A 57,170-nucleotide genomic window follows, 5' to 3' on the forward strand; every position below is an offset into this window, starting at 1 on the left:
TTTTGATGGAGTTATTAACAGCTATACAAGTCGTTGGCAAGGTGCTGGTGTAATTCCTGACCCTCCAGTACCGGGTATCAAGGAGGCCATTACTGAAATACGTAAGCATTATCGTGTAGTTGTTGTTTCTTCAAGGTGTTATCAGCCTGGAGGAATTGAAGGAATCAAAACATGGTTAAAAAAATACGATATAACAGTGGATGACGTAACTGATGAAAAACCCCCTGCAGTTGTTATTGTTGATGACCGAGCCATTACCTTTGATGGTAATACAGAAGGATTATTAGATAAGATTAAAAGTTTTAAACCGTGGAATAAAAAATCCTAGCTTAATAAATAATGAGGAAGTTTAATGGTTTCCAAAGGTCAACAAGGCATATCTGCTATTTATGAAACCCAGCTCTCTTTATGAGAACTGGGTTTCGTTGTCATATTTTTATGATTATTATAATTCCTATCCGTTTACTTAATTAGTACCTAACGTAAGCTTTAACTAGGACTATTGGCATATGGGATAAGCAGAGAAATAATTTAAAATTTGGCAAAATATTGACATATTGAAAAGGAGTTTATATTATTTTGTCGAAATTTAGCTGTATAGCTTAGTAATTGTATTGATATCCTTAAAACATCAGGACAAAAGTCCCGTAGTGTCTAAGCAATAATAACATATCGGCTGGTGGATGTAAGCTTATATTTAGGGATGGGAGCCTTTATAGTAAGCTACTTTTTATCTTTAGCAATAATGTCTTTTGCAAAAAATATGATACAAGGGGGATTATTTATGAACTTGACCGTAGGGAAGAAAATAACAGGAGGCTTTCTCGTCGTTTTGACTCTCGTTATTCTGATGAGTGGGTTTACATACTGGAAAATTGGTGAGATAACGTCATCTTATCAAGAGTTTAGTAAAGTAAATATTGAAAAAATGGAAATGGTGCAGGGGGCTGCTTCAGATATTGCAAATGAAGCCGTTGTCATGCGCCGATTTAATTTTACCGGGGACCCCAATGATATTAAAGTTTATAATGACTACAAAACAAAAGCCAATGAGCGGATAACTTGGCTGGAAAAAAGTCTTCATACCGAGAAATCCAATCAGTTTTTGATAACTATTAAAAAAGAAAAAGCAGCTTATGAAGAAATTGCAGAAAAATCTATGGCTGCTAAACAAGGAAATAAACTAGATGAAGTGGCTACCTATATGTCCCAAGCTGGAAAGCCTTATAAAGCTACGATGAGCGCTACCGAAGAGCTAGTTAGCTCCACTAAAGATTATGTAAAGCAAGAGCAAGAAAAATATGCAGAGGATGCGACACGTTCACGGATTATCCTCGTTGTGGTTAATATCGTTGTAATTATTATGTCGATGATCATTGCTTTTTTAGTTTCCCGCAGTATTTCACGCCCAGTGGGTGAGGTTGCCGAAGCTGCCAGTAAAATAGCCAATGGCGACTTGTCGATTGAAAATATTAGCTATCAGTCGAGTGATGAAATTGGACAACTCGCTATGGCCTTTAACCAAATGCTTTCTAACCTTAGGGCGATTATTCGTCAAGTATCGGTTTCCGCAGAACAAGTCGCGGCATCTTCCGAAGAATTAACTGCGAGTGCAGAGCAATCAGCGCAAGCCGCTACACAAGTAGCGATGACAATTATTGAAGTTGCAGAAGATACAGAGAAGCAACGCCAGAATATCAGTGAGACTGTAACGACTACGGATAAGATGGCAACTAGCATTCAACAGGTTGCAGGCAATGCAGTTAATTCTATGAACATAAGTGATCAAGCTGCCGATGCCGCGCAAAAGGGGAGGCGTGCTATTGAGGCAGCTGTTAAACAAATGGGTACAATTGATAGAAAAGTGGGCGAGTCTTCAGGAGTGATCACTAACCTTGGTGAGCGTTCAAAAGAGATCGGGCAAATTGTTGATGCTATTTCCAATATAGCAGGTCAAACCAACTTGTTGGCTCTAAATGCTGCAATTGAAGCTGCTCGGGCAGGAGAACAAGGTAAGGGTTTTGCTGTGGTAGCGGATGAAGTCAGAAAACTAGCGGAACAGTCTCAAGAAGCAGCAAAACAGATTGCCACTTTGATTAGTGAAATTCAAGAAGAAACTGACAAAGCAGTTAACGCAATGGAGGAAGGAACTCGTGAGGTAAGTACGGGTATCAATGTAGTAAATGTTGCTGGGACATCATTTGCGGAGATTTCTACGCTAATTGGCCAAGTATCGGATCAAAGTAAAGGTATTTCTAGTTCCATTCAGCAGATGGTCAATGATAGCCAAGAAGTCGGTGTTTATATCCAAAAGGTTGATCAAATTAGTAATGATATAAGTGGGCAAACGCAAACTGTTTCTGCAGCTACGGAGGAACAATCTGCTTCTATGCAAGAAATTGCTTCTTCCAGTCAAGCACTGGCACATATGGCCGTAGAGTTGCAAGAAGTTGTTGCAAAGTTTAAGTTCTAACATAACTAACTGTAAAAGTGTGAAGAAATTTTACATTATAGTGCGCTGAAAAATCAAAAGGACTCAGCCAGCAGATATTGCTGGCTGAGTCCTTTAATTGGCGATTAGGTCTGATTAATCATTGGATATAGTACAAAGATGATATTTGTGTATACTGAGTGTTGACAATGGTGGAATGGTGTGGTAATTTATGTATATATTATAGTTGATAAGTGTAAACCGTTGATAGGGAGATAAAATCATTTACGCGCTTACAGAGAGTCGAGAGAGGCTGGAATCTTGGCAGAAATGCGGATTGATAAATGGACCCTTGAGGGTGAGGTGAAAAGTCTCAGACTTAGTAGCTTGCAACGTGTGCTCACGTTATAGGGCGAAGAATGTGATGGCATTCGGATTAAAGTGGCCAAATGTTATGTTTGGCAAACAAGGTGGTACCGCAGGTTAAACACCTGTCCTTATATAAGGACAGGTGTTTTTTGTGTATTCAAGTAGATAGGAGGGAAATAAATGAAGATTAAACTTCTTATGGGAAATGAGGCAATTGCACAAGGAGCCATACGAGCAGGGGTAAAAGTAGTATCTGGATATCCAGGAACACCTTCAACTGAAGTATTGGAGGCGATTGCAAGGGATAATAAAAAAGACATATATGTAGAATGGTCTGTAAATGAAAAGGTAGCATTAGAGGTAGCTGCAGGAGCTGCGTATACGGGAGCAAGATCCTTGGTAACGATGAAACAAGTGGGGTTGAATGTAGCAAGTGATCCGTTGATGAGTTTAGCCTACATCGGAGTAAAAGGTGGAATGGTGATTCTAGTTGCAGATGACCCTGGCCCTATATCATCCCAAACTGAACAAGATACAAGACATTTCGCACGCTTTGCCCACCTGCCAATATTTGATCCTTCAACACCTGAGGAAGCGTATGACATGATAGGAGAGGCTTTTGCGCTTTCTGAAAAGTTTAGTACACCAGTACTCTTTCGACCAACGACTCAGGTCTGCCATGCTTGCGCTAGTGTTGAAATCAAAGAAGCGATAGAAATAAAGGAGATTGAAGGATTTATAAAAGATCCTAAATGGGTGATATTTCCTAAATTATCTTATCAAAATCATATAAAAATTATTGAGAATGAAACCAAAATTAGCGAAGATTTTTCTAAATCAATATATAACCAAATCATAGGAGCCGGAACGAAAGGAATCGTGGCGTGTGGTGCTTCATTTCTCCCTGCAGCAGAAATTTTAGAATACTTACCTAACGATGTAAGGTTAATGAAGATTTCAACACCTCACCCTTTTCCAGAAAAGCTTGCCTTTGAATTTTTAAAGAACCTAGATGAAGTACTAGTAATAGAAGAGTTAGATCCTGTAGTGGAAGAAAATTTACTTCGCATGTGTGGCAAGATGGGGCTCAAGATCCATATAAAAGGTAAATTAACAGGCGACTTACCCATAGCAGGAAAGTATAGCTATGAAATAGTGAGGACTGCAATTTACCGGTTCTTAGGAGAAAAATTGCCTTTAGATAACCAAGCAGAACTTTTACAAATTCCCATCAGGCCTCCTGTACTTTGTGCGGGTTGCCCTCATAGAGCTTCCTTCTATAGTGTAAAGATGGCGATGAAAAAAGCGAAACAAAGGGCTGTTTTTACAGGAGATATTGGTTGCTATACATTAGGGAATGCCAAACCCCTCGATATGGTAGATACCTGTCTTTGTATGGGAGCTGGCATTACCATAGCTCAAGGCTTACAAAGAGTAGAAGATGATTCGAAAAAGATTGCTTTTATTGGAGATTCTACTTTCTTTCATACTGGAATTTCTGGAATTCTTAATGCAGTATACAATGAAACCGATATTACCGTGATTATTTTGGATAATAGTACAACGGCAATGACAGGTCACCAGCCACATCCTGGCACTGGGAAGACAATGATGGGGAATCTAGCGGAAAAGATCAGTATTGAAAACGTGCTTAGAGGATGTGGCGTTGGTTTTATCAAAAAATCCAATCCATTAAACTATGAGGATGCGATGGACGCAGTCACACAGGCAGTTAATTATAAAGGTGTTTCTGCTGTAATTTTTGAGTCACCTTGTATAGCTGTGATTAAACCAAAAACGATCAGCCATATCAAAGAAAACTGTATTGGGTGTAAAAAGTGTTTGAAGGAAATTGGATGCCCTGCAATGAGTATTAAAGAAAGGAAAGTTAGCATTCAGCCACACTTATGCTATGGATGTGGGCTATGCAGAAACATCTGTCCTGTAAATGCAATTGGAGGTGAAAAGGAATGAAAGTAGATTGTTTATTAGCAGGTGTTGGTGGTCAAGGAACTGTTTTGGCATCGAAAATAATCGCACAAACGGCGATGAATAGTCAAAGCTTTGTAAGAACTTCAGAGACCATTGGAATGGCGCAACGGGGCGGGTGTGTTGTAAGTCATGTTCGCACGGATGCTAAGCATTGTTCTTCAGCCATTCCAAAAGGTATGGCTGATTTAATCATAGGTTTCGAACCAGCCGAAGTGGTCAGGAATATGGAATTTTTAAAACCAAAGGGACGGATTCTAGTCAATATTAATCCAATTATACCTGTCACAGCATCCCTAGAAGAGGTAAGTTATAAAGTGGAAGATATCGTAAAATTTTTAAGAGATATAAGAAACCAAGTGGTATTTGTTGACGGACGAAAGCTTTGTCAGATAGCAGGATCACCAAAGGTATTAAATGTGATAATGCTTGGAGTTGCAATAAAAGAACAATTGCTTCCTTTCTCAAAAGAGGAGATGTTACATACCATACAAGAAATCTTGCCACAAAAACTTATAGAACAAAATAAAACAGCACTTGAAGTGGGATATTGTTTTGAAAAATATCATCATGATAAGGAGGCTTTGTAATGAACAAAGTACAGTTTTTAGAATTTAAGAAATTACTGAGAAAAGCAGAGCAAGAAAGTTCTTTATATAAAAATAAGTTTAAAGAAGCAAGTTTTGTGATAGAGGATGTTCAATCATCGGAGGATATTTCGAAAATACCATTTACAACAAAAGCAGACTTAAGAGGTGCTTATCCACTCAATTTGCAAGCTGTTTCTGATGAACAAATAGTTAGAATTCATTCCTCTTCAGGGACAACAGGAACACCTGTAATCATTCCATATACAGCGCAGGATCTAGAAGACTGGGCAAATATGATGAAAAGATGTATGGAAGTAGCAGGCGTGATTAAAACAGATCGAGTCCAAATTACACCTGGCTATGGATTGTGGACCGCTGGTATTGGATTTCAAGCAGGCGTAGAAAAGCTAGGGGCTATGGCTGTTCCTATGGGCCCGGGCAATACAGAGAAACAATTGCAAATGATGATGGATTTAAAATCTACTACAATTATAGCTACTTCGTCTTATGCACTTTTACTAGCCGAAGAAATTCGTAAAAGGGGGCTAAAGGAAAATATTCATTTGACAAAAGCCATTCTCGGTTCCGAACGCTGGGGAGATAAAATGAGAGAGCGAATTAAAGAAGAATTGGGTGTAGAGTTATATGATATTTATGGGCTTACCGAGATTTACGGCCCCGGGATATCAATAAGTTGTGGATGTAACAGTGGACTTCATTATTGGGATGATTACTTTTATTTTGAGATTATTGACTCCCATACGGGGGAAAATGTTAAGGATGGAGAATTCGGGGAACTTGTCATTACAACATTGAAAAAGGAAGGTGCTCCTTTAATCAGATACAGGACTCGAGATATTACGCGATTAATAACAGGGGAATGTAACTGTGGTTTAAGATATCCTAGACATGCTCCCATTGTGGGAAGAACAGATGATATGATTAAGATTAAAGGGGTCAATATATACCCGGGGCAAATTGAAGATGTTCTAAAAACAATCGATGGAACAAGCAGTGAATATCAAATTGTACTTGATCGAAATGACGCAAAAGATAGTATGCTGCTCCGATTTGAAAAGCAAAAAGGTCATGACAAAGCAAGTTTGGAGTTAGCGGTCAAAAAGCATTTTAAAACTAAGATTGGTATCATTATAAATACACAAGCTCTTGGAATTGGGGAACTGCCAAGAAGCGAAAAGAAAACAGTGAGGGTTGTCGACAATCGATATTAAATAAGGCACAAGTATTAAATTCAAAACTAATTAGTGAGAAAAAATATGGGTCATAGTGGTTTCTTTTTCGTTTAATCCAGATATATAGTTGTAGTTTACCCATAAAGTGGTACAATTATGATAGATAAAAATGTTTCCTCTTACATGAATGATTACTACAAAAAATAATATAGATTAAGCAGTAGATAAATTAATGATGTCTATTAATAAACTTAATTAATAGAAGAAATTAAAAGAGGAGAGATAAGAATGGAAAAACCAGTAATTTCTCAGAAATCACCTATTGCTGTTGATGTTAAGAAGGGTGAAACCTACTATTGGTGTAAATGTGGCAAAAGCTCTAATCAACCATTTTGTGATGGGGCACATAAAGGCACTTCATTTGAGCCATTAGCATTTACTGCTGAAAAAAATGAAACCGTTTATCTCTGTGCCTGTAAGCATACTAAAACACCTCCATTTTGTGATGGAACACATGATAGTCTTTAATAGAGTATAGATAAAGTGTCAGCCAACAGCTATTAAGAAAATGTTGGTTGGCATTTTTTTCACTGGAGTGTAATTAGAATAAGCTGAACTATAACATACTATTAATGGATGCGACATTGCTGTAGAAGCTGATAAATAGAGTTTGGGAGGTACATTAATTATGAGTAATATCCGGACAATTCGCAGAATTGTAACAGGAGAAAAAGCAATAGATGGTGCTGGTGTTAAGCTAGTAAGAGTTTTTGGTCATGATGATGTTAAAGAGTTTGATCCATTTTTAATGTTAGATGCTTTTGATTCTGTCAATCCTGATGATTATATCAAAGGATTTCCTTGGCACCCTCACCGCGGAATAGAAACCATTACCTATCTTATAAATGGAGATATAGAGCACGGAGATAGTCTAGGGAATAAAGGGAGTATTTTGGATGGAGACTGTCAGTGGATGACTGCAGGATCCGGGATTATTCATCAAGAAATGCCAAAATCGAGTGAGCGGATGCTGGGAGCTCAGATATGGCTCAATCTTTCTTCTAAGGATAAAATGGTTGCACCTAAGTATAGAGATATCCTAAAGAAGAACATCCCTATTATTGATGAGGATGATTATAAGATACGTATAATTTCTGGAAAGTATAAAGAAATATCGGGTGCTATCCAAGGTGATTACGTCAAACCCTTATACTTTGATGTAGAAGTAAAGGCAAATTGTGAATGGTCTTTCCAGACGGAAGTAGATTCCACATTATTTGTATATATTCTCCAAGGAGGAGGCTGCTTTAGTCCAGATAATGAGGAGTTGATTTCGGAGAAACATGCGGTACTATTTAATGAAGGGGATACCTTTTGGGTAAAAGCTTCAAGTGCTGGTATAAGATTTTTATTCTTAGCAGGGAAACCCCTTAAGGAGCCGATTGCATGGGGCGGGCCCATCGTTATGAATACAAAAGAAGAATTGAATCAAGCTTTTAAAGACTTAGAGGAAAATAAATTTATCCGTTAATCATATCTCTCTTAATTAGTATAAGAGGCTTGTTAGATGGAGAAGGGCAGTTAGGTGTAGTCTAACTGTCCTTTTTTATACATATAGTTTCTCGAAGAAACAGTTGCATAATGCAATTAATAATAGTAAAATAATACTAGGAGGTGGTTGTATGAATTTTGTTGATTCAAGTCAACGTCTTAGAGAAATGACCCGATTATTAATCCGCAAACTTGGATTTTTAGAGCGTGATGGGGCAATATGTTGTGGAATTACATTAACCCAATGTCATGCAATGATTGAAACCGGTAGAAAAGAGCAAATATCTGTCAACGAATTGGCTGAATTACTTAATCTAGATAAAAGTACAGTAAGTAGAACCGTAGATCAGCTTGTGAATAATGGTATCATGCTGCGGGAAGCTGATCAAGAAGATCGGCGTTTCGTCAAGTTAAAGCTTACTGGCAAAGGGGAAGAATTGTTTAAAAACATTGAGCAACGGATGGAAGTATATTTTTCCGAAATTTTAAATGCTGTCCCTGAAGGAAAGCGTGAGCAGGTAATCGAGAGTTTGCAAATTTTTGTAGATGCTCTAAAAGATACGAAATGTTGTTAAAAAACTGAAAGTATGATTAGAGTAAATAGTAAATTGATGACGCTTTTTTTATAAAGAAATAATTAGGAGGTTTATTTATGACACAGGATATTAGGGAAAATGTAAGAAAAAAATATGCCCAGGCCATTACAAATAAGCTTAATTGCTGTGGAACTTCTACCTCTGAAAATCCGGTAACTGGAAAACTATATGAAAAAAATGACGTGGAAGGATTGTCAGAAGATATTGTAAAGGCATCCTTTGGCTGTGGCAATCCAACGGCTCTTGCCGAGCTGTATCCTGGAGAAGTTGTTCTTGATCTAGGCAGCGGGGCTGGCCTTGACGTACTCCTCTCAGCAAAGCGGGTTGGACCTTATGGAAAGGCATATGGCCTAGATATGACCGATGAAATGTTAGCTGTTGCGAAGAAAAATCAAGTTTCTTCTAATATTTTAAATGCCGAGTTCTTAAAAGGGCACATTGAAGCCATTCCATTAGGGGATAATACGATAGATGTAATTATCTCCAATTGTGTGATTAACCTTTCTACTGATAAAGATCGGGTATTACAGGAAGGATATCGTGTGCTAAAACCTGGCGGCAGATTTGCTATATCGGATATTGTAGTAACCCGCCAACTACCAGTAAGTGTGCAGAAAAGTATAACTGCTTGGGCCGGATGTATTGCTGGGGCATTACTTGAGGAAGAATACCAAGAGAAACTAACTGCAGCAGGCTTTTCAAATATAGAAATCGTAAGAACTCGAACTTATGATTTTAGTGATGAGCATGGAGCAGCTTTTTTACCTGAACTCTCCCAAGTAGAAAGAGAAGAGTTAAAGGGAGCTTTAGTCAGCGCCTTTATTCGCGCTAAAAAACCTGTAAAGATTTTTAATGAAGGCAGTGATTATTCAATCCGCATTGCTAAAGATACAGATTTGCCTGCCATCCATAAACTTCTACTTGAAAATGGGCTAACAAGCTCTGGGGTAGAAGAAAACCTAGCCAATTTTCTGGTAGCTGTTCAAAAAGAGGTGATAGGTGTAATCGGACTTGAATTTGCTGGAACTAACGTCATGTTACGATCCATGGCGATTCGTCAAGAATTTCGCAAACATAAAATTGCAACTGCTTTAGTTGAGCACTCATTATCCATAGCACGTCAAGCAGGGATTCAAGAAATATATCTTTTAACGCAGACAGTAGAAAAGTTCGCGGCACGCTGGGGCTTTTCTAAGATAGAACGTTCAGAAATACCTGCTGATCTCATGCAAAGTTCGGCATTGGATGGTTGCTGCCCCGCTTCAAGTAGTTGTATGAAGTTAAAGTTATAATAGGTTGGCGTCGTAGAAACCATTACCTTGAATGACTCAAGAAAAACGTTCAGATGAGTCTTGCTGAGTTCCAGAAATAAGAGTGAAGATGATTCTTTCTGGCAATTATACGCTGGAAGTGGTATGATTCGATGATGTGCATAGTTCCCTTACTTGGTACTTCCTTTAAATTGAACGAAAGTAGGATATGACAAAGATGAAATTCGCTATAGCTGAGAAATCCCACGAAAAATACCTAAATGATGTTGTGAGAGAAATTAGTCAAGACTGTCTGTGGAGGAATAGGCTGCTCCAAGGGCAATATAATGAGCAATTCTTAATAACATACAAGGAACTAGACGAACTTCCTTGCTCTTTATGGACTATCTTTTCCCAATATGGTTTAGAGTTTTTGGTTTCGAAAATTCAAGATTGTCCCGAAAAATTTGAAGAAGGATTCACTATTTTCAAATTTGAAGCGAAGGGATTCTCCCATTTAGTAAGCTATTCAGGTAACGATAGCACAGACTAAATAATACATATAAATTAAAGTCAAAGTGAGCTCCTCATAAAAGGAGCGTTCTTAGATCGCGGAAGCGCAAGTGTAGAAGAGATAGGCAAATTTGCCTGTCTCTTTTTATTTTGAATAATAAAATGGAAATTTTAATTGACAAAAGTCACTGTATATTCTATTATTAGTTTGAATATCAAACAATATTTATATCAAATATTCAGAGAGTCGAAGGAGTTAGGAAATATGAATACATTAGACGAATTAACACATGAGTTGTTTACTTTTTATAATGGTTTTTCGTCATGGGAGAACTCGGTGATAAAAACTAGCGATTTGACCGTGTCCGAGGCCCACGCAATTGAAATATTAGGTACATACGGTCAAATGAAGATGAAAACCCTTGCTCAGCACTTAGGTGTAACGACAGGGACGACAACCGTTACCGTTGATCGATTAGAAAAAAAAGAGTATGCCAAGCGGGAGTCTGTCAAGGAAGATCGGCGTGTCCACCTTATAACGTTAACAGAAAAAGGTTTGCATGCTTTTTCTGAACACCATCAATATCATTTCAATTTAACAGAGCAAATACTCGCCGCTCTTTCCAGTGAAGAAAATGAGCAATTGATCAAAATCCTTAAGAAAATTAATGAGGAGGCGTTCTAGACATGAGGAGCGAGGAAAAGTTGCTAATGAAAAAAGAAGCAATTAGCGCAGATAAAATAGAAAATGAATCTAACTGCATGGAACATGGGGAAGGAAGTCATACACAGGACGTTATAAGAATCGCTGCTACATCGATTTTGTTACTTGGCTATTGGCTAGAGTGGCTGCCCAATATTCTAGGGGTTAATACAGCTTTACTTGCAGCAATCATTGGGGGATTACCAATTATCAAAGAAGCAGTTAGCGCAATTTATCGCCGTGGTGATACCAAGGTGGGTTTATTAGTAAGTATTGCGATTATTGCTTCCATTGCCATTGGGGAATATTTTGCCGCTGCTGAAGTTGCACTAATCATGACGATAGGCGAAATGTTGGAACATATTACCTTAGAAAAATCAAATACTGCATTAAAAAAACTGGCAGACTTAGCTCCCTTAAAAGCCCGCATTTTAGAAGGTGGCAGCGAACGAGAAATTGCTGCCGAATTAGTAAAAGTGGGAGACATCTTATTAGTAAAGCCAGGAGAAAAAATTCCCGTGGATGGCATGGTAACAGCTGGTCATGCGACGGTTGATCAAGCAACAATAACTGGAGAATCAATTCCAGTTGAATGTCATAGTGGTGTGAATGTTTTTGGTGGAACGATCGTGGCAATGGGGAGTATTGAAATTGTTGCAACGAAGGTTGGTCAAGATACAGCGTTAGGTCATATTATTAAAATGGTTAAAGAGGCGCAAGCAAGTAAGGCGCCTAGTGCTCGAATTATTGATACCTGGGCAAATTGGTTTGTACCATTAAGTCTTGCGATTGCAGTGTTGGTTTATCTAGTGACAGGGGATATTGTAAGAGGAGTCACTATTTTAATTGTTTTTTGCCCTTGTGCTATGCTGCTAAGTACTCCTACCGCTGTAGCGGCCGCTATTGGAGCTGCTGCTCGCCGTGGTATTTTGATCAAGGGAGGCGAAATATTAGAGAGGGTAGGCTCCTTAGATACGGTTGTATTTGATAAAACAGGCACGATCACCTTGGGCAAGCCTTTTTTGAAAGACATTCGCTGTTACAATGGATGGCAAAGAAATCAATTACTAGCGATTGCAGCCGGCATTGAAAAACGTTCTGAGCATCATTTAGCAAAAGCAATTATACAAGAGGCAGAACAAGAAGGAGTTTCATTTATTGAACCGATGATTTGGGAACCTGTCATTGGGCAAGGTATAGTAGCAAAAAAAGATGATGAAATTTTCTTGTTAGGTAACCAATGGCTAATAAAAAATCAAGATATTATGCTAACAAGGGAACAAGAAGAATACTGCATTAAAAATCAAGGGGCGGGAGCGACAGTCGTTTTTATTGCAGTGAATGGTGATGTTGTAGGGATCATTACCATTCAAGATCCTATACGTGAAGGAGCTAAAGAAGCAATCGAGGCATTACAGCGTGAACAAATTAAGAAAGTAGTGCTGTTGACTGGTGATTCGACAGCAGTGGGAAATGCAGTAGGAGCGGAAGTGAATATTCCCATCATACATGGGGACTTATTACCTGATGACAAAGTAAAATATGTTGAAACCTATCAACGAGAAGGTTTCAAGGTGGCAATGCTCGGCGACGGAATCAATGATGCTCCTGCCTTGGCTAAAGCAGATATCGGCATTGCTATGGGGTATTCTGGAACAGATATAGCGATTGAGGCGGCAGATATTGTTTTATTATCTGATGACTTGAATAAGATATCTGAAACAATACAGAAAAGTCGAAAAGCCATTCGTACCATTTGGCAAAATATTGTAGTCGCTAATGTCATTAATTTTGCTGCAATTATATTGGCCGCTTTAGGATTATTAGGACCTGTTGCCGCTGCCATTGTGCATAATGTAGGAGCAATCTTAGTTGTATTGAATTCCGCACGTTTATTGCGTCACGAATGATATCCTAATGTAAAAAAATAGCAGAAACCTCAAAATAAGCCTTGTTTAGATAAATTGTAGATTTATCTAAACAAGGCTTTGTTTTGTTCCGGAATCAGAAAGTATAACACTTTCTTGATTCCAAGTAAGAACGACTAAGGCTTCTGCCTGCGTCCGAGGACTTGGCAGAAACCAAGTCTTTTCTTATAACCACGGCTAAAATAAAAAAACAACTACCAGTTGTGAGCATTCGATAAAAAAGGAAAATTTGTAGCATAATAAAAATCATTACACTTATCCTTTGTATTAGATATGACACTGGCGCGAAGACTAATATAAACTTTACTAGAAAGGGTTGTTATCGTTTGAAGCGTATTTACAAGATACTATATGTAATAGTAGGAGTAAGTATTATTTTATATTTTATAAGTTCTCTCTATATCTACTATCAAGAAAAACCTGAGACGGATGTGCTACTCCAGTCTTTGCCTGTAGTACAAAAACAGACCCGTTTATTAGTGGTTGCCCCTCATTGTGATGATGAAACACTTGGCTGTGCTGGTGTTATCCATGATGTCATTGAAGCGGGTGGGCAAGTCATGGTTGTTTTCATGACAAATGGTGATGGATTTACTGTTGCAACAGAAGAACAGTTCCACCGATTGTTCCTTACTAATGAAGACTATGTGAATTCTGGGTATGCTCGTCAGAAAGAAACATTACATGCACTGCATTTACTGGATGTACCAGAAAAACAAATTGCTTTTCTCGGGTTTCCTGATCGTGGCCTTAGAGCAATATGGTCGGATTACTGGAATAACAGCCAGCCTTATCAATCTCGTTATACTGGAAGTGATCATTCACCCTATACTACAAGTTATCAGCAGAATGCTCCTTATACTGGAGAAACTGTTTTAAATAATCTAGAACAAATAATGCATACGTTCCAACCTAATCTTATCCTAGCGCCACATCCAGCAGATGAGCATCCTGATCATGCATCAACTTGGGCCTTTGTTGTTGCTGCTTTTATGAAACTTAGCAAGGGTGGATTAGAACCGGGAGTTAATTTATATACTTACTTAATCCATCGTGGGGATTTTCCAATACCTCATGGTTATAAAACGGATGCTTTGCTGTCACCGCCAAAACCATTATACCAAACACAGCCGAGTAGCTGGCTCCAATATCCAATAAAATCGGATATGGAAGCACTGAAAGAGCAGTCCATTAAAGAATATGTCAGTCAAATTCGAGTTCCGATTATGTCGAGCTTATTATATAGCTTTATTCGCAAGAATGAATTGTTTGAAGAAGTACATTTTCCTTTAATAACACAGATGCCGCTAGATGTAGATTTACGGAATCTTGAAACTTGGTCTGATCAGGAGCCAATTTTAGTCAATCCTTTGGGCGTAAATTTAGTTGGTGCTTTGGAGCCTAGAGGGAAAATAACAAGCATTTCTAGTTGTATACAAGACAACAGGATTTGGATGCGTTTTCATATACCGGGATTTTCAAAAAAAAGAAATCAATATAATGTATCAATTGTGACTTTTAGTCGTACGGATAATCAAATGGATAGAGAGATGCAAGTAGTTTATTTTAGTAAGGCCAATACAAACTTATCTCCAGATAATATTGTGCGGTACCCAGATGATGTTATCATTAAGATTTCTTCACCTCCAACCAAATTGGATAATTTCTTTTTTATTCGTGCTGAAACGAAAAACCAATTTGGAATCATGTTTAACCATACCGTGTGGCAACCAGCCGTTCTTACGAGATTTTAGTATTTTACGTAGAAGTGAATGGTCCTAATAAGCATTATTCTGTGGCTTTAGGAATGAAAAATAAGGATGGTAATAAGAAGTAATGCCTTTCGCAATTGCGTCTGCGAGCTTTCTTTGGTGTTCTGGTGTCTGTAATAGGGAACGTTCTACTTTATTGGTAATATATCCAACTTCGATGAGTGCAGCAGGAATCTTATTGCGACGTAATACGAAATAGCGGGCAGGGCTGGCTGTTGGGGGAACCTTTACCACTTTGCCCAGCTCAGTTTGAATCGCATTGGATAATTCCTTGCTAGCCTCGGACTTCGCATAATAAAAAACCTCTGCACCTTGCCTACTTGCATTTGATACTGCGTTGGCATGAAGGCTTATAAATAAATCTGCATCTGATTCTTCGGCCATTTCTACGCGAGCAGTTAAATCACGATGGTAACGCCCTCTAACTTTTTCATTGTCGCACTCAGGGCTTAGGTCAATATCCGATTGACGAGATAGTACCACTTTAGCACCAGACTCGTTAAGTATATTTTTAAGTTGTAATGCTATGGCTAAATTAATATCTTTTTCTAGGACTCCTTGACGATTTGCACCGGGATCAATGCCGCCATGGCCAGCATCCACTACAATGATTTTTCCCGACAGTTTGTGCCCCATATTATCATGGGCGTATAAGGTGCTTATTAATAATAGGGTAGATACTACAAATAAAAAAAAATGACGTTTAGCGATGTATTGAATCTTCATAGTGTACACACCTCCTTCAAGTTACATATATGCAGTAAAGAGCCTTGCTAGTATGCATTGAGTACTTTAGAGATCAAATTTCTTGCCATAATTAGTGATAATGCTATGTAAGAAGTTATATGTAGGCAAGTTTTTTACTTATATATTTATAATTGTGGTGCAAACTAATAATGCATAGATTACACAAAAAAATGGAAAGGTTTTATTATTGCACATTTTATTGATGTGGTGGGTATTTCCTAAAGGCATCTATATATTAATAGCAGGAGGTCTCATGACGAATCACAAACTGACAATTCTTAAAATCACTATATTTTTTTTAGTAAGTCAAATTCTACTTATCATTGGATTGGCTGGCCAAGGACATTTTGACTATATACGAAGCATATTGGTAACTGCTAGTCTTTGGCTCTTATATACATTTTTAGAAGTTAGATATGAATTATTTATGAATCATTATGTTAGAGTAATAGTCGTAATTTCACTTTTATGCGACGGTTATGGCGGATATTATTTGAATTTGTATGCTACATCTGTAATTTTTGATAAAATTTTGCACGTTTTTGGATCCTATTCCTTTGCCTTATTTGCTTACATCTTAGTTGTTCAGTTGCTAAAATACCCTGTGACTCGGTCTTTTAAATTTATTTTGGTAGTGAGTTTGGGGCTTAGTATTGGAGCCTTTTATGAAATATTAGAATTTCTAACGGATACTATTTCGCATCCACCTTTACCTAGCCAGCCTAGTCTTCTAGATACAGATCTAGATTTGATTGGCGATCTGATTGGTGCAACGATTGCCGCATTTCATGCGACCTATAGAACCTTTATTAATATGAATTTTTAAATTTACTCACTATATTAATTAAGCCCTTCGGGCAGTTTTTTCAATGTTTCTTTTTAGGATTGAAATCTATTATGCATTTTAAAATTAAAGATGTCGGCCAATATCTAGAATAGAAGTTTTTTCGGAATAGTTGATAAGTAACAGCATGGGCTGTGGTAACTCATAAACGAGTTACCACAGCCCATTTCTATAGGGAGTACTGCATTATCTATTTTTCGAGTAAACATTTTTATATATTTTACTTTTCTTAATAAAAACTAAATATATGCCTGCGATACTGGTAATAAGAATAGTTTATTCGACAAAAAGGGAGGAAAAATCAATGAGTACTACATCATCTGTCACTTCCAGCACATCGACAACTACTAGCTCTAGCATAGCAAGTACTAGTAGCCTGGATTTTGACGAGTTTATTCAGCTTTTGGCCACAGAATTAAAATATCAGGATCCCGACGATCCAGTAAGCGGGACTGAGTATGTAACTCAGATGGCCCAAATCAGCTCACTATCGGCATTATCAACTATCAATAGTTCACTTAATAACTCTTCCGCATTTAGTATGATTGGAAAGGAAGCAACCTATTCTACCACCGACACATCTGGCAATACAGTGACGGGCTCAGGTACTGTGCAGTCGGTAACCATTTCTGGTAGCAACACCTATGTCAACGTTGGTGGCACAACGGTAGATCTTTCTGCTATTACAAAGGTGGCAGATTCCAGCACTACGTCCACTACTACGTCTTCAACGTAGCATAAAAATAATAAATAATAGTGGCTTTTAATCAGACCAAATCAGGGAGGAATCCACTATTTCCGAATGAGAGATGAAAAAATAATTTGGAGGTTTTTTTCTTATGGCTATGATGGTCGCATTAGGTTCCGCGGTATCGGGAATTAAAAGTGAACAGACCGCCCTTGATGTAATCGCTAATAATATCGCTAACGTTAACACCACAGGCTACAAATCACAGACGGTTTCCTTCAGTGATGTGTTGAGTCAGACGATAAGTTCTGCAACTGCTTCTACCGCAACGACTGGTGGCGTTAATGCTCAGCAACTTGGGTTGGGCGTCCAAATTGCCAGCACGGATACGGATATGACGGTAGGCAGCACTTCAGCAACTAGTAATAGTACTGATGTGGCTCTTACTGGCGAAGGCTACCTTATTGTATCGACGGGTACGGACGGCGAATATGAGTTTTCTAGAGCTGGCAATATGACTGTTGACGACTCAGGTAACCTAAATATAAATGGCTATGACGTTTGTGGGTGGGAGACATCATATACTCTTGATGCCGATGGTAAGAAAGTTTTCAATACAAATAGTACTGTCGAACCTATTAATCTTTACAGCGGCAGTAATAAGCTTATGGCTGCTGAGGCTACTACTTCTGCCGACCTTACTGGTAGCCTTGACTCTACATCTAAGGTAGTGACAGGTGCTACACTACAAAACATTGGCAGCACAGCGATTACGACCTGGGACGCAACAACGTCACTCGATGTTGTGGACGCACAAGGTAATACCACCCCGGTTACGCTCAATTGGAAAAAGTGTGCTACTGATGGCTCGACCACTAGCTGGTACTGGGAAGCCAGCGGTACAAATGCAACCATAAGCCCTTCGAGTGGCTATGTTGCTTTTGACGCAGAAGGTAATATGGTTACTTCTGTCACCCCCCTTACAGCGACACTTGATACCGCTACCAATACTGCTGGCTATAGTAACAATAATATTAGTGTCGGTACAGGACTGACAGCAGGTAGTTATACTGTCACTGTGGCAGATTCGACTACGACTACTGGGCAGTACGACATTACGTTGGTAGACGCAGACGGCAATACTACTACTACGACTTCTAAAGATGGCTCAGCTACTTTTAAAACCTCGTCGGGAACGGTTTCCTTAGCGGCACCGACGGCAATTACAACTGGTACGTCTACATTCACTGTTGCAAATGGTACCACTTTAACTTTTGATTCGACTCCGGCAATTGCTGTGAAATCCACGTCCGCCAACACCGATGCAGTTTCAGTGAAGCTGGACTTTTCCAAAATTAAGACCACGAGCAGCACGAACGCTACTCTGTCTGCTGATGCCGATGGATATGCGTCGGGAACATTAAAAAGTTATAGTATTTCATCAGATGGAATCATTACAGGTACATATAGTAACGGAGAAACACAAGCAATAGCACAAATTGCGTTGGCGGTTTTCGACAATCCGAGTGGGTTGACAAAAACTGGTGACAATCTCTATACCACGAGTTCCAGCTCTGGCGGTTATAATACTGTTGTCGCTGGTACAAACGGCACAGGTACGATGACATCCTACGCGTTGGAGCTGTCTAACGTGGATTTGTCGGCGCAATTCAGTGCAATGATGATCGCTCAACGAGCCTATCAGGCTAACACTAAGGTTGTTTCTACTGCTGATGATATGTTACAGGCTCTCCTCAGTATGAAAAATTAATAACGAACTTGATGTTATATCCGACTGAAAGCGTATTTTGAGTCTTGTAGTCGGCATCTGCCATTGAGTTTTACATTTATAATTGGAGGTGATCGTATGGCGTCGACTTTCGGCACCTATAGCGTCGCTTATTCGGGAATGTATGTGAATCAGGCCGCCCTTACAGCAACAAGCACTAATCTTGCTAATGTAGACACCACCGGAGCTTCAAAAGTACAAGTGACTAGCGCTGCCCAAAATACTGTCCAGTCGAGTGGGGCATCTACGGGAAATGGTGTTAGCGTAGCATCCATCACACGATCCCGTGATATATTTCTTGACAGCACTTACCGTTCCCAGAATGCCAGCGCCACTTATGACTCAGTGAAAAGCGGAAACTTGGAATATATAGATAAAATATTAAGTGAATATGATACTAACTCTACCACCGATACGACTACCACGACTTCTGGTGTGCAGGAGGCAGTAAATACCTTTTTTAATGCATGGGGAAATTTGTCTACGGATTCGAGTACCACTAGTACCCGTGTGGCGGTTACGACCGCCGCTAGTGACTTGGTCACAATGTTGAGCGATATTGACGATCAATTGCAGCAATTGCAGGCAGATGCTGTGACTGGAGTTCAAGATGGTGTGGACAGCCTTAATGACCTTGCCGGGCAAGTTGCGGACTTGAATACGCAAATTACTCAGGCAGAGGTAGGTGGCGGCGAGGCAAGCTGCCTGCGGGATCAGCGCGACGTGTTGCTTGATCAGATGTCTGCCTTGGCCGACATCAGTGTGACGACTGGTTCTAATGGAACGCTAAAAGTAACTCTCAATGGGTCGTCACTGGTGAATGGCACTACGGTCAATACATTAGTTGTCGCTGGTAGCGGGACAACTACTGATCCGTTGAAGGTAAAATGGACCGATTCCGATGATGAAGTCACGATTAAAAGTGGGAGCATAGCGGCATATATGGAAGATACAGATCAAACTGGCTATGAAACTATCGACGCGAGCGATATTCCTTATAATTTTACCACTACTGCAACTAGTTCGATCACTACTATGAGGCAAGCTCTAAATGACTTGATTACTACAATTGCAACCAAGGTTAATTCCTTGAGTACCTCAGGTGTTGACCTCAATGGCAATACTGGTGTTGACTTTTTTACTACCGTTGATTCCAGTCAGCCATTGAGTATCAGTAATATACAGGTTAACCCTGAGCTAGTTAAAGATTCTAACAAGGTAGTTACTTCTTCCAGCGGTGCAGATGGTGACAATACCATCGCCAGTGCAATAAAGGCTCTTGCTACCGATACTACTTGCTATAAGAATAGCGAATCAACAGCGCTTAATGTTACTCAATTCTATACGGCGGTGACTAAGTGGATAGGTACTGCAGGTGATACGGCGACGAGTAATTATACAACCCAAGCAGCTTTAGTTGAACAATTAGACAACCAGAGACAGTCTGTTTCAGGCATTTCCATTGATGAGGAAATGTCGAACATGATCAAGTTTCAAAATGCCTACGCTGCCAGCGCTAGGGTTATGAGTACGATTGATAGCTTGCTTGGTGATTTGCTTGCGGAATTTGATTAAGGATCTAGGCTAAATTAAGGGGTGAGTGAAAATGGCTTCAACTTTTTTGGGGCTTAGTATTACCAGTCGTGGTTTAAATGCTGCTCAGATCGGACTGGCGACGACCACGAATAATATGAGTAATATAGATACAACTGGTTATTCAAGGCAGGTGGTGACCCAGACATCCGTTGGTCCAGCTGCAGTTTACAGTAGCAGTTTAGTTGGTGAGGGGGTAGAGGTTACTTCGGTAGATAGGGTGCGAAGTTTCCGTCTTGATCAAAAGTATTGGCAGCAAAATAGTGCATCAAGTCAAGCGGAAGCCACGTCCACTTGTCTGCAACAAGTAGAAAATGTTTTCGGTAGTACGACTACGAGTAATATTACTACAGATCTTAACACGTTTACCTCAGAATTATCGACGCTGGCTAGCAGCACGACAGATACATCAGTTAGAGCTACGGTGTTGTCAGATGCGCAAACTCTCTGCGATACAATTAATACCGCTTCTACCACTCTGACGACTCAACGCAGTGATATCGACAGCGATGTGAAAACAACAGTGGGACAGATCAATTCTTATGCGACGCAGATTGCTACATTAAACAAGCAGATTTCCGTGGCGAGTGCATCAGGTGCTTCTACTAATGAGTTAGAGGATCAGCGGGGGTTAGTGGTCGATGATCTTTCAGGGCTAGTTGGTATCAACGTAATCCAAGAAAATAATGGCGATCTTACGATTGCTGTTGCTGGGGCCACCCTGGTGAGCGGTGATAAAGCTAACGAATTAGAATGCTATACCATTACCGATGCCACAAGCACTCAGAATGGCATGTCGGGCATTCGCTGGACAGATTCTGGTAAAGATTTTGATACAGGTGATTCTGGCGCACTAAATGGCTATCTTCAAGTTCGGGATGGTAGCACCGCAGATAGCAAAGGGATACCATACTATATCAGTCAATTAGATGATTTTGCACGGACATTTGCCAAAGCCTTCAATGAGGGCGTTACTTCTGGCAGTACCACCTATAGTGGTAGTGCTGATGGGGTGGGTATTGACGATGATGCTACGACGGGTACCCGTTTCTTTTCTTATGATAACTTATCATCGGCGGACCTGATGGCAAGTGGCACTGATATAGACGCAGTATACAGTAATATTACAGCGGCTAATATCAGTGTATCAAAGGATATTATAGATGATACGGATAAGATTCCAACAGCATCAAGCACTGGTGGGGACAGCAACGTTAAAAATCTTACTGATCTGATTAGTATATGTACAGATGTTAATATTTCTGGTAATTCTACAGTTTCGGGCTTATACAATGTGATCGTCGCCACTGTCGCCGGCGCCAGTGCCTCGGCGCAAACCGAATATGATCGCAAGAATACTAGCACAACCTATATCAACACCAGCCGGTCTTCTGTGTCCGGGGTTTCAAGCAACGAGGAGACGACTAATTTGACGACCTATCAAGCAGCGTATGCTGCGTCGGCTTCAATGGCTAGCACCTGGAGTGAAATATATAGTACGACCATCAATATGGTAAACACTGACTAACAGGGAGGGCTTTTTGTGCGCATAACCAATGGTATGGTAGCGGCAAATAATCTGCGGAATATTAGTAAGGCTGAAAATCGACTGGCGGCTGCGAATGCGGCGGTGTCGTCCAATCAAAAAATTCAGGCGGCTTCTGATGATCCATTGGTGGCGACGCGGGCGGTTACGTACCGTAGCTATGTATCCCAGATAGCACAATACCAAGATAATACGGATGCCGCCGATGGTTGGCAGACGGCTACGGATGATGCATTAAGCGGCTTGGTTGACAGTGTCACAACGTTGGGGACATTAGCGGGCAAGATAACTGACACTTTGAGTGCTGCTGATCTGACATCCATGAAGACGCAAGTTCAAACCTTGCAGGATGAGGTTATTTCTTATATGAATACCAATTATTGTGGCAGTTATGTTTTTGGTGGGTACAGCACGGGTACGGCACCTTATGCGGCGGTGTCTACGGATGTTGGTGATACCGTGACTTATAAAGGAGGTTACTTGAGCCTTGGTGGTGTGGTATCAGCGGATATATCAGATGATGATATCAAAACATTCTATACAGCTAACGATGGTGATGCCTATAATACGTTAACGACTGCGTCTGCCACGGCTCTGAAGGCTTCTACAGTAGCTACTGCAGCAGCTGCTGCTGCTCCCACTGACCTTACGTTAGCGGCGAAGGCGACAAATGCTAAGAAAACTTCGGATGCGCTAGAGGCGGCTGTCGCTACATATGGGGGGACGACGAATCTAACGGATGCGGTGGCTGCTGATAAGACAGCTTATCAGACGTTAGCAGCTGCTGTTACTACGTATGGTGGTACGACTACATTAACAGATGCTACTGCTATTGCTAAAACTGCTTATGATACGGCATCCTCGGCTTCAGCAGCGGATACTACTGATACTACGTTAGCAACCACAACGGCTACTGCTCTAACAGCTTATCAGACGTTAACAGCTGCTGTTACTACATATGGTGGCACGACTACGTTAACGGATGCTGCTGCTACTGCTAAAACTACTTATGCGACGTTAGCTGATGTTGCTACGAATGGAGATCAGAAAATTAATTATAATATTGGTTTTAGCAGTTCAGTTACCGTTAATACGGAGGGACAAGACGTTGTTGGCGAAGGTATTAACAATCTCTTCAATACGATTGCCAAACTACAGCTCGCATTAAACGGTGATACCAGCTATAAGACAGCTGCGGTGGACTCATCAGGTACAGTGACAGTTACGACCAATTCGTTAGATGTCAGCGATTTAAAGAGCGAATTTGCTACAGATCTTAGCAAGATAACTGCTGCTCAAGCTACATTAGGTGGCAATATGGATAGAGTGGCCAGTGCAGTTAATACCTTGAGTGATGCATCTACATTGTATAAGGGGCTCATGACTGACAATGAAAATATCGATACGGCGGCAGCAGCCACGGAATTAACTAGCGCTGAGTATACTTACGAAGCGGCCCTTGCGGTCGGGGCAAAGGTAACCTCCAAGTCACTGATCGATTATATTGCATAATGATAAAGGAAGGAGGCGGAGTAAATGTCCTCAAGTAGTAGTATTTCAACCAGTACGGTTAATGGAACGACCAGGATTACTGGCTTGTCTTCGGGCATTGATGTGGATAGTATCGTTGCACAACTGACGACTGCTGAGAAGGCAAAGAAGTTAAATAAATTGCAACAAAAGGAACAAACTGCTGAATGGAAACAGACAGCGTACCAAGACATAATCACTGATATTCAAGATTTTAGCAGTAAATATTTTAGTACAACCTCGTCCACTAGCATAATGAAAGCGAGTAATTTTTTACAGTACACTGCTAGTAGTAGCAGCAGTGCGGTTACGGTGACTGCCGCCAGCACTGCTGCTGCGGGGAGCCACACTGTGGCAGTCAATCAACTAGCGACGAAGGCCACGCTGACAAGTAGCACTAGTATTTCCAAAGATGTGCAAGGTTCATCGGCAGCGGATTATACGAGCCTCACCGGTGAAAGCTTTGTCATGACCTTGGATGGTACAGATTATACAGTTGATCTTGATGATGTGAATGGTACCACCGGTACTGCCGCGATCACTGCGCTGCAAACGGCGATTGATACTGCAGTCGGTTCGGGTAAAGTTACTGTCGGTACAATCACCTCAGGTACCACCACATGTCTACAGTTCACAGCCGCAGATAGTGGTGTACAGGCGATTACCGTTAGCGCCACCGATACCAATAGTGATGGCATAGCAGATAATGCAGGATTATCTGATCTAGGCTTCGGCACAGGTGCAATACTCTCTAACCGCTTAGACACATCTGATACGTTAGCAACAATTGCCGATCAGTTAAAGTCATCGATAGGGGCAGCGACATTTGGTACTGCTGGAGTCTCATTGATAATCAACGGTACGAAAGAAGAATTTTCCAGTACCACGACTCTCGCTAGTATGATGTCCACAATCAACAAGGCAGACCTGGGAGTCACGATGAGCTATGACTCGATTACTGGTGAGCTGAAGATGACGGCTGACGATACAGGCGCGGGCGATACAGTGGCAGTGACCGATACCGACTCGAGTACGAGCAACTTTGCTACATTGCTGTTGACGAATGCCACTGCTGGTGTAGATGCCAAGGTAACGATTGATGGTCAAGCCTTGACTCGTAGCTCCAACACCATTACCCTTAATGGAGTGACGTATACAGCTAATGCAAAGACGGATACTACCACTACCGCCGACGATGGAACGACGACGACGTCTAACAATGCTACGGTAAGTGTAACGCAAAATACTAGTGGTGTTTACGACCTAATCAGCAATTTCGTGGATGCTTATAATACGTTGCTTGATACTATCAATACTGCTATTGATGCAAATGCTGATTCAGACTACCCGCCACTCACGGATGATCAAAAATCGAGCATGACAGATGATCAAATTACCGCTTGGGAAACCAAAGCAAAAGTAGGGTTACTGGAAAGTGACTCGACGTTAACAACCTTTTTAAGCAGCTTACGGACAGCTGTGATTGATTCAGTTTCTGGACAGACATCCAGTCTTTCCGACATCGGCATAAGCAGCGGAACCTATGACGAGAAGGGGACGCTAGAGATTGATGAAGACACACTGAAGGCAGCCATTGCCAGTGACCCGGAATCGGTTATGACTCTTTTTACCCAGCAGTCTTCCTCTTATCCCAATAATTCGACGGTGCGGAATCTGTCATCAAGTGCATTGAATACCAGGTATAAGCAGGAAGGCATTGCCTACCGCTTTTACGATATCCTGCAGAAGAATATTTCAACTGTCACGGATACGGCTGGCAATAAGGGTTCATTAATAGAAATAGCTGGTAGTGCTGACTTCACCACTACCACCGATAATCTGAGCAAATTAATTGCTAAGTATACAACTGAAATCGATACCGAGCAAACCCGAATAGATGATTATGAAGATACGCTTTATGACAAATACACTACGCTAGAAACATATATTAATAAAATGAATTCACAACTTTCATCCTTGTCATCAATGACTAGTAGTAGTTGAGTTATTTAGGTAATACAAATATTTTCAAGGAGTGGATCGTATGGGGCAGTGGGAAAAGGCCAGTTGCTGCTTAAATAAAAAAATACAAATTATCGAAAAAATTGCTGTCAATACCGAAGCTCAGTGCCGTTTTATTCACCGACGAGAGATGAACGGTCTAAAACGCACCCTCGCAGAACGAGACGTGCTAATCTGGAAACTCATTGCTATAAATGAAGAGTTATCCAGCGATCAAACCTGGAAACGTATGGGGAAGTTAAAGTCGATAATTCAGGATATTACCCATAAAGAACAAGAAATAATGGATCGCAGCCGCCAAATCATCCAGGAAGCTGTCATTGAGCGGGCTCGTATTGCCGCCGAATTAAGAAATAGCAAGGCGCAGAGACAGGTAAAAAGTCAGTATATCAATCCTTGGGTTATAATGATGTCGGGACGCCACATCAATAGAAAAGGCTGAGCAATACTTGGAAACATATTGAGGTGTTATCATGCAGAAAAATGTAAACGAGGTTCAAAGGGGGAATGGTCGTGAATGCTGCCAATGCATATAAGAGACAACAAGTCATGACCGCACCATCCGAAGAGTTGACGCTAATGCTGTACAACGGAGCCATTCGCTTTGTTACAGAAAGCATTCTGGCTATTGAAAAGAAGAATCCTGAGAAGGCACATATCTCGAATATGCGAGCGCAAAATATCGTTCGTGAATTTATGGTGACAATGGATATGAAACAGGAAATATCCAAGACATGGTTACAGGTTGATGAATATATATTACATTGCTTGATTCAGGGCAATATAAAAAAAAATACGGCGCCATTAAAAGAAGCAAAAAGATTGTTGTTGGGATTTCGCGACGTATGGCTCCAAGCCATGAAGCAAGTGCGGAATGGCAAAGTAGTAGGGAAGTAAGGATTCTTTTGTTGGTTAGTCATATATAGCAATGAAAATCTCTGTCTTGAAGTAGTAGGCAGGGATTTTTACGTTATAAATTAGAGGTGTAGGAGATGACGGTAGAAGAGTGTATAGTTGAAGGGCTTACGTTGATAGCAAATCATGAATGGCGGCAAGCAGCTTTGTTTTTTTGCCAAGCGATAAAACTGGATCCAAGTTTGCCGGAGGCCTATCAACGCTTAGGCGAGGTCTTAATACTGATAGGTGACTGGGATAACGCCCAAGCGTGTTTTGGTAAGGTTATTGAATTAGATCCCGAAATTCCAGAGGCCTATAACCATTTAGGGGTGGTTTTAAAACATAAAAACTTCCTAGATGAAGCGGAAGAGTGTTATCGTCAGGCGATTGAGAAAGAGCCAGATTACTTTGATGCATTTCATAATTTGGGAAATTGTCTTAAATGGACCAATCGCTTTGATGAAGCGGAGGTTTCCTATCTTCGAGCCTTGGCGCTACGGCCGGACTCTGAAAAAACACGTTTTTCACTGGCAACTCTATATTTACTGCGCGGGCAATATAATAAAGGCTGGAAACTATACGATTCGCGGTTTAATTGGCAAGAAAAATTCTGTATGGATATCCCTATTTGGCAAGGAGAAGCTTTGGCGGGGCGCAAGGTGCTGCTATTTTATGAGCAGGGCCTTGGTGATATGATTCAATTTATTAGATATGCAAAGCAAGTTGCTCAAGCTGCGACAAAAACGACAATATGGATTCAAAAACCATTGGAACGATTGCTGATTAATATGCAAAATGATTTATCTGTCTGTAGCAGTGGCAGGAATATCGATCCAGAACAATTTGATTTTGCTTGTTCACTATTTAGTCTGCCAGCAAAATTTAATTCAGAGCAAGAAACGTTTGCTAGTTGCATTCCTTATATCCATGGAGATCAGGATGTTTCAGCAAAATGGCGAAAAATTATCGATGAGCTGGCTGGCGGAAGATGCAAGGTTGGAATTGTCTGGGCGGGAAACCCTGAGCATGCAGATGATCAGAACCGATCAATACCATTTGAATTAGTTAGTAAGTTGTTTGATAACAGTACAGTATTTTGGGTTAGTCTGCAGGTGGGGAAAGAGGTTCAAGATCTAACGCCAAGGTCCCAGTGCCTATTTGATTGCTCCGGAGAACTTGTCGATTTCGCAGAAACGGCTGGAGTGATAGATAATCTTGACCTGGTCATTTCTGTTGATACGGCTGTTGCTCATTTGGCAGGAGCTATGGGAAAAAAGATATGGCTGCTTTTGCCGTACAGATCAGATTGGCGATGGGGTCTGCACGGCGAAGACAGTCCATGGTACCCGACGATGCAGCTATTTCGTCAGCATAAACTCGGCGATTGGCAAGGAGTGCTGGAAAGGGTAAAAAATCTCTTGCGGGATATTGTTTGATGGAGAACACTTTTTCCCAGTAAAAAAAGAAAGTAAATAATAAAAGGGTTGCCTCAAGAAATGAGACAACCCTTTTTATTATTTCATTATGATTGTAACAGAGTCAATACTCTCTGCGGCTGTTGATTTGCTTTAGACAACATTGCAGTAGCCGCTTGGGTAATGACGCTTAGTTTAGTGTATTCGGCCATTTCTGAAGCCATATCAGTATCGCGAATATTGGATTCAGCAGAAGTTAAGTTTTCACTTTCCGTATCAAGATTATTGATATTGCTTTCTAGACTGTTTTGTACAGCACCTAGGTTAGAACGTTCGGACGAAACTTTCTTAATTGCCGCGTCTATTGTAGTGATAGCACTAGTAGCACTTTTCGCAGAGCTTAGATCAATACCTGTTGTAGAAGTAGAGCCTGCAACCCCCAGGCTGTTGGCGTCCATATCGCCGATGGAAAGCGTCATTGTCTGCTTTGAGTTTGCGCCAACCTGAAAGGTCAGGGCATTGGTAGCATCTACAGTAACAGTAGCAGTATCTCCAGTTTGAACAGTGCCATCTTTACCAGTGACAGTAAGGTCAAAAGCCGTTAATGTGTTGCCGTTAGCTGTAGCTGCTGCTCCATTAATTGTACCTGCTGCGTCTGTGCCAGTAGTAGTAACACTTGTTGCAGTAGCGTCTGTTGTTGCATTAAACAGACCTGTTAATGTGGTATTATTAGCTTTTAAAGTAATTGAAGAATCGCTACCATAGGTGCTATCGGTTAATGTAATACATTTTTTAGTACTATCATATGCGGCAGTTACACCAGTAGTTGTTGTTTGGGCATTAATCTTTTGCAGAACACCATCTACCGTGTCACCAGACGCAATGGTTACCGTTGTTCCGTTAATGGAAACATCTCCTGCATAAGTAGTTGCAGAATCAGTACTAGCTGCAATAGTACCTCCTGTACTAAGACCGGTACTTGCTTGTGTTGCAACTGCGGTATAACTAACCGTATAATCACCTGTTGTGGTATTATTTCCAGCAACAGTCGCGGAAGCATCAATTGAAGCTGAATTTGTGCCAGACACAGATGTAGTAGAACCGCTATCGCCATTGAGCAATTTCTTAGTGTTGTATTCAGTGTCATTAGAAATACGATCAAGTTCCTGGCGGAGTGAGTTTGTTTCATCTTGGACTGAGGTTCTGTCATCGTCGGTCAAAGTATCAGATGATGCTTCTACAGCAAGTTCGCGCATGCGTTTTAAGATTGAAGTTGTTTCGTCGAGGGCGCCATCTGCTGTCTGGGTCAAAGATGTAGCATCTTGAGAGTTGCTACTCGCTTGGTCAAGGCCTTGAATTTGGCTACGCATTTTTTCGGAAATAGCCAGTCCAGCTGAATTGTCAGCCGCGCTGTTGATAGAATACCCGGATGACAGCTTTTGCAGGGATGAATTCATGAGCGTAGTGTTTTTGTTTAATTGGTTAGTTGTGTTCAATGCGGACATGTTTGTACTAATTACCATTGACATAATTTATTCCTCCTTGATTTTGAACAAAATTTAACTTCCGTGTACCATTTTGCATTAGAATTTTGCTGCAATGAGCTTCTTTCTAATGCAAGTCATTTACTGAAATGACTTGTTCCCTATTACCGGCTATGGGTAAACGCCTCCTTTCGCGTTTATCTATTATTATTTTCGAAGAGAAATATTAAGATTGTATTTAGTAAATAGGTAAAATAATAAGTTTCTGTCGATTTTCTAAAAATAATAGTATTTTTTAGAAAGAGAATTCCAATTTTGATAGTTTATAATAATGGGCGGGAAAAAAGTATAACAGAAGTAAATGAAAAGCATGATGAAGGAAGCCACTGGCAGTGGTGTTTTTCTAAACTATATATTTGCTTATATATAGTCAAAAGGAATTATTTACGGTCTAAAAATTTAAGATAAGTTAAATTAGTAAATAAATTAATACTAAAACTAAATAAAATTTAAATAATGATATGTCATTATATAAATACAGAAATGTCCAAGGATGGATAATTTTTCACAAGGCTGTGGTTTCAAAGGGTGTTTTGAATGAAACTATTACTAGTAGATGACGAGAGTAAATTAGTTGAAGCACTATCCTATTTATTAAAAAAGAATGGCTTCGTAGTCGATATTGCTATGGATGGTGAAACAGGCATTGAAATGGCCTGCACTGGAATCTATGATATTATTATTTTGGATCGCATGTTGCCCTATTTAGATGGTGTATCGCTGCTGAAAGAATTTCGGAGACTAGGACATAGTACTCCCGTGCTCTTTTTGACAGCAAAGGATACCCCAGACGATCGGGCGGAAGGTTTAAATGCTGGTGCTGATGATTATTTGGTTAAACCATTCTTCACCGTAGAATTAGTAGCAAGGCTACAAGCTCTAGCCCGTCGCAAAAACAAAGAAATAGTGGATACCATTTTAATTCTTGACGATATTAGATTCGATCCTCAACGTGCCCAAGTGACTAAAAAAGATAGGGTAATTCAGTTAACATTAAAAGAATCACAACTGTTAGAACTATTAATACGCAATCAAGGCCAAGTGGTTACCAAACAACGCATTATAGAAAAAGTATGGGGCTACAATTCCGAGGCGGAAGAAAGTACAATCAATATATATATTCATTACTTACGCAAAAAAATTAACATATCCAATTTGAAGACGGTAAGGGGCGTTGGCTATTATTTGCCGAAAAGCAATATAACGAAAGTTGCGAATTAAGTTTTTAAAAAAGTAAAAAAGTTACCTGTTATTTACAGGTAACTTTTTCTACTTTCAACATAGTCGATATTTTATGTCTTGCTGGCTTGCATATATCTCAATCTCGAGCTGGAGTCTTTCCATGATAATTTTTCCTACCATGTCCTGCACTTCTTCAGCGGTTTCTTTAACACCCTTGTCAAGAGATAACAAGAGAGCGTCAGCCTGTTCTCGGGACAGATTAGGGGGAACTACCAAATTAAAAGTAGGCTCAAATGATTTACAGGCATAATTTTCGATATAATCTCTCATTCGGTTACTTACATAATTTATAAAATCTTTATCTGCTGTTATCTCGGCTAGATACATTCGTATATGTCTTTCTATTTCCTCACAAGGGTTTTCGACTTGTGTAGGAAAAGGGATGATTTTTGATTGCAAAATAGTACCTCCTCGGTAAAATTAAAATAAAGTCTTACCTTATGTTGTAGGATTTGGCGTAAGTTAAATATTCACAAGTTTTTCTTCTTGAATGTATTTGAAACTATCTTCGTAGATCTCGCCGCGGATAATATTTATATATTTAGGGGCATCGATTGCCAGTCTTAAATCGCCCTCGTCACTTCTGACGACTTTGACCATAATATCTTTTCCGATCATAACGTATTCGCCAGGTTTTCTTCCCAATACCAGCATAATCATTTTCCTCCTCATATATAAATAAAATTCTTCTTTTACTATCATCTCATTCTTTTCTTTAGTTAAGATTAAATTATTATCAATAAAAAGCAAAATAGTCGAAAAGGTGCCCTACGTTATAATATAGGGCACCTTTTTCTATAGTTGACGGTATTAATGTGAATATAGCAATTACATTTAGACAAAATAAGTAGAGGTGTACAAATAGAAAATAGTCTCTGCTGTGAGAATGAGTTAAAAAATTCTATAGCAGAGATTGTTTTTTTATGTAAAGGAATCTATAAAGGTATACGCGAAGAAATAATAAAACTTGTAAATAGAGTAGTAATAGCAGTAATAGTTGATTTTATGATGAGAAAGGAAGAGTATTTATGGATGTTACACCAAAATCAGAAATCGAAAAAAGGATTTATAGCTTTCAGGAAAAACTAAGAGGTCAGGAGCTTGACGGAGGAATCATTGTATTAAATAGTGATATGTTCTACTTTGCTGGTACAGTACAAAATTCCTATTTATATATCCCTGCTACTGGCGATCCTGTGTTAATGGTGAAAAAAAGCTTACGACGTGCTCAAGAGGAGTCTTCACTCAAAAATATTATTCCCATTAAGCACCCTATGGAAATCCCCGCAATTCTGGCAAGCTTTCATTGTACAAATTTGAAAAAAATAGGACTAGAATTGGATGTTTTACCATTTAATATTTACCAAATGTATAGAAAAGTATTTCCTAGTGCCGGATTTAGCGATATTTCCCCTGCGATAAAAGAAATACGTATGATCAAGTCACCCTATGAAGTAGAACTTTTGCGCAATGCCTTACAAGTTGCGGATCAGGCTTTTTCCGCAGTCCCTACATTTTTACAGGCAGGAATTCCAGAAATTGAATTAGCTGCTTTGTTTGAAGCGGAGCTACGTAAAGGTGGGTATTCTGGTTCCTGCAAAATGAGAGCCTTTAATCAAGATTTCTTTTACGGAAACGTGTGTAGTGGCAGCAATGGCTCTTATCCTAGTTTCTTTGATGGACCTGTAGGGGGTAAAGGTGTATCTTTATCCTTCCCCCAAGGGGCTGGATGGAAGAAGATAGAAAGAGATGAGATTGTTTATATCGATTATACTTGCGTGGTACAAGGTTATACAGGTGACCAAGCACGAATTTTCTGTGTAGGGGAACTTACTCCTCATATGACAAAGGCGTTTGAAGATATGTTACTGATTCAGGATGAAATACTTAAGGGAATCAAGCCGGGAACACCTGCTGAAGAGCCTTATCTATTAGCTGTAAAAATAGCAGAAGAAATGGGCTATAAAGACTACTTCATGGGCTACAAGGAAGATCAGGTTAAGTTTGTTGGTCATGGTATTGGCTTAGAACTTGATGAATGGCCTATATTTGCTAAAGGACTTAAGAATCCGATCTTGCCTGGTATGACTTTTGCGCTGGAACCAAAATTAGTGTTTCCTGAAGGAGCCATTGGAACGGAGAATAGCTATGTTATGACAGAGGAAGGACCCAAGAAATTAAGTTTGACTCCTGAGGTTATCACCTATATTAAGTAAGAACAACAAATTATGAGGAAATATTATTACTTCATATTGAAAGAATGTCCTAGAAGAGATGCTACTCTTCTAGGACATTTTTTTCTACTTGAAGGATAATATACTTTTTAAAATTAGAACTGCTGGCTGAAAAGAAATAACCAAATGTTAACATGAAAATAATAGTTAGCTTCGTTATTTGTGTTATCTTAGGATTGAAAATATAATTTTTCTCCTAGAGAATCATAAAGACAAAATTCTGTCAGTTATCATACATAATAGGCTTTTTATTAGAAGGGGGGATTTCTTTGAGTTATTTACCTTTGTCAGATATCAAGATAGGAATGACTCTTAATCAGGTATTTGTCAGTCCAGATGCAAAGATGGTTTTTGGGCAAGGAACGGTGGTAAATGAGTATTTACTATCTTGCTTAAAAAGATGGGCAGTAGAAGGTGCCGATGTGCTAGAGGTCGCAACTGCTGATTTTAACATAGCTGAAATTGAGAAAATGGTTTCGGATATTGTTATAACCTTGGAAAATAGTACAACCATAGAAAAACATGGACAAGTCACTACAGAGGTGCATTCTGAGATAGAAATAGAATTGAAACGAATTTTTTTGCGTGCTAGGTATCATGGGGTTATACCTTTAGATACGATTCTTAACTTGGTTAATACGAAAATCTACCCAAGGCTGTCCCAAAAGGATTCTTTTATACAATTACATGCAGATACCTCATCTGGAGATTATCTGTATAGGCACGCATTAGATGTTGCTCTACTTTCTGGTTATCTCGGGCAATGGCTCGGCTATGGTGACAGTGATATTTTGAACCTTGCTTTGGCTGGATTACTGCATGATATTGGTAAATCTCGATTCAAATCTGAAGTGTTAAGCAAACCTGATAAGCCAAATTGGGAAGAGTTCAATATTGCTAAAATACATGCAAGCTATAGTTATCAATTGCTGGCGCAAACAGAGATTGTACCTGATGCAGTTTTAAATGCAGTTCTTCAACATCATGAAAGAATGGATGGTTCAGGATACCCTTATGGGTGTAGCGACACAGAGGTCACTATGTTAGCTAGAATTATTGCTGTAGCTGACGTATATGACGCTCTTATTAGTAATCGTTACTACAAAAAGAGCGTTTCACCACAAGAAGCAATAGAAATAATGATGTTTCAGATGTCCGGGCAATTAGATACTCGTGTTTTGGCCTGTTTAATAGAGCATGTTAAAAAATTTGATGTAGGAGGTAAAAGGTCCGTTCTACATAACTTAGCAATGTAAAAAAGTGCAGCACATAGGGAGTCAATTTACTTGTAAGGAGAGGATTTTTGTGCTTAAACCACTGAAAATTTTGATTAGTGATGATTCATTATTATTGCGAAAAAAATTAAGAGCAGAATTAGAAAAACTAAGTTGCCAAGTTTTTGAAGCGAAAGATGGACAAGAAGTGATTGAAGCGTATGTAAAATTTTGTCCTGATGGAGTATTTATGGATATTGTTATGCCAAAAGTTAGCGGTTTAGATGCTTTGAAAAAAATTAAAGAAATAGATAGTAAGGCAAGGGTTATTATGCTCTCTTCGACAGGTACTGCCACTAAATTGCTAGAGGCTCTGAAGCTAGGTGCAATCGATTTTATTCAAAAACCATACAATAGCAATCAAATCGTGAAAGCAGTAAATGACATCATTCGAAAGGAGCGCTAAATGTTTAGTCAATTTTTTGCTCAATATATATTAAACCAAGGGCTGCTTACCACGACCCAAGTACAGGAAGCTCTTGAAAGTAGAAGGACAGTACAAGTAAAGTTAGGTGTATTGGCCATTAATCAAGGATTTTTAAATGCTACACAAGTAGAGGAGATTTACAGGTTACAGCATACTGTTGACAAACGATTTGGTGAGATAGCCTTAGATGAAGGCTATCTCTCAGAAGAGCAACTTATGATTCTTTTAGATACCCAAGAAAATAGTCATCTTAATTTTGGTCAGACAGTAGTTGATAAAGGCTTTATGACTTTAGAACAACTCGAGCACGTTTTAGACGGTTACAAGAAAGAAAGCAATTTAGGCCAGCAGTCTGATGTATCAATTCTTAAAGACCGTATTCGTACTCAATTAAACTTCTCACAAGAAGACGAAAATGTAGAATTGTATTATGATTATATTTCACTTTTTCTTCGGGCTATGGTTCGTTTTTTGGACACGAGTCCTTTTCTTATATCAATAGCTCAGGAACAGGATCAAAATCGATGGTTTGTTTCGCAAAGTATGACAGGAGATGTTATACTACATAGTAGTTTTACTGCTGAAGATAGTGTATTGCTTACATTAGCACGTCGCTATAGCGGTGAAGAAATTTGTGAAATGAATGAGCTTGCTTTTGATAGTATAGGGGAGTTTTTGAATGTTACTAATGGCCTATTTTGTATTAATCTTTCTAATATGGGATTGGATCTTGATCTACAGCCACAAACGGTTACAAAAGGTGCTGCTTTTAAGGGGAAATCCAATTATGCAATAGTGATCGAGACTGGTTTTGGCAGAATGGATTTAGTCGTGGTTGGGGCGTAATTAGTAAGAATACTGCACTTACAATAAGATGAAAATGCAGCTAATCCACAAGAAGGTTAGCTGCATTTCTGTTCTAATTGTGCTTTATTATTTAGCGTTTTCATTTGGATCAAATTGATTAACAAAATCAATAAAGGCCTTACAGGCTAGTGGCAGGATTTTATCAGGTTTCCAAATGAGCCCCATATCTAAAAAGAGGTGAGGGTGAAGGGGGATTTTGGTTACATGATTTACTACCTTAATTGAATTTTTCGGTAAAAAGGAAATCCCTACTCCTTTGGCAACTAGGGCTTTTATAGTTTGGAACTGGTTGGTGGATAAGGCTACTTGAGGTGTTATATTGTGTTTAGCATATTCCTTCAAAATGATGCTCCGTAGTACAAACCCCTCATTATAAAGGATGATAGGTTCATTTTTTAATTGTTCAAAGGTTAAAAAGGGCTCCTGGCTAAGAGGGTGGTCTGTGGGGAGGCAAACTACAATTTCCTGGGAGGTAATTAGGTGTGAATCCAGGTCTGTTAAAGTTGGTGGTAAAATGACTAGGCCAACATGCACTTCTTCACGCTTAACTAGATCAACAGCTGTGGAGGAACCATCCTCAATAACAGCCATGTCAAGGGAAGGATAATTCTTTTTGAAAGCCGCAAATAACTCAGGGAAAACATAAGCCCCTAACAAAGGCGGGACAGCAATTCGGAAGGTCCCTCTAGTTAAGTTTTTATATTCTGTCATCGTGTTTTGCGCAGCAATTATTCTGGCAAGAATGTCTTTCGCTAAGTCAAGAAACACGGCACCTTCTTCTGTAAGAAGAACTTTTTTTTGGGTTCGATTGAGTAGTTGAAAACCTAACTCTTCCTCTAATCTATGGATAGATTTGGAAATGGCGGGTTGGGATACGTGTAGTCTATTGGCAGCAATTGTGAAATTTTGTAATTCAGATACAGTAACGAAATATTCTAATTCTCTTATATCCATGTCTTTATCCACTCCATATGATAGCTTATAGTTATTATAGCATGGCTATACATAAATAAACTATTAAAGCATTAGAAATATGGGATTTATTTTATAAACTATAATGATTTTTGAAATGTACCTTTAGCCGTTATTTTTTACCCAATAACTTATAGTTATCATACCATGATTATTCGATATTTTCCTTATCCAGAAGATAGATCTATACTAAAGGTACAGAAAAGCTCATCGGAGTTATAATATAAGACATGGGTAAGGAGAAAAATTATTATGGGAAAAGAAGTAGCATATAATGAAATTGAGTCAACATTAGAAGGGCGTTATGCCTTAAATACCACTTCCGAAAATGTAGGTGTTTTATTGAGTGGTTCCCAGAAGATAGTACGTTATCAGGACAAAGAAAAAAATATATTTTATGGTGTGGTCGAGGGAGATACAATCTTTCAGCTTGTCAGTAATTTTGCCGAAATTGCGTCTGGTATAGTTACCTATGATGGTACAGAGGTTTTACTTTCTGATGTGACTATTTTAATTCCGGTAGAACCATCAAAGGTTGTAAATTTTGGTTGGACCTATGCTGGACATGCAAAAGAAACTGGTGGTACAGCCAATTTAAAAGAGCCTTTCCTGTTCTTGAAACCCCAATCAGCACTCATTGCTGATCAAGAAACTATCTGTTTGCCACCACTTGATATGACGAATAGAGTAGAACTTGAAGGTGAATTGGCAGTAGTCATCGGTAAAAGTGGTAAAAATATTAAAGAAGAAGATGCACTAAGCTATGTTTTTGGTTATACCGTATTTAATGATGTTACTGCTCGAGATCTTACAAAGACAGATCCACAGTTTACAAGAGGCAAAGGTTTTGATACCTTTGGTCCGATCGGACCATGCGTGGTAACAGCTATCGACCCTACCAATTTGCGGATTGTTACAACCTTAAATGGAAAAGTCGTGCAGGATGGAAATACAAATCAAATGTCCTTAAGTATACCCTTTTTAATTAGCTGGATTTCAAAGGTTATGACCCTGGAACCAGGTGATGTGTTAGCTCTCGGTTCACCTTCTGGAAGTTGCCCAATGAAGTCAGGGGATGTGGTAACAGTAGAGGTTGAGAAGATTGGCAAACTAACTAATTATGTAAAATAAAAGATTCATTAATGATCAAAACACAGGCTTTTTGCCTGTGTTTTTTATTGCTTTATTCATGGGTAGTGATTAGATGTTTTGTAGTTGAGCAGTAATGGTAGGATTCGTAGATGTGGCAGTAGTAATAGTTGTAGCAGTATTTTGAGTAACAGGTACAAGCGGTGGGAGATTGGCTAAAAATTCTTTTGCAATTTCTTGAATATCCTGGGGGAGTCCTATATTGGGAAAGTTATTTAATGTATAAGCTTGAATGGCTTTTAAAACATCAGGTGTAATTACGATGGTAGGTATAGGGGTTACTGTAGTATCAATTGGAGTGGAAACTGGAATGGTTGGAGTAGTAGGAGTTGTTGGTGTTACTGTATTAGAAACAACAACATGCATAGCATTGGTTATATTCATTAAGACGGGGAGATTTGAAAAAATAAAAGTTTCTAGGGTATTCCGGAAATCTACTTTCAAAGCCAAATTAACACATCCTTTTGACAATGTAATCAGCTTATTATAAAAAAAACAGGTGCCACTGCGATTACTATTATCTTACTATGCTCAAGCATTTTTAATTGGAACTAGGACTCTTAAAAAAATATTTAGCGTAGAGCAGTGTTGCTCGTTTTATTAGTTCATTTGCAGGGTTTGTTTAATCGACTATTTGTGATACTAAAAATTCTAGCCCCTGTCTTATGATAGGGGCTAGAATTAGTAAAAAGTATGGCCCTATTTCATTTCTGCCGAGGAAAAGTCAAATACTATTAAAACAATAATTGTAATTAATAAGCAAATTATCCATGCTCGCAATGGACTTTCATAATGCAGCCTGATAATTGGAAACATGGCAAAATCCAGAATAGAGGAACAGAACCATGACCAGTTATTTTTATAAGACATACCACCTATTACATTGTCGATCAATTCTAGGCTGCTAAAGAGTAAAATCCATAAGGCGATATAACCATTGGATCTACCTTTACGATTAAAAGGAAAATTTGATAGATAGATAAATGTTGCCGATGGTAATATAACATAACTATTGATCAATTCGACTGTTGTTTGTGTTTTTACAAGAGCATCTGGCTGATAATTCCAAAGTATATGATGGTATGTTAAAAAGCTAGCACCTAGGTTGATAACCATAATAAATAAGACTGTTGAATAATAATTTTCTCGGTTTTTCCAATCACCCCACTTCCATACGGCTAAGAGAAACCCAAAAACAAGAAAAATCCTAAAAAATAAAATATACCACATTTAGATTCCTTCCTTAATAGATTGTTAGATTTCTAGGCTACCTATAAAACTTACCCTATTCTAATTCTATTTTTATAATCAACTTCTTATACCCTTAAGGTAATAAAGTTATTTTTCTTTTGGATAAAAAAATAGACAAATTTAGTATGGTATAAATAGTAAAAACTAATACTATAGTGGTAACATGTAATCTACATTCTATACGAGTCGGGAGGAACAGGAATGAAAAAATATGTTTGTATCATTTGTGGGTATGTTCATGAAGGGGAAGAACCACCTGACAAATGTCCAGTTTGTAAAGCAAATAAAGATCAATTCAAGGAAATGACCGGAGATTTAGCTTGGGCAGATGAACACAGAATCGGGATTGCACGAAATATCCCTCCTGAACTGATGGATGGCCTGCGGGCTAACTTTCTTGGAGAATGCACGGAAGTTGGCATGTATTTGGCTATGTCCCGTCAAGCAGACCGCCAAGGATATCCTGAAGTAGCAGAAGCATATAAAAGAATTGCTTATGAGGAAGCTGAGCATGCTGCTAAGTTTGCTGAACTTTTAGGTGAGGTAGTCGTAGCGGATACAAAAGCGAATTTAAGTGCAAGAGTGGAAGCTGAATATGGAGCTTGTGAAGGCAAAAAGAAGCTAGCCGTATTGGCCAAAGAAAAGAATCTTGATGCGATCCATGATACAGTACATGAGATGTGTAAAGATGAAGCTAGACATGGGTGTGCTTTTAAGGGCTTACTCGATAGATACTTTAAATAAAGGAGATATTGATATGGTAAAAATTAGCTGTGAAGTAACAAATTGTTCTCATAATAAAACAGGCGTCTGTTACGCCAACTGTGTTGATATCGTTGGTAGTTCTGCGTTGAAAGACTACGACACCTGTTGTGGTTCCTTTTTAAATAAACTTCATTATGCAGAATTAACAAATAATACATTGAGTTCAGGCTCTTGTGATTGCTTGAAATGTACTGTTGAGAATTGTAGTTTTAATAGTAATCATTTATGTACTTTAGGTAACATAAAGGTTAGTGGCGATCATGCTGAATATCACACCCAAACAGAGTGTGATAGCTTTAAACTGACAAAATAGATGATTCTCCTTACCCTGAAAGAGTATCCTTAAACAATAAAAATCCTGCCAGATTTCTGATGAGAATTCCGGCAGGATTTTTTATTGAGATAAGATAAGAAAGTGTTCTAAATTTTATAATTAAGGATTTGGCATCATAGGGCAACGTGGACCATCTGGATTCGGAACATGGGGAGGACGCAGTGCTTCAGCAACCGCTTTAGCTTGTTCTTCTGAAAGTTCAGCGGCTGTCTTTATGTCGTTGATAGAATCAGGGTGATTTTTGAACTTTTCTTTAAGGTAGGTATCTCGGTCTTCGGGGCTCATATCTTTCATTTTTTCCAGGTCAGCCCTTCGCTCAGTGTCTTTTTCTCTAAAGAAAATTTTAAGCTTGTTTACTTGGTCTTGCGTAATCGTACCATCAGTGGCTAGTTTATCTAGAGCCTTGTTTATGTGTTGTTGCCTATCTTCGGGATGGGGGCGATCTTCTTGCATCATACCTGGGCCTGGCATAGGACCCTGTTCCCCGCTATGGGCTAGGGCCAATGCCCCAAAAGATAGTGTAAGGCATCCCATAATTAATCCGCTAACGACTTTTTTTGCTACTTGTTGTTTCATTTCATTCTCCCCTTTTGGTAATCTTCTTTGATTCTTATTATGAGGGAGAAATGTTACAATTTTATTACATGAAATTGTAATTTTTCTATATATTTTTCGCTTTAGTAAGATCGAACCAAAACTCGACTCCATCTGGGCGATTTTCCACACCATAGTCATTGCCATGTTGTTCTTGAATGGCCCGCACGATAGATAGACCTAAGCCATATCTGCCGTGTTCTCTAGTCCGGGCTTTGTCTACTTTATAGAAGCTTGTCCAGATTTTTTCTAAGCTTTCCTCTGGTATTGGTTGCCCCGAATTATAAACAAAGATCCTATAACCGTTTTCAGTGCCTTTTACAACTATTTTGATAACTTTCTGGTTTGTTGTGTGGTCAATGGCATTAGTAAACAGGTTTAAGAAAACTTGTTCAATACGTAATTCATCACCGTTTACCAAGTAGTTATTCTCTAGATTGATCTCCAGTGTAATTTCTTTTTCTGTTAAAATAGTAAGGTATTTTTGGACCATGTCTTGTAATAATAGAGAAAGGTTGAAATCAGTTTTAGTAAGCTTAAAAAAACCAGATTCAATTTGTGATAGATTCAGCAAATCTTTTACTAAGGCATCCATTCTTTCGGCCTCATCCATAATAACAGAACAATAATAGTTTTTACTAGCTTCATCTTGTGCGATATTTTCCTTCAATCCTTCGGCATATCCGAGAATGAGGGAGAGGGGGGTTTTTAGTTCATGAGATACATTGGAAACAAAATTTTTACGCATCGTATCCAGCTTTCTTTCTTTTTCAACATCTGCTAGCAGTTGTTGATTTTTTTTACTGAGTTCTGATATAGCGGTATCCAGTTGGTTAGATAAGTGATTAATATTTTTACCAAGTTCACCAATTTCGTCAGTACGATTGATGGTGCATTTCTGTGAGAAGTCAAGCTGGGACATGCTTTGTGCGATGCGATTAAGTTCTAGTATAGGGTGGGTAAAACGCTTGGCAAAGAAAAAAGCCCATATACAGCCTGCTAGTATGGATAATATGCCTGTAAATATAATAAACTGGGCAGCTACAGCAACGCTTTCTGATACCAAGGAAAGGGGCTGCTTTATGAGTAATAAATCTTCTTTGAGCATTTGGCGTCTGATCACCAGAAAATCGATTTTTAAGTCTGGATCTTGTTCAATTTCCAGTATCGTTCGGTTGTCGATAACTTCTCGATCTTTAATGAGAGGGGGTGGCTGGTGAGGAAAACGAGGGGGGGCTTTATCTGGGTTAGGGGGATCGGAAAAGTGCTTATGAAGCTCTTGATTTATGATAGGACCAAAGGAGCTATATTTGATATAGCCTTCCTTTGTAAAGATAAGAATTCCTGCACCAAGTGTATTGCTGACCCTTTCGAGTTCAAAGGATATTTCTTGGGGATTGCCTTGGTATAGATTATCTAAGTCCGTACTATTTGTTATCAGAACATCTTTCTTTTGCCAAAGATAAAATTTTTCTAAACCTATACGGGTTAAGCCTAACGACATGAGTACGAAAAACAATATAAGACCACTTAAGATGATAAAGAGTTTTTTACGAATGGATAAAGTCATTTTTCAACCTCAAATCGGTATCCGTAACCTCTTATGGTCTGCACAAGAGTGCTTTTCTCTCCTAATTTTGTTCTAAGTCTGTTAATGTGAGTATCTACAGTGCGTAGGTCACCAAAATAATCATAGCTCCATACCTGATTTAAAATTTGCTGGCGACTTAAGGCCTTGCCGCTGTTTTCTGTTAAATAGGCTATCAGGTCATATTCTTTTGGACTTAGATCTAAAGATTGATCATCAATGGATACTTGGCGAGCCGTTGTATTGATTTGCAATCCGTTATACTCAGTGGCTTTTTCTCCTTCTATACGTCGAAACAAAGCGTTGACTCGCGCTGTTAGAACCTTAGGGCTAAAAGGCTTTGTGACATATTCGTCGGCGCCAATTTCAAAGGCAAACAGCTGATCCACTTCTTCCCCTTTCGCTGTAAGCATGATGATAGGAATATTACTTTTTTTCCTAACTTCTCTACACACCGTCCAGCCATCATGTTCTGGCATCATAACATCTAAAATAACTAAATCGATATGTTCCTGTGCCAAAAATTCTAGTGCGACACGTCCATTATCAGCTTCCAATGTGCTGTATCCTTCGCGCACTAAAAAATCAGCTATCAATTTTCTAATACGTACTTCATCATCAACAATTAAAATTGTTTTTTGCAAGAGGTCAACCTCCTTATTTACTATGGGGCTTAATTAGTTCTATTTTAGAATAAAGACTATCAAGTAAGATGTCAATGAATAGCTATATCTATAAGGTTTTGTAACAAAACTGTAACAATTATCCTTCATAATTAAAATCAGGTAATTAGTAGGTAAAATAAGGATGAAAGTAAGAAAGCGGTGATATTATGATTTGGCAGAAAATAAAGCAATATAAAAAATCAATTATATTTGTTGTCCTTTTAGCATGTCTAGGGGGTGGTGGTGCATTATACTACAAAAAAAGCAGCACTCCTGTCGTTACAGGAACTAGGGTGACCATCGGGCGGGGGAATGTAATAGAAGCTATTTCTGCAACGGGAACTATTTCCGCAGTGAATTCAGTCGATATTAGCTCTCGGGTAACAGGACTGATTAGTGAAGTAAGAGTAAAAGAAAATGATATGGTCAAAAAGGGGCAGGTATTGGTTGTGCTGGATGACACTACGATCAAAGCACAAATTGCTCAATATCAAGCCCAAATGGAAAATTATGCAGCTACTTATGAGCGTAGTAAAAAATTAGCAGCTATTGGTGCGGAGGCATTGCAGCAACTAGACACGGATCGTACCAATTACCTAGTAGCCCAATCTACATATAATAGCAATGCATCCCAGTTAGGATATTATGTGATTACAGCACCAATTGACGGCATGGTAATTGGGACACCTACACCTGCGGGGCAGACCGTAGCTCAAGGGATTTCTACTCCCCAGGTCATCATGACTATCGCGGATATGTCAAAAATGCAAATTAAGGTTTTAGTGGATGAATCGGATATTGGTCGCGTGAAGATGGGGCAAGAGGTTTCTTTCACTGTGGATTCTTATACTACGCAAACCTTTACGGGAAAAGTAACACGTATTTCGCGGAGCGCAACTACCTCGTCTAACGTTGTATATTACCCAGTCTATGTCGACGTGGACTCTGCAGAAAATCTGTTATACCCAACGATGACTGCGAGAGTAACAATAAAAGCTGGAGAGAGCAAGAATGTATTGGTTGCCCCCTTAGCCGCTGTTAAGGAAGAAAAGGGACAAAAATACGTACAATTAGTAGTAAATGGTGCACAACAGAACACGCCAGTCAGTATTGGCTTGAGTGATGATGAAAAGGTAGAAATACGCAGTGGATTAAATGAAGGTGATGTCATTGTATTACCAGTAGCTAAAGCACGTACAACGACCACTACTCAACAAAATCAAGGGCCACCACCTCCAATATAAAGTGAGGAGAATAATATGACAATTCATTTAGAAAATGTCACAAAAGTCTATTCTATGGGAGATACGATAGTACATGCATTGGCGGGGGTTAATTTAAAAATTGCTCATGGAGAATTGACGGCTATTATGGGCCCGTCAGGATCAGGAAAATCAACATTAATGAACATCTTAGGATGTCTTGATATTCCTAGTAGTGGGTCTTATCGAATCGACGGGCAAGAAGTTGCAAAACTTAACGGTGACGAACTGGCAGCCACCCGCAACAAGAAGATTGGTTTTGTATTTCAAAACTTCAATCTTTTGCCTCGAATGTCGGCTTTGCAAAATGTTGAGCTACCTATGGTTTATGCTGGTGTGGATAAAAAGGTACGAATGGAAACGGCGACTCAAGCACTTGCTATGGTTGGTCTAGAAGAACGTAAAGATCACCGACCGAATGAATTGTCGGGCGGTCAAAGACAACGGGTGGCAATTGCCAGGTCTCTAGTTAATAATCCAGCAATTATTATGGCTGATGAACCTACGGGTAATTTAGACACAAAATCGGGTAATGAAATTATGGAGATTTTTTGTAATCTTAACAGCCAAGGGCGAACGATTATCTTAGTTACCCATGAACCTGAAATTGCTGCATTCACACGCCGGATCCTTCATGTCCGGGATGGCAAAATTGTTCGTGATGAAAAGGGGGAGGAGGCGAGAGTATGTTCTGGGAAAGCGTTTTAATTGCTTTTGAAGGGCTGAAAGCCAATAAGCTTCGCGCCATCCTTACTATGCTCGGAATTATCATTGGTGTAGGTGCTGTTGTTGCCATGGTATCCCTTGGGCTCGGAGTGCAGCAAAAGGTGCAAAATTCCATTGCAGGCTTAGGGAGCAATCTTCTTATCGTTACGCCAGGATCGAATTCACCTTCAGGGGGAGTGCGTTTGGCGGCTGGATCGAATATCACGTTAACAAAGCAAGATGGGAAAGCCATTAGTCAACAAGTAAGTGGAGTAAATGCTGTAGCACCTGCTGTTAGTCAACAATTCCAAATTATTTATGGAAATCAAAACTGGAAAACCAGTGTCCAGGGTACTACTCCCGAATTTTTAGCGATACGCAATTTTGAGGTTGCATCCGGGACGTTTTTTAGTACAAGTGACGAAGATACACGGGCACGAGTTGCTGTAATTGGTGAGACAGTAGCCACCAATTTATTTGGAGGGGTTAGTCCTGTAGGGCAGACGATACGCATCGGTCAGGCCCCTTTTCGCGTAATCGGTGTACTAGGCAGTAAGGGGCAGTCATCTATGGGCTCTGATCAGGATGATGTGATCATTGTACCTTTAACCACAGCGCAAGAGCGTCTTATGGGTATATCCTATGTACACAATATTAATATACAGGTTGAGAATGATGAAATTATGGATAAAGTGCAAGAAGACGTTGCTACATTACTCAGATCGCGTCATCACTTAGCTCAAAATACTACAGATGATTTTACAGTTCGTAATTTAACATCACTTATGACCACCATGAAAGAGACAACTGGGACCCTTACCTTATTTTTGGGAAGTGTTGCAGCAATTTCATTGCTAGTTGGTGGTATTGGTATTATGAATATCATGTTAGTTTCTGTAACAGAGCGGACTCGTGAAATAGGCATACGTAAAGCCCTGGGCGCAACTTATAAAAATATCTTGCTGCAATTTATCATAGAAGCCGTAGTGATTGGTGTCACCGGAGGATTATTAGGTATTTTTCTTGGCGTAGTAGGAGCTCGTATCGTTTCTCTGGTAGCAGGTTGGAATACAGTAATTTCTTACATTGCTATCTTTGGCGCATTTACTATTTCTGTTATGATTGGATTGTTTTTCGGAATTTATCCTGCTCGTAAGGCTGCATTACTAGATCCTATTGATGCATTACGATATGAATAAATAATATTAGTCTAAAGTATGAAAAAATCTCTTGTAGAATAATCTACAAGAGATTTTTTTACGGAATCAGAAAGTATAACACTTCCTTGATTCCAAGTAAGAACGACTAAGGCTTCTGCCTGCGTCTGAGGACTGCCCTAAGCCAAGTCTTTTCTTATGCTGATTTAGCTTCTTCCTACAGAGTGGTAAGTTGCTGGATGGTAAGCATCACCAATTCCTCGTATAGCGACGATTGTCCAGTCGCCATCTCCATCCCTTTCTAGATCTACTTTGAATCGCTGTCCAGTTTCATTTTTTATTACTTGAACAGTGGCTTGATTATTCGATTGAAAAAGAAGTCTAAAGGAATCGTTGTACTGATCAAATCCATAACTGGAAGCAAGGGATTTTGTAACAGATACAGCACTGTTGCTATAGTAGGCATAATCGTCCCAATCGTTATAACGATTGTTATCATTCCTATAATAGATTTTTCCATCTTTATATAAAGCTTGGTTATCATCTGAACCAGGCCAACTGCGATCGTGCTTATGCCAGCCATAGTTATCTCTGAGCTGTAAAGGGTAATCGCTATCTGCTGTAACTACTCTTTGATCATTACTAGTAACTAGTGTTGTTTGTTCTGTTGTAGTAGGAGGTGTTGTAGGATTTTCAGCAGCAAAAGTTTTTGCAACGGGGATACCAGGGATCGCAACGCCTGTCATAATGGCGGCTCCTGCTAACGCTGCAGCATAATGCTTATACTTGCGGCGCAGCATTTTGCGTTTTGATAATTTTCTTTCCATATAATCATCCTCCTTTAAAGTTTTATTTTTAGTTTGCCATGTTATCATCGTTGCCATCCATGGAAAAATAAAGCGAAAGTAAAAGTAAGAAATAGTTAATTTAAAAATTAATTAATTTTTAAATATTGTAGAAGGATTTTAAGCCTGCCCTGTAGAATCTATAGATAAATAAAATTTCAATGTAACTAAGGGCTCGAGATATAAATCCTACGTCTTAAATTATCTGTATTTTTAGAAAAGACAGATAATTGCCGATATAAGAAAAAATTTTATATATGGCTACATGCCAGAAGTAGGTGATAGGGGTAAAAGAAAAATTGTAGGATCCTGATTACAGAGATAAAAGAGGAGGAGGATTTTTCAATGAAAAAGGTGATTGCTCTATTACTCATGTGTGCTATGGTGCTTTTGTTGGCGGCGTGTGGATCAAGCACGAATTCAAGTACAAATTCGACCGCTAATGCCAAAAAGAAAGTAGGTATCGCAATGCCTACAAAGTCTTCAGCTAGATGGATTGCAGATGGTGAAAATATTGTAAAACAACTACAAGCTAAGGGCTATGAAACTGATTTGCAATATGGAGAAGACAATGTAGAAAATCAACTTGCCCAAATAGAAAACATGATTACAAAGGGTGCTAATGTTTTAGTTGTTGCATCCATTGATGGTGAATCTTTAACAAATGTACTGCAAAAAGCAAAAGATAAAAACATTCCCGTCATAGCCTATGACCGCTTAATTAAGAAGACTCCGAATGTAGATTACTATGCAACCTTTGATAATTTTAAAGTAGGGGTTTTACAAGCTTCCTACATTGAAAAAAGCCTAGGCTTAAAAGAAGGTAAAGGACCTTTTAATATTGAACTTTTTGGTGGATCACCTGATGACAATAATGCATTCATGTTTTTTGATGGCGCTATGTCAGTTCTGAAACCTTATATCGATTCAAAGAAGCTAGTAGTAAAAAGTGGACAAATGGACATGGGTGTATGCGCTACATTAAGGTGGGATGGTGCTACTGCTCAAGCGAGAATGGATAATTTATTAAGTAAAAATTATTCTGGTGCTAAAGTAGATGCAGTATTATCTCCTTATGATGGTATTAGTATTGGTATCCTTTCTTCTTTAAAAGCGGTTGGTTATGGCACACCAAGTCAACCAATGCCGATTGTTACTGGACAGGATGCTGAAATACCTTCGATTAAATCAATTATCAAGGGTGAACAAGCACAAACAGTATTCAAAGATACTAGAGACCTTGCTAAAGTAACTGTTGATATGGTAGATGCATTATTAAATGGCAAAAAAGCAGAAACAAATGATGATAAGACCTACAATAATGGTGTAAAAATAGTACCTTCTTATCTCTTAGTTCCTGTTTCTGTAGATAAATCTAACTATGCGAAAATACTAGTTGAGAGCGGATATTATACTGAAGATAAACTTAAATAATAGGGATCAATTTCTTATCATATAATGGATCAGATAATGTAGTGATGACTGAGAGGTCATCACTACATTAGTATATAGGATATTCGAAAGAGGGAAGACAGGGAAGGAGCTGAGGATATATGGAAGATATTATTTTGGCAATGAAGAATATTACGAAGACCTTTCCAGGGGTTAAAGCTCTTAACAATGTAAATCTAGAAGTGAAAAAGGGCGAAATTCATGCACTTGTTGGTGAGAATGGAGCAGGGAAGTCCACTTTAATGAAAGTTTTAAGTGGAGTATATCCTCATGGGTCTTATACAGGAGAAATTCATTATAATGGACAGTTATGTGAATTTAAAAATATCAAAGAAAGTGAAAAGTTAGGAATTGTTATTATCCACCAGGAACTTGCTTTGATTCCTTACTTATCCATAGAAGAAAATATTTTTCTTGGTAATGAACAAGGGAAAAATGGTCTTATTGACTGGCATGCTACAACTGTTAATACAAAAGAACTATTGGTGAAAGTAGGACTCAAAGAATTACCTAATACGTTGATAACCAACATAGGTGTTGGCAAACAGCAATTAGTTGAGATTGCAAAAGCATTATCAAAAAAGGTACAGCTTTTAATTTTAGATGAACCAACGGCTTCTTTAAATGAAGATGATAGTGAGAACTTATTAAACCTACTGTTAGATTTTAAGAAGCAAGGAATCTCCTCGATTATTATTTCCCACAAGCTGAACGAAATTTCAAAGATTGCAGATTCGATTACTATTTTGCGAGATGGAACCACCATAGAGACCTTACAGGTTCAAGAAGATCACATTACGGAAGATCGGATCATCAAAGGTATGGTAGGCAGAGAATTAACAGACCGTTTTCCCAAAAGGGAGACAGTGATTGGTGACGTTATTTTCGAGGTAAAGAATTGGAACGTATACCATCCCCTACATGGTGAACGAAAAATGATTGATAATGTAAATATTTCGATTCGACAAGGTGAGGTAGTAGGAATTGCCGGGCTCATGGGAGCTGGAAGAACAGAGTTAGCCATGAGTATATTTGGTAAATCCTATGGTCAAAAGATAAGCGGACATTTATATAAAAACGGAAAAGAAATACAATTACCGAATGTAAGCAGCGCTATTGAACAAGGGGTGGCTTATGTCACAGAAGATCGAAAACAGTATGGTTTAATTCTAAATGACGATATAAAGGCCAATATTTCCTTAGCAAATTTAGATAAACTCGCGAAGAAGCATATACTGGATGAGAATCAAGAAATCGTCGTGGCAGAAAAAAGCCGTCAGAAAATGAACATTAAATGTTCTAGTATTTTGCAGAAGACTGTAAATCTAAGTGGTGGAAATCAACAAAAAGTTGTTTTAAGTAAGTGGATTTTTACTAATCCTGATATTCTAATTCTGGATGAACCAACAAGAGGGATTGACGTAGGAGCTAAGTTCGAAATCTACAACATTATTAATCAGTTAGTTAGCGAAGGGAAGGGAATCTTGCTGATTTCTTCTGAACTTCCTGAAGTTTTAGGAATGTGTGATCGAATCTATGTTATGAGCGAAGGTAGTATTACGGGAGAACTTTCCCGGAGTGAAGCTTCCCAAGAAAAAATTATGAAATATGTAATTGATAAATAGAGGAGGGATTGTCATGGAAACATTGAAACAGATGTTTAAAAATAACATTAGAGAATATGGTATGGTCATTGCACTCGTATCCATTATGATATTTTTCGAAATAGCGAGTAATGGAGTTTTGTTAAAACCATTAAACGTAACGAATCTTATTCAGCAAAATAGCTATATACTTGTACTTGCCATTGGAATGCTACTGGTTATCGTAGCCTTTCAAATTGACTTATCAGTAGGATCTATAGCAGCATTCGTTGGCGCCATGTCAGCAATCCTAATGGTCGATAATAAAATTGGAGTTGTGCCTGGAATTCTTGTTTCTTTGTTAATCGGAGCGGTTGCCGGAGCATGGCAGGGGTATTGGATATCCTATTTTAAAATCCCAGCCTTTATTGTCACATTAGCAGGGATGTTAATTTTTCGAGGGTTGACAATGACAGCCTTAGAGGGGCAATCTAAAGGACCTTACCCAGAAGTTTTTCAAAAAATGAGCAATGGGTTTGTACCAGATCTTTTTGGCGGAACAACAATTCATATTACAACCCTTGTGGTTGGCGTTATTTTAACATTAATTTATATATACTTTGAAATAAGCCATAGAAAGGCCAAGCAAGAGTATAATTTTGATGTCATTCCTATGGAATTTCTTGCTGCGAAAATCGTGTTTGTTGGGGGTGCCATTAATTGGTTTATGTATTTACTTGCCGCCTATAAAGGCATTCCAAATGTACTCATCTTGTTATTTATATTAATTGTTTTTTACACCTTTATTACGACTAAAACAGTGGTAGGTCGTCATATTTATGCTCTTGGTGGTAATGAAAAAGCAGCAAAGCTATCAGGTGTAAAAACAGAACGAATCGTGTTTTGGGTTTTTGTTAATATGGGAGTCATGGCTGCCCTTTCTGGCTTAGTATTTGCGGCTCGCCTTAATGCGGCAACGCCAAAAGCAGGTACAGGTTTTGAACTCGATGCAATTGCCGCTTGCTTCATTGGTGGTGCTTCGACTGCAGGTGGGATTGGCGTTGTCATGGGAGCCATCATTGGTGGTCTTGTTATGGGAGTTATGAACAATGGTATGTCCTTAATTGGAGTGACCATTGATATGCAGCAAACAATCAAAGGTTTAGTATTGTTATTGGCAGTAGCTTTTGATATTTACACAAAATCAAAGCAGTCTTAGAATTGAGCTAGCTTGACGAACCAAAGCTTACGATATAAAATACACTAATAGATAAATTTGGATTTGCTAGATATATATAGTAAAGCACTATTTTTTTATAAGAATAGTGCTTTTGTTATTATATTTTGCTAGAAGACTCCAATAGATAGAAGGATTGATTTAATAAATGAAAGATACTTTAGAAAAAGCGACAATTATCTCGGAAGAGGTACCACGGCAATCTGTACTGTGGATGGCCTTTTTGCTTGGCGCCCTTGCATCTTTTGGCCCCTTATCCATTGATATGTACTTGCCCGCTCTGCCGAACTTAGCAAGCGATCTTAAAGCGAGTACGTCTTTGACCCAACTCAGTCTAACAGCTTGTTTACTGGGGATTGCATCGGGACAGCTATTTGCCGGGCCAATTAGCGATGTTTCTGGACGAAGAAGGCCACTACTGATTGGACTTGTCGCTTATGCTATTTCTTCGTTATTATGTGTGTTTTCTCCGAATATAGTAACGTTTGTAATCTTACGATTCATTCAAGGGTTAGCTGGATCAGCAGGTATCGTTATCTCTCGAGCTATTGTAAGGGATCTTTATTCAGGTTCTGAAATGACACGGTTTTTTTCTTTATTAATGTTAGTTAATGGCGTTGTTCCCATTATGGCTCCCATTGTGGGTGGGCAGGTTTTAGAAATTACCACGTGGCGGGGCATTTTTGCTGTATTATCGGGAGTCGGTATCCTTATGCTTATGGGCGTTGTTTGGGGCTTAAAGGAAACGTTACCGATTCCTCTTCGCTCTAAGAGTGGTGTTCAAAATACGTTATGCACTTTTATGAAATTATTTAAAAATCGAACTTTTATGGGCTATGCACTTACCCAAGGATTTGTTATGGCTGCTATGTTTGCCTATATTTCTGGGTCACCTTTTGTACTCCAGAATGTTTTTAATGTTTCTCCTCAAATGTTTAGCTTACTTTTTGGTATAAATGGTCTAGGAATCATTATTGCAGGACAAATTACCGGTAGGTTAGCAGGAAGAATTCATGAGACAAAACTTCTCGTCGCAGGCCTTGCAATTGCCTTTGTGGGCGGAATTTCTCTACTGGCTGGAGTTTTACTTGGTGGTGGGCTTTACACCCTCTTAATTCCTTTATTTTTTGCCGTTTCTAGCGTAGGGGTTGTGGGCACAAGTACTTTTTCCTTAGCAATGCAGGATCAAGCCAAATCAGCAGGTAGTGCATCGGCTTTGATTGGTCTATTATCCTTTGTTTTTGGCGGATTTATGGCACCTCTTGTGGGAGTGGGTGGAAGCCATACTGCTATCCCAATGGGAATTACCATAGCCGTATCGGAAACAGCGGCTGTTATGTCGTATTATTTCCTAGTCAAGAGTAGATAGAGTAATAAAACGAGTCATCTTTGTGCTTCCTGCTAGAAATATTGAAAAAAAATTGTTATACTAACATATTAGTATGACATGAAGGGGAAATGATAGGGAGTATGGACGTAAGTGTAATCGAAAGAAATCCGCAAGAATCTACTCGGGAATATGTATATCGATTTTTAAAATTTAATATAATGGAATTAAAGCTAATACCAGGTAGTGCTTTGTCAGAGAAAGATATAGCCCTATTACTCGGGGTAAGTCGTACTCCTGTTCGTGAAGCATTTATTCAATTATCCCAAGAATATTTGCTGGATATCTTGCCACAAAAGGGAACCTATGTATCTTTGATTGATATTGAGAATGTTGAGGAATCTAAGTTTTTACGCGAAACAATCGAAAAAGCAGTAATCGAGATCGCTTGTGTAGAATTTCCTAGTGACAAGCTTTTTGAGCTTCAATCAAATATTGCCCTCCAGGAATTATGCATTAAAGAAAAAAATTATCTAAAGTTTTATGAGCTTGATGAAGCAATGCATAAAACAATTTTTGTGGGCTGTAAAAAGGCACGTATTTGGTCTATGATCCAACAAATGAATACACATTATAATCGAGTCAGAATGTTAAATATGGCTGGTGGTTATAATGTATTGCCTGTCTTAACACAGCACCAGGAACTTGTTCTAGCGATTAAAGAAAAAAATGTAGATTTGGGAATGCGGACGATTGACCGCCACTTGAATAAAGTGAAATTTGATATTCAGGATTTATATCGAGATTATGTTGATTATTTTAAACAAACTCAGGCGACGATGCGATAAAGTTTGGCGCAATAACTCATATTTTATAATTGTATAAATTGTGCAATATAGCTACCTAAAAGATTTTAGGTAGCTATATTTATATCTAGCCCAATATGCAGAAATGACTAAGTTAATTTCTGATTTATCAGTATTATCTAGTAAATACTTTAAAATACAGATTTTATTAGACAATACTAGTAAATGGTATTTACACTAATATGGTAGTATGGTAGAATCGGATTAACAAGCAGATGTCATTAACAAAGTCGTTAGAAATAAATCCATTGCACTTACTGTTAATGAAATCGGTTTGGCTATTTTAATTTTAAAGGAGGCCGAATACAAAATGATTATGTCATTTCGTTGGTACGGTAAAGAGAATGATTCCATATCCTTACAAAATATACGTCAAATTCCCGGCATGAAAGGAATTGTAGGGGCTTTATTTGATGTGCCTGTTGGTGAAGTTTGGCCAATGGACAAGATTCTGGCATTGAAACAGGAAGTCGAAGAGCAGGGACTACTACTTGAGACGATTGAAAGTGTTAATATTCATGAAGATATTAAGCTGGGACTGCCATCTAGAGATCTATATATTGAAAACTACATCACATCATTGAAGCATCTTGGACAAGCGGGAGTAAAAGTTGTCTGCTACAACTTTATGCCTGTATTCGACTGGACACGAACCGATTTAGCGAAAGTACTTCCAGATGGTTCAACTGCTTTAAATTTTGATGTTCGATTGATTCAAGGCAAAGATCCGCAAAAATTAGTAGAAGAAATGCAGGCGAACTCAAATGGATTTGAACTTCCAGGTTGGGAAGCGTGGCGCTTAAAAGAATTGAAGCATCTTTTTGATTTATATAAAGATATTGACGAAGAAAAACTATTTAGCCATTTAGAATATTTCTTGAAAGCTGTAATCCCTGCAGCAGAAGAATATGGCATCAAAATGGCAATCCATCCAGATGATCCTCCTTTTTCCGTATTCGGTCTTCCAAGAATTGTAACCTCTAAGAAAAATCTAAAACGAATTGTGGATATGGTGGATAGCACTAGCAATGGATTAACAATATGTAGTGGATCATTGGGTGCCAATTTAGAAAATAATATCCCTGAAATTATTCGTTACTTTGGTGATCGAGTTGCCTTTGGACATGTGCGTAACGTGCAGGTTCATGAGCCTGGAATCTTTAATGAAACAGCTCACAAAGCAGACGAAGGTTCTCTTGACATGTATGAAATTATGAAAGCATTTTATGATATTGGCTTTACCGGACCGATTCGCCCTGACCATGGCCGGATGATTTGGGATGAGAAAGGTAGACCAGGATACGGCCTATATGATAGGGCCTTAGGTGCCAATTATTTATGTGGTCTGTGGGATGCTATTGTGAGAAGCGAAAGTAAGTAATTAGATCGGAAAGGAGCTTTTTCATGTTAATCCTAAATAAAGAAAATATTAAGAATTCCAGATTATGGGAGCATGCAGGTATAGAAAATCTTAAATTTAATTATGAGAAAATGTCAGCTTTGACCAAAGAAAATCCTACATGGGTACACTTTGGGGCTGGAAATATCTTTAGAGGATTTATTGCTATGCTGCAACAATCACTACTCAATACGGGATCAGTAGATACAGGAATTGTTGTAGTGGAAACTTATGATGAGGAAATTATCGAAAAAATATATACTCCTTATGACAATTTAGGTTTATTAGCCATTATGAATACAGATGGTAGCTTAGATAAAAAAATTATCGGCAGTATCGGTGAAAGTCTAATTGGAGATCCTGCCAGAGAAAATGACTGGCAGAGAATACAAACTATCTTTTCTAAGCCTTCACTACAATTAGCAAGTTTTACAATTACAGAAAAAGGCTATAGCTTAAAGAACGCGGCAGGAAATTTTTCTGCCGATGTACAGGAAGATATGAATAAGGGGCCAGAAAAACCCAAAAGTGTGATGGCTAAAGTTGCATCATTGGCTTACACCCGCTATCAACACGGAGAACTACCAATTGCTTTTGTCAGCATGGATAACTGTTCCCATAATGGCGATAAACTTTTTAGTGCCGTAGAAACAATTTGTAGAAAATGGGCTGAGTTAGGTTTGGTTGAAGAGGGATTCTTGAAATATATAAATACTCCTGAAAAAGTCTCCTTTCCCTGGAGTATGATTGATAAAATTACACCTAGACCTGCCGAAAGCGTTAAAAATACATTGAATCAAAATGGCTTTGGCAGTACAGAGATTCTTTGTACGACAAAAAACACATTTATCGCTCCTTTTGTGAATGCAGAGAAACCTCAGTATTTAGTAATAGAAGATAAATTTCCTAATGGTCGTATGCCCCTAGAAAAGGTAGGCGTAATCTTTACTGATAGAGAGACCGTAGATAGAGTTGAGAAGATGAAAGTGTGTACTTGTTTGAATCCGTTGCATACTTCTCTTGCAGTTTTTGGTTGTTTGTTAGGGTATACGTTGATTGCCGATGAAATGAAAGATCCAAATCTAAAAAAATTAGTAGAAAAGATCGGTTACGAAGAAGGTATGCCGGTAGTTGTAAATCCACAAATCCTGGATCCAAAAGCTTTTATCAAAGAAGTGATTGAAGTAAGATTCCCTAATCCTTATATTCCTGATACTCCACAACGAATTGCATCCGATACATCGCAAAAGGTAGGAATACGTTTCGGAGAGACAATCAAGGCTTATTCTGAAAGAGCTGATTTAGATCCAGCAAGTCTTACTTTTATTCCTCTTGTAATTGCTGGATGGTGCAGGTATTTAATGGGGCTTGATGACCAAGGTAAGGAAATGAGCTTAAGTCCTGATCCAATGTTATCTACTTTAAAGAACTATATCTCCGGCATAAAGCTAGGGGATGTAGAATCTGTAAGAGATTCTTTACAGCCAATACTCACAAATGAAGAACTTTTTGGTGTAAATCTTTATCAAATTGGTTTAGGTGAAAAGATTGAGGGTTATTTTAAAGAAATGATTACTGGAGCAGGTGCCGTAAAAGCTACCTTAAAAAAACATTTAAAGAATTAAAGAATTCCATATCATTATATAAGATGTATATAGTAGATAAACCCAGGAGCATCGGCTCAAATACGCTTCTGGGTTTATATTACAGAGAGTATATATCCTGTTTTCTTACTTGTGATCTAATAAGCTATATTAGCTTTTAATTCGTATGTAAGTATAAAGAGAAAAAACAAAATCTTTACACTTATCGAAACATATTAAATTTGCTGAATTATATGTATTCACACCAATACAGCAAGATTTCCTCACACCGGATGAAATAAGGAATGTTTAGTAAGAATTGGTATTAAATTATATATGAGGAGATGATATTTTGGCAGATTCAAAAGAACCCGCGCAAATTCAAAATAACGGAGTGAAGTGGATATCAAATTTACTTGTATCTATCGATAAGGCTTTTGAAGAATTATCAAAGATATTGTTGCTAACAATGATCGTGATTGTATGTTTTCAAGTATTTGCGAGAAAATTGTTCAGCTATACACCAACTTGGTCTCTAGATGTCACAATATTTTTACTTATATGGTTTTCATTTTTGGGCATTGCGATGGGCTTCCGGGAAAGAATACACCTTGCTTTTACTTCCATCACATTTAGCAAAAAAGCAGATGTTTATATTGAAAAGGTCATTTCGATTACTGAAATTGTCTTTGCATTAATATTGATTGTTTATGGATCAAAGCTTATGATGAACGACTTTGGCCAAACTATTCCTACCATGGGTGATTTGCCTATAGCCTACAGAACTCTCGCAATACCGGTATCAGGTGTTCTTATTCTGTTCTATGGTATATTTCAATTTTTTGGTGTTGATTTGAAAAGACATAAAGGATTAGGTGGTGGGCATTGATGG

General features: G+C 38.8%; 53 protein-coding genes and 1 other annotated feature (1 of these 54 cut by a window edge). Of the genes, 42 read left to right on the plus strand and 11 right to left on the minus strand.

Annotated elements, in window-relative coordinates; genetic code table 11:
* The 13 genes from QSJ81_RS19955 to QSJ81_RS20015 form a co-directional block, all read left to right on the plus strand.
* Positions 1–328: the 3' portion of a hypothetical protein gene (locus QSJ81_RS19955; RefSeq protein ID WP_285719098.1), read on the plus strand. The gene continues 26 nt to the left of window position 1, outside the view; only the last 328 of its 354 coding nucleotides appear in the window; its start codon lies beyond the left edge, outside the window; the stop codon is at positions 326–328.
* A gap of 456 nt (positions 329–784) precedes the next feature.
* Positions 785–2,473, plus strand: a complete 1,689-nt coding sequence (locus QSJ81_RS19960; RefSeq protein WP_285719099.1) for a HAMP domain-containing methyl-accepting chemotaxis protein — start codon at positions 785–787, stop codon at positions 2,471–2,473.
* A 213-nt stretch (positions 2,474–2,686) separates the two neighbouring features.
* Positions 2,687–2,933 (plus strand) — a binding site (T-box leader).
* 47 nt (positions 2,934–2,980) lie between these two features.
* The gene (gene iorA / locus QSJ81_RS19965; protein ID WP_285719100.1) at positions 2,981–4,774 is read left to right on the plus strand and encodes an indolepyruvate ferredoxin oxidoreductase subunit alpha; all 1,794 of its coding nucleotides are present in this window, start codon (positions 2,981–2,983) and stop codon (positions 4,772–4,774) included.
* The gene (locus QSJ81_RS19970) at positions 4,771–5,379 is read left to right on the plus strand and encodes an indolepyruvate oxidoreductase subunit beta (protein WP_285719101.1); all 609 of its coding nucleotides are present in this window, start codon (positions 4,771–4,773) and stop codon (positions 5,377–5,379) included. The genes iorA and QSJ81_RS19970 overlap by 4 nt, the downstream gene beginning before the upstream one ends.
* A complete protein-coding gene (locus QSJ81_RS19975; RefSeq protein WP_285719102.1) occupies positions 5,379–6,611 on the plus strand; it encodes a phenylacetate--CoA ligase family protein in 1,233 nt (410 codons plus the stop codon). Before QSJ81_RS19970 ends, QSJ81_RS19975 begins: the two co-directional genes overlap by 1 nt.
* A 249-nt stretch (positions 6,612–6,860) precedes the next feature.
* Complete coding sequence (locus tag QSJ81_RS19980) at positions 6,861–7,100, plus strand: CDGSH iron-sulfur domain-containing protein (protein ID WP_285719103.1); 240 nt, start codon at positions 6,861–6,863, stop codon at positions 7,098–7,100.
* Positions 7,101–7,260: 160 nt separating this feature from the next.
* The gene (locus QSJ81_RS19985; protein WP_285719104.1) at positions 7,261–8,103 is read left to right on the plus strand and encodes a pirin family protein; all 843 of its coding nucleotides are present in this window, start codon (positions 7,261–7,263) and stop codon (positions 8,101–8,103) included.
* A 151-nt stretch (positions 8,104–8,254) separates the two neighbouring features.
* Positions 8,255–8,698, plus strand: coding sequence for a MarR family winged helix-turn-helix transcriptional regulator (locus tag QSJ81_RS19990; protein WP_285719105.1), 444 nt, complete (start codon positions 8,255–8,257; stop codon positions 8,696–8,698).
* A 77-nt stretch (positions 8,699–8,775) separates the two neighbouring features.
* Positions 8,776–10,011 carry an arsenite methyltransferase gene (arsM, locus tag QSJ81_RS19995; protein ID WP_285719106.1) on the plus strand — a complete coding sequence of 412 codons (1,236 nt, stop codon included), beginning with the start codon at positions 8,776–8,778 and terminating at the stop codon, positions 10,009–10,011.
* A gap of 196 nt (positions 10,012–10,207) precedes the next feature.
* Positions 10,208–10,522, plus strand: a complete 315-nt coding sequence (locus QSJ81_RS20000) for a hypothetical protein (RefSeq protein ID WP_285719107.1) — start codon at positions 10,208–10,210, stop codon at positions 10,520–10,522.
* A 225-nt stretch (positions 10,523–10,747) separates the two neighbouring features.
* Positions 10,748–11,167, plus strand: a complete 420-nt coding sequence (locus QSJ81_RS20005) for a MarR family winged helix-turn-helix transcriptional regulator (protein WP_285719108.1) — start codon at positions 10,748–10,750, stop codon at positions 11,165–11,167.
* Positions 11,168–11,169: 2 nt separating this feature from the next.
* Positions 11,170–13,095, plus strand: a complete 1,926-nt coding sequence (locus QSJ81_RS20010) for a heavy metal translocating P-type ATPase (protein ID WP_285719109.1) — start codon at positions 11,170–11,172, stop codon at positions 13,093–13,095.
* Positions 13,096–13,439: 344 nt separating this feature from the next.
* Positions 13,440–14,867, plus strand: coding sequence for a PIG-L deacetylase family protein (locus tag QSJ81_RS20015; RefSeq protein ID WP_285719110.1), 1,428 nt, complete (start codon positions 13,440–13,442; stop codon positions 14,865–14,867).
* 24 nt (positions 14,868–14,891) lie between these two features.
* On the opposite strand, the gene QSJ81_RS20020 is transcribed toward QSJ81_RS20015, so the two are convergent.
* Positions 14,892–15,611 (minus strand): N-acetylmuramoyl-L-alanine amidase family protein, encoded by a 720-nt coding sequence (locus QSJ81_RS20020; RefSeq protein WP_285719111.1) that lies wholly within the window; start codon positions 15,609–15,611, stop codon positions 14,892–14,894.
* Positions 15,612–15,885: 274 nt separating this feature from the next.
* Here QSJ81_RS20020 and QSJ81_RS20025 point away from each other — a divergent pair, with 274 nt between their 5' ends.
* The 10 genes from QSJ81_RS20025 (at position 15,886) to QSJ81_RS20070 (ending at position 27,977) form a co-directional block, all read left to right on the plus strand.
* Positions 15,886–16,458, plus strand: coding sequence for a DUF2238 domain-containing protein (locus QSJ81_RS20025; protein ID WP_285719112.1), 573 nt, complete (start codon positions 15,886–15,888; stop codon positions 16,456–16,458).
* Between the two features lie 322 nt (positions 16,459–16,780).
* On the plus strand, positions 16,781–17,212 hold the full coding sequence (locus QSJ81_RS20030) for a flagellar hook capping FlgD N-terminal domain-containing protein (protein WP_285719113.1): 432 nt from the start codon (positions 16,781–16,783) through the stop codon (positions 17,210–17,212).
* Between the two features lie 103 nt (positions 17,213–17,315).
* Positions 17,316–18,935: a flagellar hook protein FlgE gene (locus tag QSJ81_RS20035; protein WP_285719114.1), complete on the plus strand. Its 1,620-nt coding sequence runs from the start codon at positions 17,316–17,318 to the stop codon at positions 18,933–18,935.
* A 96-nt stretch (positions 18,936–19,031) separates the two neighbouring features.
* Complete coding sequence (gene flgK, locus QSJ81_RS20040) at positions 19,032–20,528, plus strand: flagellar hook-associated protein FlgK (protein ID WP_285719115.1); 1,497 nt, start codon at positions 19,032–19,034, stop codon at positions 20,526–20,528.
* A 31-nt stretch (positions 20,529–20,559) separates the two neighbouring features.
* A complete protein-coding gene (flgK, locus tag QSJ81_RS20045; protein ID WP_285719116.1) occupies positions 20,560–22,074 on the plus strand; it encodes a flagellar hook-associated protein FlgK in 1,515 nt (504 codons plus the stop codon).
* A gap of 15 nt (positions 22,075–22,089) precedes the next feature.
* Positions 22,090–23,604, plus strand: a complete 1,515-nt coding sequence (locus tag QSJ81_RS20050) for a flagellin N-terminal helical domain-containing protein (RefSeq protein ID WP_285719117.1) — start codon at positions 22,090–22,092, stop codon at positions 23,602–23,604.
* Between the two features lie 24 nt (positions 23,605–23,628).
* On the plus strand, positions 23,629–25,626 hold the full coding sequence (gene fliD / locus QSJ81_RS20055; protein WP_285719118.1) for a flagellar filament capping protein FliD: 1,998 nt from the start codon (positions 23,629–23,631) through the stop codon (positions 25,624–25,626).
* A 40-nt stretch (positions 25,627–25,666) separates the two neighbouring features.
* The gene (locus tag QSJ81_RS20060) at positions 25,667–26,086 is read left to right on the plus strand and encodes a hypothetical protein (RefSeq protein ID WP_285719119.1); all 420 of its coding nucleotides are present in this window, start codon (positions 25,667–25,669) and stop codon (positions 26,084–26,086) included.
* A 65-nt stretch (positions 26,087–26,151) separates the two neighbouring features.
* Positions 26,152–26,541 (plus strand): flagellar export chaperone FliS, encoded by a 390-nt coding sequence (gene fliS / locus QSJ81_RS20065; RefSeq protein ID WP_285719120.1) that lies wholly within the window; start codon positions 26,152–26,154, stop codon positions 26,539–26,541.
* A gap of 95 nt (positions 26,542–26,636) precedes the next feature.
* Positions 26,637–27,977, plus strand: a complete 1,341-nt coding sequence (locus QSJ81_RS20070) for a tetratricopeptide repeat protein (protein ID WP_285719121.1) — start codon at positions 26,637–26,639, stop codon at positions 27,975–27,977.
* A gap of 86 nt (positions 27,978–28,063) precedes the next feature.
* On the opposite strand, the gene QSJ81_RS20075 is transcribed toward QSJ81_RS20070, so the two are convergent.
* Positions 28,064–29,485 (minus strand): flagellin N-terminal helical domain-containing protein, encoded by a 1,422-nt coding sequence (locus tag QSJ81_RS20075; RefSeq protein WP_285719122.1) that lies wholly within the window; start codon positions 29,483–29,485, stop codon positions 28,064–28,066.
* Between the two features lie 552 nt (positions 29,486–30,037).
* On the opposite strand from QSJ81_RS20075, the gene QSJ81_RS20080 reads away from it, so the two are divergent.
* Entirely contained in the window at positions 30,038–30,721 is a 684-nt protein-coding gene (locus QSJ81_RS20080) for a response regulator transcription factor (protein WP_285719123.1), read from the plus strand.
* 54 nt (positions 30,722–30,775) lie between these two features.
* Here the strand turns inward: QSJ81_RS20080 and QSJ81_RS20085 are convergent, their stop codons facing one another.
* Both QSJ81_RS20085 and QSJ81_RS20090 read right to left on the minus strand, forming a co-directional pair.
* On the minus strand, positions 30,776–31,141 hold the full coding sequence (locus QSJ81_RS20085) for a hypothetical protein (RefSeq protein ID WP_285719124.1): 366 nt from the start codon (positions 31,139–31,141) through the stop codon (positions 30,776–30,778).
* A 63-nt stretch (positions 31,142–31,204) separates the two neighbouring features.
* The gene (locus QSJ81_RS20090; RefSeq protein WP_285719125.1) at positions 31,205–31,396 is read right to left on the minus strand and encodes a carbon storage regulator; all 192 of its coding nucleotides are present in this window, start codon (positions 31,394–31,396) and stop codon (positions 31,205–31,207) included.
* 374 nt (positions 31,397–31,770) lie between these two features.
* On the opposite strand from QSJ81_RS20090, the gene QSJ81_RS20095 reads away from it, so the two are divergent.
* The 4 genes from QSJ81_RS20095 to QSJ81_RS20110 all read left to right on the plus strand — a co-directional run bounded on the left by QSJ81_RS20095 (position 31,771) and on the right by QSJ81_RS20110 (position 35,523).
* A complete protein-coding gene (locus QSJ81_RS20095; RefSeq protein ID WP_285719126.1) occupies positions 31,771–32,958 on the plus strand; it encodes a M24 family metallopeptidase in 1,188 nt (395 codons plus the stop codon).
* Positions 32,959–33,245: 287 nt separating this feature from the next.
* On the plus strand, positions 33,246–34,232 hold the full coding sequence (locus QSJ81_RS20100) for an HD-GYP domain-containing protein (RefSeq protein ID WP_285719127.1): 987 nt from the start codon (positions 33,246–33,248) through the stop codon (positions 34,230–34,232).
* Positions 34,233–34,281: 49 nt separating this feature from the next.
* Complete coding sequence (locus QSJ81_RS20105; protein ID WP_285719128.1) at positions 34,282–34,656, plus strand: response regulator; 375 nt, start codon at positions 34,282–34,284, stop codon at positions 34,654–34,656.
* Positions 34,657–35,523 carry a cyclic di-GMP-binding domain-containing protein, MshE-related gene (locus QSJ81_RS20110; protein WP_285719129.1) on the plus strand — a complete coding sequence of 289 codons (867 nt, stop codon included), beginning with the start codon at positions 34,657–34,659 and terminating at the stop codon, positions 35,521–35,523.
* Positions 35,524–35,610: 87 nt separating this feature from the next.
* On the opposite strand, the gene QSJ81_RS20115 is transcribed toward QSJ81_RS20110, so the two are convergent.
* Positions 35,611–36,498, minus strand: coding sequence for a LysR family transcriptional regulator (locus QSJ81_RS20115; RefSeq protein ID WP_285719130.1), 888 nt, complete (start codon positions 36,496–36,498; stop codon positions 35,611–35,613).
* A gap of 270 nt (positions 36,499–36,768) precedes the next feature.
* Here QSJ81_RS20115 and QSJ81_RS20120 point away from each other — a divergent pair, with 270 nt between their 5' ends.
* Positions 36,769–37,647: a fumarylacetoacetate hydrolase family protein gene (locus tag QSJ81_RS20120; protein WP_285719131.1), complete on the plus strand. Its 879-nt coding sequence runs from the start codon at positions 36,769–36,771 to the stop codon at positions 37,645–37,647.
* A gap of 69 nt (positions 37,648–37,716) precedes the next feature.
* On the opposite strand, the gene QSJ81_RS20125 is transcribed toward QSJ81_RS20120, so the two are convergent.
* Together QSJ81_RS20125 and QSJ81_RS20130 are read right to left on the minus strand one after the other, a co-directional pair.
* The gene (locus QSJ81_RS20125; protein WP_285719132.1) at positions 37,717–38,115 is read right to left on the minus strand and encodes a hypothetical protein; all 399 of its coding nucleotides are present in this window, start codon (positions 38,113–38,115) and stop codon (positions 37,717–37,719) included.
* Positions 38,116–38,364: 249 nt separating this feature from the next.
* Positions 38,365–38,895, minus strand: coding sequence for a CBO0543 family protein (locus QSJ81_RS20130; RefSeq protein WP_285719133.1), 531 nt, complete (start codon positions 38,893–38,895; stop codon positions 38,365–38,367).
* 222 nt (positions 38,896–39,117) lie between these two features.
* Here QSJ81_RS20130 and QSJ81_RS20135 point away from each other — a divergent pair, with 222 nt between their 5' ends.
* Together QSJ81_RS20135 and QSJ81_RS20140 are read left to right on the plus strand one after the other, a co-directional pair.
* On the plus strand, positions 39,118–39,660 hold the full coding sequence (locus QSJ81_RS20135; protein WP_285719134.1) for an NADH peroxidase: 543 nt from the start codon (positions 39,118–39,120) through the stop codon (positions 39,658–39,660).
* Positions 39,661–39,673: 13 nt separating this feature from the next.
* On the plus strand, positions 39,674–39,994 hold the full coding sequence (locus tag QSJ81_RS20140) for a DUF1540 domain-containing protein (protein ID WP_285719135.1): 321 nt from the start codon (positions 39,674–39,676) through the stop codon (positions 39,992–39,994).
* A 120-nt stretch (positions 39,995–40,114) separates the two neighbouring features.
* On the opposite strand, the gene QSJ81_RS20145 is transcribed toward QSJ81_RS20140, so the two are convergent.
* From QSJ81_RS20145 to QSJ81_RS20155, 3 genes are all read right to left on the minus strand, one after another.
* The gene (locus QSJ81_RS20145) at positions 40,115–40,591 is read right to left on the minus strand and encodes a hypothetical protein (RefSeq protein WP_285719136.1); all 477 of its coding nucleotides are present in this window, start codon (positions 40,589–40,591) and stop codon (positions 40,115–40,117) included.
* A gap of 85 nt (positions 40,592–40,676) precedes the next feature.
* On the minus strand, positions 40,677–42,179 hold the full coding sequence (locus tag QSJ81_RS20150; RefSeq protein WP_285719137.1) for a sensor histidine kinase: 1,503 nt from the start codon (positions 42,177–42,179) through the stop codon (positions 40,677–40,679).
* Positions 42,176–42,841, minus strand: coding sequence for a response regulator transcription factor (locus tag QSJ81_RS20155; protein ID WP_285719138.1), 666 nt, complete (start codon positions 42,839–42,841; stop codon positions 42,176–42,178). The genes QSJ81_RS20150 and QSJ81_RS20155 overlap by 4 nt, the downstream gene beginning before the upstream one ends.
* A 188-nt stretch (positions 42,842–43,029) precedes the next feature.
* On the opposite strand from QSJ81_RS20155, the gene QSJ81_RS20160 reads away from it, so the two are divergent.
* From QSJ81_RS20160 to QSJ81_RS20170, 3 genes are read left to right on the plus strand one after another with little or no spacing between them, the layout of a single operon-like run.
* On the plus strand, positions 43,030–44,106 hold the full coding sequence (locus tag QSJ81_RS20160) for an efflux RND transporter periplasmic adaptor subunit (protein WP_285719139.1): 1,077 nt from the start codon (positions 43,030–43,032) through the stop codon (positions 44,104–44,106).
* Between the two features lie 15 nt (positions 44,107–44,121).
* On the plus strand, positions 44,122–44,832 hold the full coding sequence (locus QSJ81_RS20165; RefSeq protein ID WP_285719140.1) for an ABC transporter ATP-binding protein: 711 nt from the start codon (positions 44,122–44,124) through the stop codon (positions 44,830–44,832).
* Complete coding sequence (locus QSJ81_RS20170) at positions 44,811–46,028, plus strand: ABC transporter permease (protein ID WP_285719141.1); 1,218 nt, start codon at positions 44,811–44,813, stop codon at positions 46,026–46,028. The genes QSJ81_RS20165 and QSJ81_RS20170 overlap by 22 nt, the downstream gene beginning before the upstream one ends.
* 164 nt (positions 46,029–46,192) lie before the next feature.
* Here QSJ81_RS20170 and QSJ81_RS20175 read toward each other — a convergent pair whose 3' ends face one another.
* The gene (locus tag QSJ81_RS20175) at positions 46,193–46,813 is read right to left on the minus strand and encodes a hypothetical protein (RefSeq protein WP_285719142.1); all 621 of its coding nucleotides are present in this window, start codon (positions 46,811–46,813) and stop codon (positions 46,193–46,195) included.
* Positions 46,814–47,176: 363 nt separating this feature from the next.
* Here QSJ81_RS20175 and chvE point away from each other — a divergent pair, with 363 nt between their 5' ends.
* The 8 genes from chvE to QSJ81_RS20215 all read left to right on the plus strand — a co-directional run bounded on the left by chvE (position 47,177) and on the right by QSJ81_RS20215 (position 57,167).
* On the plus strand, positions 47,177–48,265 hold the full coding sequence (gene chvE, locus QSJ81_RS20180) for a multiple monosaccharide ABC transporter substrate-binding protein (protein WP_285719143.1): 1,089 nt from the start codon (positions 47,177–47,179) through the stop codon (positions 48,263–48,265).
* A 119-nt stretch (positions 48,266–48,384) separates the two neighbouring features.
* Positions 48,385–49,908: a multiple monosaccharide ABC transporter ATP-binding protein gene (gene mmsA / locus QSJ81_RS20185; protein ID WP_285719144.1), complete on the plus strand. Its 1,524-nt coding sequence runs from the start codon at positions 48,385–48,387 to the stop codon at positions 49,906–49,908.
* Between the two features lie 13 nt (positions 49,909–49,921).
* Positions 49,922–51,085, plus strand: a complete 1,164-nt coding sequence (mmsB, locus tag QSJ81_RS20190) for a multiple monosaccharide ABC transporter permease (RefSeq protein ID WP_285719145.1) — start codon at positions 49,922–49,924, stop codon at positions 51,083–51,085.
* Between the two features lie 166 nt (positions 51,086–51,251).
* Positions 51,252–52,472, plus strand: a complete 1,221-nt coding sequence (locus QSJ81_RS20195) for a multidrug effflux MFS transporter (protein ID WP_285719146.1) — start codon at positions 51,252–51,254, stop codon at positions 52,470–52,472.
* A gap of 89 nt (positions 52,473–52,561) precedes the next feature.
* A complete protein-coding gene (locus QSJ81_RS20200) occupies positions 52,562–53,278 on the plus strand; it encodes a GntR family transcriptional regulator (RefSeq protein WP_285719147.1) in 717 nt (238 codons plus the stop codon).
* 328 nt (positions 53,279–53,606) lie between these two features.
* On the plus strand, positions 53,607–54,677 hold the full coding sequence (uxuA, locus tag QSJ81_RS20205) for a mannonate dehydratase (protein ID WP_285719148.1): 1,071 nt from the start codon (positions 53,607–53,609) through the stop codon (positions 54,675–54,677).
* A gap of 23 nt (positions 54,678–54,700) precedes the next feature.
* Complete coding sequence (locus QSJ81_RS20210) at positions 54,701–56,320, plus strand: mannitol dehydrogenase family protein (RefSeq protein ID WP_285719149.1); 1,620 nt, start codon at positions 54,701–54,703, stop codon at positions 56,318–56,320.
* Between the two features lie 310 nt (positions 56,321–56,630).
* Positions 56,631–57,167, plus strand: a complete 537-nt coding sequence (locus QSJ81_RS20215; protein WP_285719150.1) for a TRAP transporter small permease — start codon at positions 56,631–56,633, stop codon at positions 57,165–57,167.
* Positions 57,168–57,170 lie beyond the last annotated feature (3 nt).

It is taken from the genome of Pelosinus sp. IPA-1, assembly GCF_030269905.1.
Lineage (GTDB): Bacteria > Bacillota > Negativicutes > DSM-13327 > DSM-13327 > Pelosinus.

What these genes read in the sequence shown, in the direction of transcription:
- QSJ81_RS20060 (WP_285719119.1), top strand. Translation starts at nt 25,667, where the DNA reads ATGGGGCAGTGGGAAAAGGCCAGTTGCTGCTTAAATAAAAAAATACAA.
- QSJ81_RS19990 (WP_285719105.1), top strand. Translation starts at nt 8,255, where the DNA reads ATGAATTTTGTTGATTCAAGTCAACGTCTTAGAGAAATGACCCGATTA.
- QSJ81_RS20030 (WP_285719113.1), top strand. Translation starts at nt 16,781, where the DNA reads ATGAGTACTACATCATCTGTCACTTCCAGCACATCGACAACTACTAGC.
- QSJ81_RS20210 (WP_285719149.1), top strand. Translation starts at nt 54,701, where the DNA reads ATGTTAATCCTAAATAAAGAAAATATTAAGAATTCCAGATTATGGGAG.
- QSJ81_RS20115 (WP_285719130.1), bottom strand. Translation starts at nt 36,498, where the DNA reads ATGGATATAAGAGAATTAGAATATTTCGTTACTGTATCTGAATTACAA.
- QSJ81_RS19975 (WP_285719102.1), top strand. Translation starts at nt 5,379, where the DNA reads ATGAACAAAGTACAGTTTTTAGAATTTAAGAAATTACTGAGAAAAGCA.
- QSJ81_RS20160 (WP_285719139.1), top strand. Translation starts at nt 43,030, where the DNA reads ATGATTTGGCAGAAAATAAAGCAATATAAAAAATCAATTATATTTGTT.
- fliS (WP_285719120.1), top strand. Translation starts at nt 26,152, where the DNA reads ATGGTCGTGAATGCTGCCAATGCATATAAGAGACAACAAGTCATGACC.
- QSJ81_RS20120 (WP_285719131.1), top strand. Translation starts at nt 36,769, where the DNA reads ATGGGAAAAGAAGTAGCATATAATGAAATTGAGTCAACATTAGAAGGG.
- uxuA (WP_285719148.1), top strand. Translation starts at nt 53,607, where the DNA reads ATGATTATGTCATTTCGTTGGTACGGTAAAGAGAATGATTCCATATCC.
- QSJ81_RS20075 (WP_285719122.1), bottom strand. Translation starts at nt 29,485, where the DNA reads ATGTCAATGGTAATTAGTACAAACATGTCCGCATTGAACACAACTAAC.
- QSJ81_RS20000 (WP_285719107.1), top strand. Translation starts at nt 10,208, where the DNA reads ATGAAATTCGCTATAGCTGAGAAATCCCACGAAAAATACCTAAATGAT.
- QSJ81_RS20150 (WP_285719137.1), bottom strand. Translation starts at nt 42,179, where the DNA reads ATGACTTTATCCATTCGTAAAAAACTCTTTATCATCTTAAGTGGTCTT.
- QSJ81_RS20090 (WP_285719125.1), bottom strand. Translation starts at nt 31,396, where the DNA reads ATGCTGGTATTGGGAAGAAAACCTGGCGAATACGTTATGATCGGAAAA.
- QSJ81_RS20140 (WP_285719135.1), top strand. Translation starts at nt 39,674, where the DNA reads ATGGTAAAAATTAGCTGTGAAGTAACAAATTGTTCTCATAATAAAACA.
- QSJ81_RS20135 (WP_285719134.1), top strand. Translation starts at nt 39,118, where the DNA reads ATGAAAAAATATGTTTGTATCATTTGTGGGTATGTTCATGAAGGGGAA.
- QSJ81_RS19980 (WP_285719103.1), top strand. Translation starts at nt 6,861, where the DNA reads ATGGAAAAACCAGTAATTTCTCAGAAATCACCTATTGCTGTTGATGTT.
- iorA (WP_285719100.1), top strand. Translation starts at nt 2,981, where the DNA reads ATGAAGATTAAACTTCTTATGGGAAATGAGGCAATTGCACAAGGAGCC.
- QSJ81_RS20025 (WP_285719112.1), top strand. Translation starts at nt 15,886, where the DNA reads ATGACGAATCACAAACTGACAATTCTTAAAATCACTATATTTTTTTTA.
- QSJ81_RS20130 (WP_285719133.1), bottom strand. Translation starts at nt 38,895, where the DNA reads ATGTGGTATATTTTATTTTTTAGGATTTTTCTTGTTTTTGGGTTTCTC.
- flgK (WP_285719116.1), top strand. Translation starts at nt 20,560, where the DNA reads ATGGCTTCAACTTTTTTGGGGCTTAGTATTACCAGTCGTGGTTTAAAT.
- QSJ81_RS20165 (WP_285719140.1), top strand. Translation starts at nt 44,122, where the DNA reads ATGACAATTCATTTAGAAAATGTCACAAAAGTCTATTCTATGGGAGAT.
- QSJ81_RS19970 (WP_285719101.1), top strand. Translation starts at nt 4,771, where the DNA reads ATGAAAGTAGATTGTTTATTAGCAGGTGTTGGTGGTCAAGGAACTGTT.
- QSJ81_RS20070 (WP_285719121.1), top strand. Translation starts at nt 26,637, where the DNA reads ATGACGGTAGAAGAGTGTATAGTTGAAGGGCTTACGTTGATAGCAAAT.
- flgK (WP_285719115.1), top strand. Translation starts at nt 19,032, where the DNA reads ATGGCGTCGACTTTCGGCACCTATAGCGTCGCTTATTCGGGAATGTAT.
- QSJ81_RS20005 (WP_285719108.1), top strand. Translation starts at nt 10,748, where the DNA reads ATGAATACATTAGACGAATTAACACATGAGTTGTTTACTTTTTATAAT.
- chvE (WP_285719143.1), top strand. Translation starts at nt 47,177, where the DNA reads ATGAAAAAGGTGATTGCTCTATTACTCATGTGTGCTATGGTGCTTTTG.
- QSJ81_RS20195 (WP_285719146.1), top strand. Translation starts at nt 51,252, where the DNA reads ATGAAAGATACTTTAGAAAAAGCGACAATTATCTCGGAAGAGGTACCA.
- QSJ81_RS20110 (WP_285719129.1), top strand. Translation starts at nt 34,657, where the DNA reads ATGTTTAGTCAATTTTTTGCTCAATATATATTAAACCAAGGGCTGCTT.
- QSJ81_RS19985 (WP_285719104.1), top strand. Translation starts at nt 7,261, where the DNA reads ATGAGTAATATCCGGACAATTCGCAGAATTGTAACAGGAGAAAAAGCA.
- fliD (WP_285719118.1), top strand. Translation starts at nt 23,629, where the DNA reads ATGTCCTCAAGTAGTAGTATTTCAACCAGTACGGTTAATGGAACGACC.
- QSJ81_RS20035 (WP_285719114.1), top strand. Translation starts at nt 17,316, where the DNA reads ATGGCTATGATGGTCGCATTAGGTTCCGCGGTATCGGGAATTAAAAGT.
- QSJ81_RS20095 (WP_285719126.1), top strand. Translation starts at nt 31,771, where the DNA reads ATGGATGTTACACCAAAATCAGAAATCGAAAAAAGGATTTATAGCTTT.
- QSJ81_RS20010 (WP_285719109.1), top strand. Translation starts at nt 11,170, where the DNA reads ATGAGGAGCGAGGAAAAGTTGCTAATGAAAAAAGAAGCAATTAGCGCA.
- arsM (WP_285719106.1), top strand. Translation starts at nt 8,776, where the DNA reads ATGACACAGGATATTAGGGAAAATGTAAGAAAAAAATATGCCCAGGCC.
- QSJ81_RS20145 (WP_285719136.1), bottom strand. Translation starts at nt 40,591, where the DNA reads ATGAAACAACAAGTAGCAAAAAAAGTCGTTAGCGGATTAATTATGGGA.
- mmsA (WP_285719144.1), top strand. Translation starts at nt 48,385, where the DNA reads ATGGAAGATATTATTTTGGCAATGAAGAATATTACGAAGACCTTTCCA.
- QSJ81_RS19960 (WP_285719099.1), top strand. Translation starts at nt 785, where the DNA reads ATGAACTTGACCGTAGGGAAGAAAATAACAGGAGGCTTTCTCGTCGTT.
- QSJ81_RS20200 (WP_285719147.1), top strand. Translation starts at nt 52,562, where the DNA reads ATGATAGGGAGTATGGACGTAAGTGTAATCGAAAGAAATCCGCAAGAA.
- QSJ81_RS20170 (WP_285719141.1), top strand. Translation starts at nt 44,811, where the DNA reads ATGTTCTGGGAAAGCGTTTTAATTGCTTTTGAAGGGCTGAAAGCCAAT.
- QSJ81_RS20080 (WP_285719123.1), top strand. Translation starts at nt 30,038, where the DNA reads ATGAAACTATTACTAGTAGATGACGAGAGTAAATTAGTTGAAGCACTA.
- QSJ81_RS20175 (WP_285719142.1), bottom strand. Translation starts at nt 46,813, where the DNA reads ATGGAAAGAAAATTATCAAAACGCAAAATGCTGCGCCGCAAGTATAAG.
- mmsB (WP_285719145.1), top strand. Translation starts at nt 49,922, where the DNA reads ATGGAAACATTGAAACAGATGTTTAAAAATAACATTAGAGAATATGGT.
- QSJ81_RS20020 (WP_285719111.1), bottom strand. Translation starts at nt 15,611, where the DNA reads ATGAAGATTCAATACATCGCTAAACGTCATTTTTTTTTATTTGTAGTA.